Here is a 45992-nt window from a genome sequence, read left to right on the forward strand (position 1 = left end):
GCCGCGTTCATCGGCGGTCCGCGGGAGCCGACCGGCGGCGTCGCGGCCGGCGCGGCGCGCCCGGCCCCAGCGGCGTCGGCTTCACACCATGCCGCCGTTGATGCCGATCACCTGGCCGTTGATGTAGCCGGCCTCGTCCGAGCACAGGAAACCGACCAGCGCGGCGACCTCGCCGGTGCGCCCGGCGCGGCCGGCCGGCACCATCTGCTTGATCGCCTCCTGCGGAAACGCCTCGTCGGCCATGCGCCCTTCGATCACGCCCGGCGCGACCACGTTGACGGTGATGCCGCGGCTGGCCATCTCGCGCGCCAGCGACTTGGACGCGCCGTGCAGCGCGGCCTTGGCCGCGGCGTAATTGCTCTGGCCGCGGTTGCCGAGCACCGCCGCCACCGAGGACACGCTGACGATGCGGCCGAAGCGGGTGCGCGCCATCGGCAGCAGCAGCGGCTGGGTGACGTGGAAGAAACCGTGCAGCGTCACGTCGATCACCCGCCGCCACTGCGCATCGCTCATGCCGGCCATCGGCGCGTCGTCGTGGATGCCGGCGTTGTTGACCACGCACTGGATCGGCCCGGCTTCGACCAGACGCGCCAACGCCGCGCGCACGGCCTCGCCGTCGGCGACATCGAAGGCCACCGCCTCGGCCGCGCCGCCGGCGTCGCGGATCTGCGCGACCACCGCTTCGGCGCGCTCGATGCCGCTGTTGGCGTGCACGATCGTGCGCCAGCCCTGCGCGGCCAGGCGCAGGCAGATCGCGCTGCCCAGGTCGCCGCTGCCGCCGGTCACCAAGGCGCGCCGCGCCGGTTTGTCGGTTCCGCTCATCGCTGTTCTCCTGTGTGCGAACGAAGGCGCCGCATCCGGCTCATGCCCCGCTCCGGGCTGTGTCTTCGCCGCGCGCCATGACCGCCGCGCGCCCGCTGGCGAGCAGTTCGCCGGCGTGGAAAATTTCGAATTCGTACTGCCAGCTCCCCGCGCTCGCGGCCAACTGCCGCGCGCGGCCTTCCAGCGCGCCGGGCAGTTCGTCGATGCGCGCCGCGCGCAGCTCGACCCCGCGCAGCGCGACCAGCACGCCGGGCCGGGCGCGGCCGCCGCGCGCTTGCGCCAGCAGGCCGCCGTGCACGGCCATGAGCTGGGCGCCGTATTCGCACAGATGCACCGCATCCAGCCGCGCGCCCTCGCGCAGCGGATGGGCCGGATCGCGGTGGCCGTCGCTGCGCGCAAGGATGCGCGCCTCGTCCCACTCGGCCACCGATTCCCACAGGCACATCAGGCCCTGATGCGGAATCAGCGCGGCGATCTCGTCACGGCTGCGCATCGGCGGCCTCGTCCAGTTCCATCGCCGCCGGCTCGCGCACGATCAGCAGCGCGAGCGCGAAATTGAACACCACGCCCAGCGCCACGGTCGCGCCGATCGCGCGCAGCACCGGGATCGAGGACAGCGCCAGCAGCGCGAACACCATGAACGTGGTCAGGCTGCAGACGATCACCGCGTGCAAGGTGCGCAGCTGTTCGCCGCGGTCGTCGCCGGCGTGGTCGAAGAACAGCGCGTAGTCCAGGCCCAGGCCGGCGGCAAGGATCAGCGAGACCAGGTGGAACAGGTTGAGCTCGACCCCGAACGCGCGCAACGCGGCCAGGATCAGCAGCGTGCTCAGCGCCATCGGCGCCAGCACCCGCAGCACCCGCCGCGGCGAGCGCAGCGCCACCCACACCGCCGCGGCCAGCAGCACGCCGGCCAGGGCCAGCGCCATCAGCACGCGGCCGCGGTATTCGGCGACCAGGGATTCCGAGGCCTGCTTCAGATCGAGCAGGCGCCCGCCGTGGCGGCGCACCGCCGCTTCCACCGCGTCGGGATCGTGCAGCCCCGACAACGCCACCAGCGCGGTGGCGCGGCCCGGGCGTTCGCGCAGCAGGCCTTCGATGCTGCTGGCCAGTCCGGTGCCGGCGAGGTCGCGCGGGCGCAGCGGCGGCGCGTGGCGCGCGGCTTCGACATCGCGCAGGAAATCGGCGAACGCGTCCTCGCGCAACGGCGTCGCCGCGACCGCCTCGGCCATCGCCGCGCGCAGCGCGTCGGGCTCCGGCAGGCGGCGCTGGCGTTCGCGCTGGGTGCGCGCGCTGGGCAGGTAGCGCGCGGCCAGGTCGTAGCCGGCGATGGCGCCGCGCTGGCGCAGCTGCGGCAATTCCTTGAGCAGGCCTTCGGAGGCCTGCAGCGCGGCCTCGGCGTCGCGCGCCTCGATCGCGGCGACGAAGCGCACGTCCGGCGCGCCGAGCTCCTCGCGCAATCGCGTATCGCGCGCCAACGCGTCTTCCGGCACCGGGGTGAGCTTGGCCAGGTCGTTTTGCCAGAACGGCCCAGGCACGAACAGCACCACCGCCAGCGCCAGCGCGGCCAGCAGCGACACGCTGGCCACGCCCAGCCGCGGCCAGCGCGCCAGCGCGGTCCACACCCGCGCCAGCCGCGGCGACTGGGCGACATCGCGCGGCGCCGGATCGATCAGCGCCGGCAATACGAAGCGCGTGGTCAGCGCGGCGGTGGCCAGACCGACGATGGTGAACACCGCCAGCTGCTGCAGCCCGTCCACGCCGGAGACGAAGAAGGTCAGGTAGGCGATGCAGGTCGAGGCCACGCCGGTGCCCAGCGTCGGCCACAGGCTGCGCGCGCTGGCCCACGGCGACAGGCCCGGGCGCTGGTGGCTGTAGAGATGGATCGGATAGTCCTGGACCACGCCGATCAGGGTGAAGCCGAACGCCACGGTGATGCCGTGCACGCCCTCGAAGCAGATCGCCACCGCGCCGAGGCCGGCCAGGCCGGCGGTCGCCAGCGGCAGGCCGCCGATCAGCGGCGCCTTCCAGCTGCGATACGCCAGCCACAGCAGGGCGACGAACAACAGGCTGTCGATCGTGCCGATCAGGCTGGCCTCGCGCTGGGTGCGCCCGCCGATCTCCAGCGAGAACGCGCCCGGCCCGCTGACGGTGAGTTTGGCCGGGCTGGCGCCGCGCGCATGCTCGAACGCGGCGCGGATCGCGGCGATGGCGCGCTCCTGCCCGCTCGGGTCGAAACCGGCGGCGCGGGTTTCCACCGCCAGCAGCGCCTGCCGGCCGGCGCGGTCGAACCACACGCCGTCGAGCGTCTGCGGCGCCAGCGCCGGCTGCCAGGCTTCGGCCAGGCGCAGCATTTCCATGGTCGGGTCGCTCGGCAGCAGCGGCTCGATCAGCTCGCCGGCGGGCGAGCCCAGGTCCTGCACCCGGCTTTGCAGCTGGTCGCGCAAGTAAGCGGTGTCCAGGCGCTGTTCGTCGAGCGTCGGCGACAGCAGATAGCGGTACGGGCGCAGGCGCTCGGGCACCGACTCCAGGCCCAGGCCGGCGCCGTTGGCGACCAGCTTGAACGCCGGTTGCGCCGCCAGCGCCTCGCGCATCGCCTGCGATTGCGCGGCCAGCGTCGCCGGCGTGTCGCCCTCCAGCGCCAGCAGCAGCAGGCGCGAACCGGGGCCTTCGCCGAGTTCGTCGATCAGCAGCTTCTGCGCCGGGGTACGCGCGGCGGGCATGAAGCTGCGCAGATCGCCGCTCAGTTGCAGGTTCGCGCCGATCGCCCAACCGGCGACGGCGAGCGCGCCCAGCCACAGCAGGGCGAACAGCACGCGACGGGCGGGCGTCATCAGCGGGTCGGGCCGTGGCTGCGGCACAGCGCGGCCAGTTGGCTGGCGTCGCTCACCGCGGCGGCGGCGCGCGCGGCGGCGCCGAGCAGGGTGCGCTGCTGTTCGCTGCCGCGCGCCGGCTGGGTTTCGATGCAGCGCAGTTCGTCGTCGCGGCCGAGCAGCACGATCGCGCGCACGCGCGCGGCGACCTGGGCGTCCTTCGGCGTCAGCGTCACGCTCCACTGCCGGCGCGTGCCTTGCGCGGCCAGCGCGTAATGGCGTTCGAGTTCGGCGCGATCGCCGCCGAGCAAGGCGCCGAAGCTGGCCTGCAGCGCCACCAGTTCCGGCGCGCGCGACAGCGAGAAGCGCCGCGGCGGCTTGCCGGCGCGGGCGATGCTGACCTCGCCCTGGCCGGGCTTGGCGCCGGTGCGGATGCTGGTGGTTTCCGCGTACGGCTCGCGCACCTCGCGCACCAGGGTGTCGGCGTCGGGACGGCGGTATTCGCCGGAAACGCGCAGCGGCGCCTTGAGCAGGGCCGAGCCGCGCACTTCGACGAAGTCGGTGCGAGCCGGCACCGGCTGGGCCAGGCGCGGCAGGATCCAGGCCGGATCGGCCGGCTGCGCGCCCTCGTCGGCGACGCGCGCGGGCGCGGCGGCCTGCTCAGCCGGCGCGGCGAGCGGCCACGTCGCCGCCAGCAGCAGCGCCAGGATCGCGCCGAGCGGCGCCGCGGGAAAGGTAGGAAGCTTCATCGGCCTGCCAGAAATCGTAGAAGTTGAACCAGTTGTACGGCGCGCGGCGCGCGTGGTGTTGCAGACGCTCGGCATAGCGCTGGACCAGCGCGGCCAGCCGCGCCGGGCGCTCGCGCCGCTCGATGTTCAGGGCCTCGCAGAACGGCTCGAACACCAGCTCGTAGCGCGCGCCGCCGCGGTACAGGCCGAACGCCAGCGCGACGGGCAGCTTGAGCGCGGCGGCGATCAGCCACGGCGAGGTCGGGAACGGCGCGCCGGCGCCGAGGAACTGCGCCGTCGTCGCCGGTTCGCCGGGCCCGGCGCGGTCGGCGAGCATCGCCACCACCGCGCCTTCGTCGGTGGCGTGCTTGATCTGCAAGGCGATGCTCGGCCCGTCCTGGCCGGCGTCGATGACATTGGCGGCCATCTGCGGGTCGAGTGCGTCGAGCATGCGCATCAGCACCGCATTGTGGCCGCGGTCGAGCACGACCTTGACCCGCAGCTGCGGCCGCCGCCGCGCCAGCACCCGCAGCGCCTCGAAGCTGCCCAGGTGCGAGCCGAGCAGCAGCACGCCCTGGCCGCGGTCGAGCAGCGTCTCCAGCGATTCCAGGCCGCGCAGCTCGACCTCGAAGCGGTCCATGCCCTGGCTGAGCATGAACACCCGGTCGAGGATGGTGGCGGCGAAGGTGTGGATGTGGCGGGCGACATCGATCAGTCCGGCCGGGCGGCCGAGCGCGCGCGCCAGGTAAGCACGCGAGGCGCGCCGCTCCGGGCCGCGCACCAGCAGGTAGAACGCGACGATGGGATACAGCGCCAGCCGCGCCACCGCGCGGCCGCCGCGCTCGGCGATGAAGAAGATCGCGCGGTAGGCCAGCGGCCCGGCGCCTTCCGGACGGCTCTTCCAGTCGCCGGCGCTCATGCCGGCGCCTGCCCGCCGCGCGCGGCGATCTCGGCGGCCAGTTCGCCGCTGGCCAGCAGTTCCTCGCCGCGGTGCACGCGGAAGCGCCAGCGCGCGGCGGCGGCCGGCCTCGATGCGGCTTGCTCCGGTTCGATCGATTCCAGTTCGATCCGCGCGGTCTCGCCCGGCAGCAGCGGCTGCAGGAACTTGACCTGCGGCAGGCGCAGCCCGACCGGTTCGCCGTACTGCGCGCGCAGCGCCTGCAGCACCCGCTCCAGCACCACCACGCCGGGCACCAGCGGCCGGCCGGGGAAATGGCCCGGCAGGCAGGGATGATCGGCGGGGACGACGAAATTCATGGGCGGTGCGGCGGCTGCGCAATGGACGGACACCGAAGCATAGAGCACGCCCAGGCCAACGCGGCGCGACGATCGCGCTGCAAGCGTTTTCAAGCACATCGGGCGCCGCGCGCGGATGCGGCGCTGAACCCGGGCCGACGCGCCGCGCGCGTCGCACGCACCAGGTTCAGGAAGAAAACAGTTCCTTCCAGAACCGCGGCCCGAGCTTGGCCATGCGCCGCAGGAAATCGAAGAAGCCGGTTTCCGGACGGTCGTGGAAGCGGCGCCGGCGCACCAGATACTCGCCGGCGAACATCGCGCCGATCACGCCGTAGTTGAGGATGTTGGCGAACCACGACCACTGTTCCTGGGTGATCGACGGCGAAGGCGCGTAGCCCAGCCGCGCCAGCAGCCCGTCGGGCACGGCGATCAGCGCCAATGCGGCGTTGACTACGGTCAGCAGCGCCAGCACCGCCGCCCACAGCGCGGTCAGGCTGCGGGTGTAGCGATACAGCGGCGGCGCCAGCTCGCCCGGCGCGCAACCGTACAAGGCGGCGACGATGCGGGTGATCAGGCCTTCGCGCGGCGCGCGCAGGCTGCGCGCGAACCACCACGCCAGCCAGCCGTTGAACAGCATCGGCGGGGTCAGCAGCAGCATCTGCGCATACGGCGTGCGCGCCAGCGCGGCGAGCGCGGCCAGCAGCGCGGCGAAGATCGCCCACGGCGCCGGCCGCAGCGCCAGCAAGCCGTCGACGACGATGAAGGCGATCAGGTCGGCCAGCGCCAGCGCCGCCGGCACGCCGCCGCCGTCGTGGCTGGCCCAGTGTGCGAGCAGCGGGAAGGCGATGGCGAGCAGCACGCGCGCCGGACCGCTGGCGCTGGACGCGGATTCGTTCACGGCAGGTCGGGCCCGGCAAGGGTCGCGGCGCGCGCCGCCGCGGCGGCGCGCGCGCGCGGATCACGCCGCGCGGTGCTGTTCGATATGGTTCGACAGCGCACGCAGCGAAGCGAAGATGCGGCGGTTCTCGTCGTTGTCCGAACGCAGCTGGAAGCCGTAGCGCTGGGTGATCGCCAGCGCCAGCTCGAGCGCGTCGATCGAATCCAGGCCCAGGCCTTCGTTGAACAAGGCCGCTTCCGGGTCGATCTGTTCCGGCGCCACGTCCTCCAGGTTCAGGCTCTCGACCAGCAGCTGCGCCAGCTCGCGTTCGGCGGGGCTTTGTTCAGACATCGTGCGTTCCGTGACAACCATTGCAAGGGGCGCCACGATCCTTCATCGCGCCGCACGGCGCAACCGCCGGCGCCGGGTGCGCCCGCGAGCGCCCGCCGGCGGCCGCCCGCAACTGGCGAAAAATCAACCACTTGCGCCGCAGCGATGCCGCTTTGCCGGGCCCGGCCTGCGACCGTACGGCCGTGCGATGCGCGCCTGCCGCGAGCTATCATTTGCGCATGAAGCCTTCCGTTTCCGTGTCCGCGACGGCCGTTCCGGCCCTCGCCGCGGCCGGCTCCGACCAGCCGCCCGCCCCCGCAACGCCCCCGCTGTCCCCGCTTGCCAGGCGCCGCGCGCGAGGCCGGCGATGAGCGTCGCGCCCGCGATGGTCGGCGGCCCGCGCCTGCAGGTCGATTACCTCGACGCCGACCCGGCCCGGCTGCTGGCCGAAGACGACACCCTGGCGCTGTTCGGCTTCGGCCAGGACGCGCCGCACCACGACGACCCGCGTTACCTGCGCGTGCCGCTGGAACCGTTCGGCGAGCGCCGCCTGGAGCGCTGGCGCGGGCTCGGCCCGGTCGTCAGCGGCCGCGACGGCGACCTGGCCTGGTCGCAGGACGGCAGCCTGCAGTTCGGCGTGATCGAAGTCGACGAACCCGAGCCGCTGCCCGGCGAGCCCGCCAACGGCGAGATCGGCCGCGCCGCCGAATACCTCTACCGCAAGCTGCTGGCCTTCACCGCGCAGCGCGGCTACCCGCATCTGCTGCGGATCTGGAACTACCTCGACGGCATCACCCTCGGCCACGGCGACGAAGAGCGCTACCGCGTGTTCTGCGTCGGCCGCGCCGCCGGCCTGGGCGAGTTCCCGATCGCGCGGCTGCCGGCGGCGACCGCGATCGGCCGCGTCGACGGCGCGCGCCGCCTGCAGGTGTACTGGCTGGCCGCGCGCGCGCCCGGCACGCCGCTGGAGAATCCGCGCCAGGTCAGCGCCTATCGCTATCCGCGCCGCTACGGCCCGCAGTCGCCGAGCTTCGCCCGCGCAATGCTGCCGCCGCAGCCGGCGCAGATGCCGTTGCTGCTGTCGGGCACCGCGGCGGTGGTCGGCCACGAATCGCGCCACGCCGATTCGGTGCTGGCCCAGCTCGAGGAAACCCTGGCCAACTTCGACAGCCTGATCGGCGCCGCGCGCCAGCAGCGTCCCGGCCTGCCGGCCGCGTTCGGCCCCGGCTCGCGGCTGAAGGTGTACGTGCGCGACCTGCCCGACCTGCCGCTGATCCAGGCCGAACTCGACCGCCGCTACGGCGACCGCGTGCCGCGCGTGCTGCTGCATGCGGCGGTGTGCCGGCATGAGCTGCTGGTGGAGATCGATGGGGTGCACGGCTGAGTCCGCCGGACGGGCCGCGCGAACGCCGACCCGCGACGCGCCTTCGCAGCAAGAGAAAGGCCCGCCGAAGCGGGCCTTTCTGTATTTCGCCGGTCGCGATCGGCAACCGCGGATCCGCGTTTACAGATCCACGCCGAACCCGACGCCGCCCGAGCTCTCCGAACCCGAGAACGCCGCGCCGATGCTGACCGACACGTTGTCGTTGATGCGCCGGCCGTAGCCGATCGCCAGGCCGCTTTCGCCGTCCTGGAAGCCCGCGCCGACCGCGAGGCGGCCGCGGCCGGGCTTGGCGTAGGCGCTGTTGGCCGACATCTGCGACATCGCCGCCGACATCGCGCCGTTGCGGCGGATGCGCCGGTCGAGGTCTTCGAAACGATCGTTGACCTCGGCGCGGAAGTTGCCGAAGTCCAGGTTGAGGCCGTTGATGCGCTGGTCGGTGTAGGCGTTGGCCTGCTGCACCGAGGCCGCGTCGCCGGCCTGCATCTGGCGCAGGTTGACCGCATCGGTCGCGGCGGTGGCGTTGGCGACGTTGGCCACGCGGGTGCCGTTGGCGCCTTCCAGGGTCATCGTGCTCTTGGAGGCGTCGTCGTAGTTGGCCGACAGCGCCGAACCGCCGCCACCGCCGGCCGGACCTTGCGGGCCCTGCGGGCCTTGCGGGCCCTGCGGGCCTTGCGGACCCTGCGGACCTTGCGGGCCCTGGGGACCGGCCGGAATCGCCGAGATGCGCCCGTACAGATCGGTCAGGCGGCCGTCGACGGCGCCGAACGCCGCGCCCACGTCGGTGAAGGTATTGCCCTGGATCGTGTAGGTCGGCGGGGTGAACACGCCGCCGGCGAAGCTGGCGCCGCCGCCGAACACGCCGACGGCGCGATTGAGCTGGGCCAGGTTGGCCGCGTCGGTGTCCTGGGTCGCGGCGGCGACGTTGACGATCTGGCGCTCGGCGCCGGCGGCGCCGACCGAGATCGTGTTGGCGCGATCGGCGAGCGAGTTGTTGCCCAGCGCGACCGCGTCGTCGGCGGTGGCCTGGCTGTTGAAGCCGGCCACCAGGCTGCGCGCGCCGCTGGCGCGGTTGCCGTTGCCGATCGCGGTGGCGTCGTCGCCGTCGACTTCGTTGTCGCCGCCGATGCCGTTGCCGCGCGCGCCCTGCACCCGGTTGCTGCGGCCCAGCGCGTTCGCGCCGACGCCGTCGGTGGAGTTGAAGTTGCCCAGCGCGCTGCTGTCCTGGCCGTTGGCGCGGTTGGAGAAACCCACCGCGCTGGTGCCGTTGCCCAGCGCCTGGTTGCCGGAACCGACCGCGGTGCCGTCGTCGCCGAGCGCGAGGTTGAGGTTGCCGCTCGCGGTGGAACGCGCGCCGGTGGCGAAGTTGCTGCTGCCCACCGCGGTGCTGTCGTCGCCGGCCGCGGCGTTGTTGCTGCCCACCGCCACCGCCTGCGCGCCGTCGGCGCTGTTGGCGATGCCGCAGGCGACCGCGTCGAAGCCGTTCGCGGTGCTGCCGCCGTCGTTTTCGTTGCCGGCGATGCCGTCGGTGAGGTCGCAGGCGCTGCCCGCGTGCGCCTGTCCCGACGCGACCACGTTCATACCGATGACGCTGGCGATGGCCAGCGCCAATAGAGTGCTGTGTTTCATTCCTTTATTCCCCTAAGGCTGACAAGAACCGATACGGAACCGTCAAGGCATGCGTTCTGAGCGATGCGGTAGACCGCGCCCTCCCCGGCACCGGCCCACTAACCATAAAGCGATTTGCTGCACTTTTATACAGCCAAGCACGTACGAATTATTTCACCGAAGCGGACCGTTACGGCACGCTTTTGGTCATGCTGCTGCAATGCAGCAGACGCAGGATGAACGGTTGAATCGGCGCCGCCCGCGTTCAGTGTCGGGCGCGCCTGCGGCGCTGGCGGCGGCACCGCAGCGGCGTGGGAATCCGTCCCGCATTGCGTATCCAAGCGCCGCCGCAACGCGTGATTTTGGCCAACCGCAAAGCGGCGGCGCCGGCGCCGCTGTTTGAACGGCAGGCCCGCTACCGCGACCAACGGCACTTGAATGCGCGCATGGCGCCACTCATTTTGCGATAGGGCCGATCCGGCCCGCTTGTGGAGCGCAACGACGATGGGAGTGATCAGCCTGATCTGGGGCGTGCTGGCGCTGCTGTGGATGATCCTGGCGCTGATTCCGCTGTTGGGATGGGGCAACTGGTTCCTGATCCCGTTCGCCGCGGTCGGCGCGATCATCGGCGCGATCGGCGTGCTGTTCAGCGGCGCCGGCAACAACGGCCGGGCCAAGGCCGGCCTGATCCTCAACGCCATCGTCATCGTCGTCGGCGTCGCCCGCCTGAGCCTCGGCGGCGGCCTGATCTGACGAGCGCGCCGCGAACCCCGCCGCTCCTCATGTAGGAGCGGCGCAAGCCGCGACCGCGACACCACGACTACCGCGTCTGCCCCGCACGCCATCGGCGCAACGCAGCGCTGCGGCGCCGCAGATCTACAACGCCGCCCGCGCCGCCAGCAACGCACGCGTATGCGCATGCGCCGGCGCGCCGAGCACCTGCTCCGTCGTCCCGCCTTCGACGATGCGCCCAGCCTCGAGCACCGCGATGCGCTCGGCCACCGCCGCGGCCGCGGACAGATCGTGGGTCACGAACAACAACGCCAGCCCGTGCTCGCGCTTGAGCCGCGCCAACAATTGCAGCACCGCGGCGCGGTGATGCGCGTCCAGCGCGGACACCGCTTCGTCGCACACCAGCAACTGCGGCCGCGTCGCCAGCGCGCGGGCGATGGCGATGCGCTGGCGCTGGCCGCCGGAGAACTGGTGCGGATAACGCTCCAGCATCGCCTCGTCCAGCCCGACCGCGAGCAGCAGCTCGGCGGCGCGCGCGCGGCGCTCGGCCGTATCGCCCTGGCCGTGGATGCGCAAGGGTTCGGCGACGATGTCGGCCACGCGCATGCGCGGATCGAGCGAGGCATACGGATCCTGGAACACCACGCCGGTGCGCGCGCGCAGCCGGCGCAGCGCGGCCGCATCCAGCGCGGCCAAATCGACGCCGTCGAACATCACCCGCCCCTGCGCGCCGCGCAACAGGCGCAGCAACGCGCGGCCCAGCGTGCTCTTGCCGCTGCCGCTTTCGCCGACCAGGGCCAGGCCTTCGCCGCGGCGCAGTTCGATATCGACACCGTCCAGCGCCGCGCGCGGCGCGCGCGGATAGCGCATGCGCAGGCCTTCGCCGCGCAGCAGCACCGGCGCGTCGGTGACGGCCGGCACCGGCAGCGGCGCGATCCGGTCGGCGGCGATCAGCTCGCGCGTGTACGCCTGCGCCGGCGCGGCGAACACCTGCGCGGCGCTGCCGCGTTCGACCGCGGCGCCGCGCTGCAGCACCAGCAGTTGCTGGGCGTAGGCGCCGACCAACGGCAGGTCGTGGCTGATCAGCAGCAACGCCAGTCCGTCCTCGCGGCGCAGGCGGTCGAGCAGATCGAGAATGTCGCGGGCGATGCGCGCGTCCAGCGCCGAGGTCGGCTCGTCGGCGATCAGCGCGCGCGGCTGGGTCGCCAGCGCCAGCGCGATGGCGATGCGCTGGCGCTGGCCGCCGGAGAACTGATGCGGATAGCGCGCCAGCGCCGCGGCGGGTTCGGGCAGTTGCACGCGTTCGAACAGCGACTGCGCCTGCCGCCGCGCGTCGTCGCCGCTCAAGCCGCGCACTGCGCGCAAGGTTTCGATCAGCTGCGTGCCGACCCGGCGCAGCGGGTGCAGCGAGGCCAGCGGATCCTGCGGCACCCAGGCCAGAGTGCGGCCGCGCAGGCGCGCGTGCGCAGCCGAGTCCAGCGCGATCCCGGCGCCGTCCACGCGCAGGCGGCCGCGCGCGCGCAGCGGCTGCGGCAGCAAGCCGAGCAGCGACAGCGCGGTCAGGCTCTTGCCGCTGCCGCTTTCGCCGACCACACCCAGGCACTGGCCCGCCTGCAGTTGCAGATCGAGCGGGCCGAGCAAGGCGCGCGGCGCGCGGCCGGGTTCGGCGGCTTCCACTTGCAGGCCGTGCAGTTCCAGCAGCGCGCTCATGCCGACGCGGCCTCGCCCGCGCGCGCGGGCTCGGCGCCGCGCGCCTGGGCCTGGCCGCGGACGTCGAGCCAATCGCGCAGGCCGTCGCCGAGGAACTGGAACGCGGCCAGGGTCGCGACCAGGAAGCCGGCCGGGAACAGCAAGGTCCACGGCGCGCTGTCGAGTTCCTGCACGCCTTCGGCGAGCAGGCCGCCCCAGCTCGAAGACGGCTCGTCGATCGACAGGCCGAGGAAGCCCAGAAAACTCTCCACCAGGATCGCCTGCGGCAGGATCAGGCCCAGATACACCAGCGCCAGCGGCAACAGGTTCGGCAGCACATGCCAGCGCAGGCGCTGGCCAAAACTCGCGCCGGCGGCCTGCGCGGCCAGCACGAACGGCGCCTCGCGCAGGCGCGCGGCCTCCGCGCGCATGACCCGGGCCAGGTCGATCCAGACATAGCCGCCGATCGCCGCCAGCAGCAGCCACAGCGAGCGTTCGAACAAGGTCAGCAGCAGGATCACCACCAACAGGAACGGCAGCGCCGAGAACACGTCGAGCACGCGCAGCATCCAGCGCTCGACCCAGCCGCCGGCGAGCCCGGCGACCGCGCCGTAGCCCAGGCCGATGACCAGCGCGACCACGCTGGCGAGCAGGCCGATGCCCAGCGACAGCCGCCCGCCGGCCAGGGTGCGGGCGAACACGTCGCGGCCGATGGCGTCGGTGCCGAACCAGTGCCCGGCCGTGCCCGGCGCGGCCGACAGCGCTTCCCAGTCGGGCAGCACCGGGCCGAACCGGCTCAGCAGCGGCGCCAGCCAGCACACGAAGGCGAGGACGCCCAGCACGGCCAGGCAGGTGCGCGCCAGCGGCGGCAAGGAAGTGGACAGTCGCATCGGCCCATCCTACCGGCTCACCCCCTCCTGCGACGCGCCCGGCGCCCCAACCCCGCCCCACATTCCCCACCGTCATACCCAGATAAGCCAACGCTCCTTCCCCTGCGCCGCCGGCCGCGCCACATTTCCTACATGGTGAATGGGAAATGCTGACGATGAAGGCCAAGTACGCCCTGCGCGCGATGTGCGCGCTGGCGCGCGCCGAGGGCGGGCGGACCGCGCCGGCGCCGCGCCACGGCCGCCTGCAGGCGCGGGCGATCGCCGAGCACAGCGGCGCGCCGAGCAAGTTCCTCGAATCGATCCTGGTCGACCTGCGCGAGGCCGGCTTCATCAACAGCCGGCGCGGGCAGAAGGGCGGCCACACCCTGGCGCGCCCGTCCGACCAGATCATGGTCGGCGACGTGATCCGCGCCATCGACGGCCCGCTGGCACCGGTGCGCTGCGCCAGCGTCAGCGCCTACCAGCCCTGCGCCGACTGCGCCGATCCCGATGCCTGCAGCCTGCGCGCGCTGATGCGCGAGGCGCGCGACGCGCTGTCCAACGTGCTCGACCGGCGCAGCCTGCGCGAACTGGCGCTGACGCCGGATTTCGGCGCGGCGGTGATCGACCCGGCCTTGCTGGACGCGACCTTCCTGTCGGCCGAATTGGGAGAGCGGCGGTGAGCCGCGCGCGCAAGTCGGCGTCCGGCGCCGCGCGCAAACCCGCGCCGGCCCAGGTGTCGACCGTGCGCTACCCGGCGCAGCGCGCGCCGGAGCCGGAAATCAACATCGTCAACCTCAGCGACAGCGAGTTCGCACTGCTGCGCGCGCTGCGCGGGCTCGGCGCGGGAAGGATCGAGGTGATCGTGCAGGCCTCGCACATCGTCGAGATCACCCGCAGCGAGCGGGTCGAGGTGACGGTGCCTGCGGAGTCGTGGGGATGAAGGGTCGCGAAAACGGTCGCGTGCGGCGCGGGGGCGCCGGGGATTCGCGGTCGCGCTGTCGTCGCGGCGTTTGCGGCGGGTGAGAGGTTCGGTGTCCGGGCTGGATCGACTCGGGGAGTAACGCGGACGCTGAGGATTTCGCTGCCTGGACGCTGACGGCGGCGGCGGCGGCTGAGGGGTTCGTTGGATCGGGTCGATGCTTCGCGGGTGCGCGAAGGGTTTCGTTATCGGGGAAGTCGTCGGGGCGCCTGGGGCGGCTGCGATTTCTACCGGATTCGTCTTTGTTGGTTTTTCCGCCAGTTCCGTGGTCCGCGCCACCCGGGCCCCTGCCACCGTCTTTCGATGAAAGGAGCAGCACCATGCCAAACCGGGTCCGCCGGCCGCTCGTCCGCCTCACCACCGCGCCGCTGTGGGCGGCGCTCGCCTGCGCCGCCGGTTTGCCGGCGCATGCGGCCGAACTCACGATCGAGCAGCTCGCGCAGCGGCTCAAGGCGATCGAACAACGCCTGGGCACCGCCGCGCCGGCCGCCGCCGGCGCCGAGGGCGAAGGCCTCGCCGATCTCGACCAGCGCCTGCGCATCATCGAGCGCAAGCTGGAGCTGCAGGCCGAGGAAAGCGCGGCCAAGGCCGCCAGCACGCCGGTGGTGGCGCTGAGCGCGAGCAAGGGGCTGTCGATCAAGTCGCCGCCGCCGGGCGATGTCGAAGTCAAATTCAAGGCGCTGGTGCAGGCCGACGGCCGCTTCTTCATCGGCGATTCGCAGGTGCCGCAGAACGACACTTTCCTGTGGCGGCGGATCCAGCCGAGCATCGAAGGCAGCTGGGGCTCGCTGGTAGGCTTCCGCATCATGCCGGAGTTCGCCGGCGACAGCGCCACCATCAACGACGCTTATCTCGACCTCAAGTTCGATCCGCGCGCGACCTTGCGCATCGGCAAGTTCAAGAGCCCGGTCGGGCTGGAACGGTTGCAGTCCAGCGGTTCCACCGGCTTGATCGAACTGGGGCTGGCCTCCGAACTCACGCCCAACCGCGATCTGGGCCTGCAGTTGCAGGGCGAATTCGCCGGCTCCACCGTGTCGTATGCGGTCGGCGTGTTCAACGGCGCGGTCGATGGCCGCGACAGCCCCACCGCCAATCCCGACAACGAATTCGAATACGCCGGCCGCATCTTCCTGGAGCCGTGGAAGAACGCCGGCGGCGCGCTGCAAGGGTTGGGCTTCGGCCTCGGTGCCAGCGCCGGCGACCGCGCCGGCAGCGGCAACAACTTCCTGCCGCGCTACCGCACGCCGGGGCAGTCGCAGTTCTTCAACTACCGCAGCACCGTGCTCGCCGACGGCGCGACCAGGCGCTGGTCGCCGCAGTTGTACTTCTACCGCAACGCGTTCGGCCTGCTCGGCGAATACGTCAGTTCCAGCCAGGAAGTGCGGGTCGGCGCGGTGCGCGAGGAGCTTGACCACCGCGCCTGGCAAGTCACCGCCGGCCTGGTGCTGACCGGGGAAGACGCCGGCTACCGCGGCGTGGCCCGGCCTAACCATCCTTTTACCGTGGATGGTGCAGGCTGGGGCGCGTTCGAACTGGTCGCGCGCTACGGCCGCCTGGAGATCGACGACGCCGCGTTCCCGCGCTTCGCCGACCCCAACGCCGTCGCCGCCGCCGCGCGCTCGTGGGGGCTGGGCTTGAACTGGTACCTCACCTCCAACCTGAAACTGGTCGCCAACTACACTCAGACCCAATTCGACGGCGGCGCCGCCGCCGGCCGCGACCGCGAGGACGAAAAGGCGTTCTTCACCCGCGCCCAGCTCGCGTTCTGATCAGGCCTCTTCCATTCGACACGTTCCGGACTTACCCCATCCCGCAGAGGATCGACCGATGAAAACCGCATTCCGATGGGTACTGCTCAGCGTCGCGCTCGCCGCCGGCACCGCCGCGGCCAAGGACGCCGAGCTGCTCAACGTTTCCTACGACCCCACCCGCGAGTTCTACGCCGAGGTCAACCAGGTCTTCGCCGCGCAGTGGAAGCAGCAGACCGGCGAGACCCTCAACATCCGCACTTCGCACGGCGGCTCGGGCAAGCAGGCGCGCGCCGTGGTCGACGGACTGGAGGCCGACGTGGTGACGCTGGCGCTGGCCGGCGACATCGACACCGTCGCCAACGCCAAGCAATTGCCGGCCGATTGGCAGAAGCGTCTGCCGCACCAGAGCTCGCCCTACACCTCGACCATCGTGTTCCTGGTGCGCAAGGGCAACCCGAAGGGCATCAAGGACTGGGACGATCTGATCAAGCCCGGCGTCGGCGTGATCACCCCCAATCCCAAGACCTCCGGCGGCGCGCGCTGGAACTATCTGGCGGCCTGGGCCTGGGCGTCGACCAAGTTCCGCGACGGCGACAAGGTCACCGAGTACCTGACCCAGCTGTTCAAGAACGTGCCCGTGCTCGACACCGGCGCGCGCGGCTCCACCACCACCTTCGTCGACCGCAAGATCGGCGATGTGCTGATCGCATGGGAGAACGAGGCGCTGCTGACGCTCGAGCAGTCCAACAGCCGCGGCCAGTTCGAGATCGTGGTGCCGAGCCTGAGCATCAAGGCCGAGCCGCCGGTGGCCTGGGTCGACAAGAACGTCGACAAGCACGGCACGCGCAAGCAGGCCGAGGCCTATCTGCGCTTCCTCTACACCCCCGAAGGCCAGCGCCTGGCGGCCAAGCACGGCTATCGCCCGGCCGAGCCGGACAAGGTGCCGGCGGCCGAGCTGGCCAAGTTCCCGGCGATCAAGCAGGTGACCATCGACGGCGCGTTCGGCGGCTGGAAGAAGGCGCAGGCCGCGCATTTCTCCGACGGCGGGTTCTTCGACAAGATCTACCAGCCCAAGTAATCCGAACCGATCCGACCGTAGTCGCGCCGGCGTGCGAGAGCCGGCGCGGCTGTGGGAGGGCCTTCAGGCCCGATGCTCTTGGCTCAGGTCGCCGATGGCCTGAAACAAGAGCATCGGGCCTGAAGGCCCTCCCACAGCTTCATAGCTGAAGGCGCTGCCACAACGGTCCGGCGGTTCCGGCCGCCTTCGTCCATTCACCGTACGGAACTTCCCCACCATCGCCGACTCAGACTTCATATCGCCATCGCGCACCTCGATACAACCAACGCGCATTTCCACCGGATCGAGCCAACGCGATAGCGTCGCACTCCTGCGTCCCTCAAAACTTCTGCCGCCCACCGCCACATGAGCGAGCAAGCCCTCCCATTGCCGGCCTCCGGTCGCTGGCGCCGTCCCCTGCCCGGTTTCGGGCTGGGCCTCGGCATCGGCCTGACCTGGCTCGGCCTCATCGTGCTGCTGCCGCTGGCGGCGTTGATCCTGCGTTCCGGCGGATTGGGCTGGGCCGGCTGGGCGCGCGCGATTTCCGATTCGCGCGTGATCGCCTCGCTCAAGGTCAGCTTCGGCGCGTCCCTGGTCGCGGCGATCGTCGCGCTGTTGTTCGGCGCGCTGATCGGCTGGGTGCTGGTGCGCTACCGCTTCCCCGGCCGGCGCCTGATGGACGCGCTGGTCGACCTGCCGTTCGCCCTGCCCACCGCGGTGGCCGGCATCACCCTGGCGGCGATCTACGACGAGAACGGCTGGGTCGGACAACTGGTCAAGCCGTTCGGCATCCAGCTGGTCAACAACTTCACCGGCATCGTCATCGCCCTGATCTTCGTCGGCCTGCCGTTCGCGGTGCGCACGGTGCAACCGGTGCTCGAAGCGCTCGGGCGCGAACAGGAAGAGGCCGCGATCTCGCTCGGCGCCTCGCGCCTGACGACGCTGCGCCGGGTGATCCTGCCGGAACTGCTGCCGGCGCTGCTGACCGGCTTCTCGCTGGCGTTCGCGCGCGCGCTCGGCGAGTTCGGCTCGGTGATCTTCATCTCCGGCAACCTGCCGTGGAAGACCGAGATCGCGCCGATGCTGATCACCATCCGCCTGGAAGAGGACGGCGGCGTGCCGGCCGCGATCGTGCTGGCGACCTTGCTGCTGCTGATGTCGTTCGCCTGCCTGCTGGCGATCAATGCCGCCTCGACCCTGTTCGCCCACGGGAACCGCCGCGATGGCTGAGCGCGACCCCCTGCAGGAACCGGCCTGGGTGCGCTGGACGCTGATCGGCCTGGCCGCGGCGGCGATGCTGCTGATCGTGGTGCTGCCGCTGTTCGCCCTGCTCGGCGCCGCGTTCGGCAGCGGCCTTGCGGTGTGGTGGAACGCGGTCGCCGAAGAGCACACCGTCGACGCGCTCAAGCTGACCTTGCTGACCGCGGCGATCGTGGTGCCGGTCAACGCCGTGTGCGGCGTGTTCGCGGCCTGGGCGCTGACCCGCTTCGAGTTCCGCGGCAAGCGCACGCTGCTGTCGCTGATCGACCTGCCGTTCGCGGTCTCGCCGGTGGTCGCCGGCCTGTGCCTGGTGCTGTTGTTCAGCCCGACCCACGGCTTCTTCAAGGATTTCCTCAACGCCCACGACCTCAAGATCCTGTTCGCCACGCCCGGCATCGTGCTGGCGACCTTGTTCGTGACCTTCCCGTTCGTGGTGCGCGAGCTGATCCCGCTGATGGAGCAGCAAGGCAGCGACGAAGAGCTGGCCGCGCGCTCGCTCGGCGCCAACGCCTGGACCATGTTCTTCAAGGTGACCCTGCCCAACATCAAATGGGGCCTGCTGTACGGCGTGCTGCTGTGCAGCGCGCGGGCGATGGGCGAGTTCGGCGCGGTGACCGTGGTGTCGGGCAACGTGATGGGCGCCACCAACACCCTGTCGCTGCACGTGGAGGTGCTCTACAAGCAGCTCGGCGGCGAAGCGGCGGCGGCATTCGCGGCGGCCTCGCTGCTCGCGGGGCTGGCGCTGGTGACCTTGGCGGTGAAACTGTGGCTGGAAACGCGGCACGGCGATGCGCTGGCGCAATCGCACCGGCGGCATTGATCGAACGGATACCCAATGGACCTGCATCTCAAAGCCATCGCCAAGCGTTACGCGAACGTGGCCGCGCTCGACGCGGTCGACCTGGACGTCGCCTCCGGCGAACTGGTCGCGCTGCTGGGCCCGTCGGGCTCGGGCAAGACCACCTTGCTGCGGGTCATCGCCGGCCTGCTGCAACCCGATTCGGGCCAGCTGCTGTTCGGCCACAACGACGCCACCGCGCTGAGCCTGCGCGAACGCAACGTCGGCTTCGTGTTCCAGCACTACGCGCTGTTCAAGCACATGACCGTGGCCGAGAACATCGCCTTCGGCCTGCGCAGCCGGCCGCGCGCGCGGCGGCCGGACAAGGCGGCGATCGCCCGCCGCGTGCAGGAACTGCTCGGCCTGATCCAGTTGCCCGAGCTGGGCGCGCGCTATCCCGAGCAGTTGTCCGGCGGGCAGAAGCAGCGCGTGGCCCTGGCGCGCGCGCTGGCGATCGACCCGACCGTGCTGCTGCTCGACGAACCCTTCGGCGCGCTCGACGCCAAGGTCCGCGTCGAACTGCGCCGCTGGCTGCGCCGCCTGCACGACCAGACCGGGCAGACCACCTTGTTCGTCACCCACGACCAGGAAGAAGCGCTGGAGCTGGCCGACCGCGTGGTCGTGCTCAAGGACGGCCGGATCGAGCAGATCGGCACGCCCGACGAAATCTACAGCGCGCCGGCCTCGGCCTATGTGTTCGACTTCATCGGCCGCGCCAACGTCATCGACGGCCAGACCGAGGGCGGCGAGCTGTCCATCGACGGCCACGGCCTGCGCCTGCCGGTGGACGTGCACAGCCGCAGCCGGGCGCGGCTGTACGTGCGGCCGCACGACATCGGGCTCGTCGGCGCGGGCGAAGGCCTGGCCGCGCGGGTGCTCTCCTCGCACCGGCTGGCCGAGCGCATCACCCTGGAATTGAACGTGGAAGGCCAGGCCCGGCCGCTGGAACTGGACCTGGTGGCGACCCCGGACGCGGTGACGCCGGCGCCCGGCAGCCTCGTCCACGTGCGGCCGCTGCGCTATCGGGTCTATTCGGACTAGCCGTAGCCCCTGTAGGAGCGGCGCGAGCCGCGACCGCGAAAATCGGCTTGCGGCGCGAGTTTGAAGCCCTGCGGTCGCGGCTCGCGCCGCTCCTACAGAGGCTCAGTGCCGAATACATGGCGGCCCGTTGCCGCAACCCACCGTCCCGCCCGCTGCGACCCGCGGCCGCAGGCCCCCGCCGCGCGCGGGAGTAGACTATGCCGCCATGAGCTACCCCTACACCCGCCCGCGGCGGATGCGCCGCGACGACTTCTCGCGCAGGTTGATGCGCGAGACCGTTCTTACCGCCAACGACCTGATCTACCCGGTCTTCGTCCACGAACTCGACGGCCGCGCGCCGGTCGGCTCGATGCCCGGCATCGAACGCCTGTCCATCGACGAGCTGCTGCGCGTGGCCGAGCGCGCCAGCGAACTGCGCGTGCCGGCGCTGGCGCTGTTCCCGGTCACCGCGCCGGACGCCAAGTCGCTCACCGCCGAAGCCGCGTGGCAGGACGACGGTCTGTGCCAGCGCGCGGTGCGCGCGCTCAAGCAGCGCTTCCCCGAACTGGGCGTGATCACCGACGTCGCGCTCGACCCGTACACCACCCACGGCCAGGACGGTTTGATCGACGACAGCGGCTACGTCATGAACGACGAGACCGTCGAAGCGCTGGTCAAGCAGGCGCTGTCGCACGCCGCCGCCGGCGCCGACGTCGTCGCGCCCAGCGACATGATGGACGGCCGCATCGGCCGCATCCGCGCCGAGCTCGAAGCGCAAGGCCGCATCCACACCCGCATCCTCGCCTACAGCGCCAAGTACGCCTCCAGCTTCTACGGCCCGTTCCGCGACGCGGTCGGCTCGGCCGGCGCGCTCGGCAAGGGCAACAAGTACACCTACCAGATGGACCCGGCCAACAGCGACGAAGCGATGCGCGAGATCGCGCTCGACCTCGACGAGGGCGCCGACATGATCATGGTCAAGCCGGGCCTGCCGTACCTGGACATCGTGCGCCGGGCCAAGGACGAGTTCGGCGCGCCGACCTTCGTTTACCAGGTCAGCGGCGAGTACGCGATGCTGCGCGCCGCGATCCAGAACGGCTGGCTCGACGAACGCGGCTGCGTGCTGGAGTCGCTGACCTCGATCAAGCGCGCCGGCGCCGACGGGGTGCTGACCTACTTCGCATTGGATGCGGCGCAATGGATGCGCGAGGCGAACTGAAGCCCGTCGTTTAAGTGTGGGAGGGCCTTGAGGCCCGACGCTCTTGTTCCAGATCACCGCGATCCGAACGAAGAGCGTCGGGCCTGAAGGCCCTCGCACGCTTAGAAGTGCAACAGACACACCGGTGCGGACGAAACCGGGCGCAGTCGCGACATCAACGCCAACGCGTCCTCGTTCCCGCCCTGCGCATGCCAACTCGCAAGAATCGAGTACGGACCCTCACAACCATCGCGCAGCGCCAGCAGCACGCAGGCATCGAGGAAGCGATCGTGGAGCGCGGACGAATGGCAGCCGACGAACGCGACATAATCCACGCCGTCGCCGATCCACTGCTCAACGCATGTCATGAGTTGGGGATGATCGTCGAGATCGGTCACGACCATCAGTCTTCGCTCGTAATTCATGATCGCCGCGATCCGAACGAAGAGCATCGGGCCTGAAGGCCCTCCCACATCATTTCGCCGCGCCGCCCACGCACCCATCCTTCCCCGTCGCCGCCGGCGCCGCCATCCGATAGATATCCTGCCGCCCCGCCTTCGGCGCCTTGGCGGTGCCGTTGAGCAGCAATTCGGTCGGCTTGCTCCAATCCAGCGACGGACCGAAGGTGAAATTCTCTTCGGTGTTGAACGACAGTTTCAGCGGAGCGGCATCGCCATAGCGCTGCCCGTCGCATTGCGCGACGAACAAGCGGAACGGTTTGTCGCCGTCCACGCTCTGCGAGCGGGTGAACACGATCGCGCGGCCGTCGCCGAGCCAGGCGGCGTCGAATTCGTCGGCGGCGGTGTTTACGCCCGGCACCGGGCGCGGGTCGACGAAGGCCTTGCCGTCCCAGCGCGCGATCCATAGGTCCTGGCCGCCGGCGCCGCCGCGGCCGTCGCTGGCGAACATCAGGTAGCGGCCGTCGCGGCTCAGCGTCGGCGCCCATTCGCGGCCGGCGGTGTTGACGCCGGGGCCGAGGTTTTCGGCCGGGCCGAAGCGGCCGTCGGGACGCACCGCGGCGCGGTACAGATCGTCCTTGCCGTGGCCGCCGGGGCGGTCGGAGAAGAACAGCAGCCAGCGGCCGTCGGCGCTGAAGTGCGGATCGAAGTCGGTGGCGGCGGTGTTCAGCGCCAGCGGCTCGGGGTTCTGCCAGCGGCCGTCGACCAGCGTGGCCTGCCACAGGTCGCGCCCGCCGGCGCCGCCGGGGCGGTCGCTGCCCCAGACGATGCGCCGTCCGTCGGGACTCACGCTCGCGCGCACTTCGCTGTGCGCGGTCGAGACCACGCCCATGCCTTCTATGCCGTATTCGTTCAGGGCCGCAGCGGGCGGGCTGGCTACGGCGCAGACGAGGAGTACACTCGGAATCCACCAGACCCTGGCGTGGCGCATGCGCGTCTTGCTCCCATCGGAAGGGTCACCAGTCTAACGAGGCGCGCCCATGTCGATCGATTCCAGTTCGTCCAGCCCGGTCCTGCGCTATGCGGTGTTCGGCCATCCGGTCGCGCATTCGCTGTCGCCGCGCATCCATGCGGCCTTCGCGCGCCAGTTCGGGATCGCGCTGGAGTACGTGGCGATCGACGCCGCGCCCGAGCGCTTCGACGTGGCCCTGGCCGAGTTCGCCGCCGAGGGCGGCCTCGGCGCCAACATCACCCTGCCGCTGAAGACCCGCGCGGCGGGCATCTGCACCCACCTGAGCGAGCGCGCCCGCCGCGCCGGCGCGGTCAACACCCTGATCCGCAGCGCGACCGGCTGGGAAGGCGACAACACCGACGGCGTCGGCCTGATCCGCGACCTCACCGAGCGCCACGGCCTGGACCTGCGCGAACGCCGCACCCTGCTGATCGGCGCCGGCGGCGCCGCGCGCGGCGTGGCGCCGGCGCTGCTCGACGCCGGCATCGGCGACCTGTACATCGTCAACCGCACCGGCGAGCGCGCCGACGCGCTGGCCGACACGCTCGGCCAGCCGGGCCGCGTGCATCCGCGTTACCTGGCCGATGTCGGCAACCTCGGCAACTTCGACCTGATCGTCAACGCCACCTCGGCCGCGCGCGAGCACGAATTCCCGAGCCTGCCGATGAGCCTGGCCACGCCGCGCACCGCGGCGGTGGATTTGAGCTACGGCGAAGCGGCGATCCCGTTCCTGGCCTGGGCCAAGGTCGCCGGCGCGCACGACCGCCACGACGGCCTGGGCATGCTGGTCGAACAGGCCGCGGAAAGTTTCGAGCGCTGGCACCGCCGCCGCGCCGACACCGATCCGGTCTACGACCTGCTGCGCCAGGGCGCGGGCACCCTGGTCACCGCGGACTGAACCCGCCCGCATCCGACGATGTTCCCGCGCGCGGCGACGCGCGCGCACCGGCAAGGAGCCGCGCATGACGTTCGAAGACTGGCTGCCCGCATTGGGCGCGCAAGCGGCGATGATGACGCCGAACCTGATCGCCTGCGCCGTCGGCGTGGTGCTGTGCCTGTCGTGGAAGCGCCGCATCGGCGTCGGCGCGGTCTATGCGGTGGCCGCGTTCTCGCTGCAGATCGCCGGCATGTTGCTGGGCCTGGCGGGGCAGGCCTGGATGTACAAGAGCATGGCCTCCGGCATGCCGGCCAGTTCGGCCGGGCTGTTCCAGTCGGTGATCGGCGGCGTGCACGTGCTGCTGTCGCTGACCGCCACCGGCCTGCTGATCGCCGCCGTGCTGGCCAGGCGGCCGGCGCCGCCGCAGAGCTGAGCGCGCGGCGATGCGCTGCCGCGACCGCTGCGGCGCCTGCTGCATCGCTCCTTCGATCGCCTCGCCGATTCCCGGCATGCCGCACGGCAAGCCGGCCGGCATCCCCTGCGTGCAACTCGACGACCAACTGCGCTGCCGCCTGTTCGGAAAACCCGAGCGGCCGCGCTTTTGCGCGTCGTTGCAGCCGCAGGCCGAGATGTGCGGCGACTCGCGCGAGGACGCGCTGGCGACGCTGATGGCGCTGGAGCGCGCCACCGCGCCGTAGCCGCGCACTTGCGCAGTTATCCGGCGTAGGTCGGATACGTTGTGTAGCCGCGCTCGTCGCCGCCGAACAAGGTCGCCGGGTCGAACGCCGCCAGCGGCCAACCGTGGGCATAACGCTGCGGCAGGTCGGGATTGGCGATGAACGGCCGTCCGAACGCGACCAGATCGGCCAAACCTTGGCCCAGGATGCGATCGGCGCGCTCGCGGTCGTAGCGGCCGGCGACGATCAGCGCGCCGGAATAGATCGAGCGCAGCTCGTGCCGGAACGAATCCGGCACGTGCGGCGCATCGTCCCAGTCGGCTTCCGACAGATGCAGATAGGCCACGCCGATGGCCTGCAGCCGCCGCGCCGCTTCCAGGATCGCCGGAATGATCTGCGGGCAGTTCATGTTGCGCGCGGTGATGTACGGCGCCAGCCGGATGCCGGTGCGCTGCGCGCCGACCTCGGCGGCGACCGCGCGCGTCACCTCGTCGAGGAAACGCACCCGGTTGGCGATGGAGCCGCCGTACTCGTCCTCGCGCACGTTCGAGGTGGTGCGCAGGAACTGATCGATCAGATAGCCGTTGGCGCCGTGGATCTCCACGCCGTCGAACCCGGCGGCGACGGCGTTGGCGGCGCCGCGGCGGAACTGCTCGACGACGCCGGCGATCTCATCGTGCCGCAGCGCGCGCGGCGTCGGGCAATCGACCATCGCGCCGACGCCGTCGCGCACGATCCACACCTGCGCATCCGGCGACAGCGCCGACGGCGCCACCGGCGGTTCGCCGTCGTGGAAGCTCGCGTGCGACATCCGGCCCACGTGCCACAGTTGCATAAAGATGCAGCCGCCTTCGGCGTGCACCGCATCGGTGACTTGCCGCCAGCCTTCGATCTGGGCCTCGCTATGGATGCCGGGCGTGAAGCTGTAACCCTGCCCTTGCGGCGACACCTGGGTGGCCTCGCTGACGATCAGGCCGGCGCCGGCGCGCTGGGCGTAGTAACGCGCCATCGCCGCGGTCGGCACATTGCCGGGCTGGGCGCTGCGCGCGCGGGTCATCGGCGACATCACGATGCGGTTGGGCAGCCGCAGCGGGCCCAGAGTCATGGGTTCGAACAAGGCGTGGCTCATGGCGTTCCTCGAGCGGTAGATCGAATACGGGAGCGGGGCGAAGTGGATGGCGATCCGTGCGCTCAGCGCGCACGGAAGCGATAGAGGTAGTACGGCGGCTTGCCGCCATCGGCGCCGCCGGTAAACGCCGGAGTGCGGTCGAGCTGGTTGACCGACATGTAGACCCAACCGTCGCCGCCGAGCGCGAGGTTGTCCGGCCATTGCAGGCGCGGATCGCGCAGCGCGTCGCGCAGCTTGCCGTCGCGGCCCAGGCGTACGATGGCGTGGCGTTGCAGGTCGGTGAACCAGTGCGTGCCGTCGGCGCCGGTGGCGACGCCGTCGCTGATCGGCTTCGGCCCGGCCGGCGCGATCGCCGCGGCGATGGCCGCATCGTCGGCGCCTTCGCGCAGCAGCCGCGCCGGCAAGCGATACCAGGTGGTGCCGTTCATCGCGCCGAAGTACAGCGTCTCGCGGTCGGCCGACAAGGTGATCGGGTTGATGCCCACCCGCGCGGGCTTGCCGCCGAAGTTCACCACCCGGCCGTCGATCGTCATGTCCACGTCTTCAGCCTGCAGCGCGGCGTGGCCGCCGAACCGGCGCGCGGCGCCGCTGTCGAGGTTCAGCGCGATGATGCCGGGGTTGGCGATGTCGGCCAGATACGCCCAGCCGCGCGCCTCGTCGATGGCGAAGTCCTGGACGAAGCTGCCCTTGGGCGCGATCTCGGCCGGCAGTTCGTACTTGCGCGCGAGCTTGCCGGTCTTGAGATCGAACGACCACAGCCGGGTCTTGCCGAGCTTGAGGCCCATGTCGATCACCCACAGCCGGCCCTTGCGGTCGACGCTGATGCCCAGCGGCGTGTCGAGCGTTGCGTCGGTCGCCGCGGCGCCGCCGTTCTGCACGCTCATGTCCGGATACGGCCGCAGTTGGCCGTCCACCGCTTCGGCCAGTTGCAACCTCGCATCGCCGAGCGGGTGGAAGGTGGCGAACACGCGGCCGTCGGGCGCGACGGCGACGTTGCCGGGGCGCACGTCGGAGACGGCGACCACTTGCAGGCGTTTGTCTTGCTTCAAGGCCTCGGCGGCGTGCGCGGCGGTGGCGGCGACGGACAACGACACCGCCGCGGCCAGCAGAGCGCGGGACAGGAATTTCATTTGGACAGTCCTTTTTCGAAATAGGCGCCGCGGTGGCGGCGCGTGTGGAAATGGAGGGCGCGGAAGTTGATGGAACGAAAGCAGATCAGGAGCCGCCGCGAGCCAGGCGGCTGCGATAAACGCCGTCGCCGGCATAGGCCGGATCCGCCGGCGCATCGAGCTCGATCACCAGCCCGCCCGGCAACGGCACGAACACCTGCACCTCGCCCTGCTCCGGCACCACCGCGATCTCGTGGGCGAGGCCGGCGGCACGCACGCGCTCGATCAGCGCCGCGGCGGGCTGGTCGGTGCGGAAGGCGATATGGCCCAGGCGCGGCTGCGGGTCTTGCGTGGGCGACGGCTGCACCAGATGCAGCCAGGCCTCATCGCCGCGGTACAGCCATTGCCCGGGAAACGGAAACGGCGGCCGATACCCCGGGCGCAGCCCCATCACGCCGCCGAACAGGCGCGCCAGCGCGGCATCGTCGGCGCGGCCGCGCAGATTGAGGTGATCGAAGCGCCAATGCGGCGAAGCGGTAAGGTCGGTGGCGCTCATGGCCGGTTCCGGAGGGCGACGGCATCAGGCTGACGCCTTGCCGGCGCGGCGGAAACCGGGCATAAGCCGGTTCTGTTTCAATCGACCTTTGAAAATAACCCTACGAACCTGGGGCGCCGCACATGAAGGCCTTCGCCGATCTCGTCCTGTTCGTGCGCGCCGCCGACGCCGGCAGCCTGTCGGCCGCGGCGCGCGCGCTCGACATCAGCCCGGCCGCGGCCAGCGCCACGCTCAAGCGGCTGGAAGCGGAACTGCACGCGCAGCTGTTCGTGCGTTCGACCCGCAGTCTGCGGCTGACGTCCGAGGGCGAGCGTTTCCTCCAGCACGCGCGCGAAGCGCTGCGCGCCATCGACGAGGGCGAGCAGGCGCTGCGCGGCGATCAGGCGACGCTGCGCGGCAGCCTGCAGCTGTCGATGCCGTCCGACCTCGGCCGCAGCCTGGTGCTGCCGTGGCTGGACGACTTACTCGCCGCGCACCCGCAGGTGCAACTGCGCGCCAACCTGTCCGACCACTTCGCCGACGTCTACCGCCAGCCGGTGGACGTGGCGCTGCGCTACGGGCCGCCGCCGGATTCGAGCCTGATCGCGCTGCCGCTGCGCGCCGACAACCGCCGCGTGCTGTGCGCATCGCCCGACTACCTGCGCCGCCACGGCGAACCGGCCGATCCGCAGGAACTGGCCGAACGCAATTGCCTGCGCATGCTGATCCGCGGCGAGACCCAGGACCGCTGGCGGCTGACCCGCGGCGACGAGGTGCGCGATGTGCGCGTGCGTGGCGACCGGGTCAGCGACGACGGCCACGCGGTCAAGCGCTGGGCGATCGCCGGGCACGGCATCGCCTTCAAGTCGTGGCTGGACGTGTCGCAGGACGTGCTGGCCGGGCACTTGCGCGTGCTGTGCCGCGACTGGCGCGGCGAGCCGGCGCCGCTGAATCTGGTCTGCCCCGACCGGCGTCTGCTGAGCCCGTTGGTGCAACGGCTGCGCGAATTCCTGCGCGAGCGTTTCGATGCGATCGCGCCGCCGCCCGAGTGAGCCGGCGAACCGACAGGCGAAAAAAAGCCCTCTCCTTTGCCGGAGTCCGGGAGAGGGCAACTGAAGCGACGGGGAAGGGAAAGCGGTGCGCTAGGCGGGCGCCGCGCGCTGGCGCAAGGCGCGGTGCAAGCCGAACGCGCTGAGCAGCCCGATCGCGCAGAACACAGCCCACGGCAACCACGGCCGCGCGCCGGACGCGGCCGCATCCATCAGCCAGCCGCCGGCGATGTTGCCCAGGCCGCCGCCGACGGCGAGGCTCAGCGAGCTCACGCCGAGGAACGTGCCGAGTGCGCGCGCATCGGCCAGCCCGGCGATCAGGGTTTGCTGGGTCGGCCGGGTCAGCACCGCGCCGACCGCGTAGCCGGCGACACAGGCGAGCAATTGCGGATAGGTCGCGGCCCAGGCGATGGCGCCGGTCGACAGCGCCATCAGCGCGATCCCGAGCACCAGCAACTGCGCCGCGCTCAACCAGCGTTCGAGCCAGCGCACAAGCCCGTATTGCAAGGCCACGGTGATGCCGGCGCTGAGCGCGAACATCGCGCCGACGCCGTCGACGCTGCCGGCCAGCGCCTGCGCCAGCAGCGGGAAGCTGATGTTGATCTGCACCGCCAGGAACCAATACAGCATCAGCCAGCCGACCAGGGCGACGAACGCGCGGTTGCGCCGCACCAGCCCCAGGCCGTGGCGCAGCGGCGGCGGTTGCGGCGGCATTTCGAACTTCGGCAGCAGCTTCAGCGCGATGACGAAGTTCAGCGCGAAGCACGCCGCCGCGGCCAGGCACACCACGCGGAAATCGAAGCGCAGCAGCGCCACGCCGAGCAGCGGCCCGAGCGTGGTCGCCACGCCGCTGATCCAGTTGCTGATCGCGTAATAGCGCGGCCGGGTCTGCGCATCGGTCAGCGCGGCGATGCTGGCCTGGTACGGCGCTTCGAACATCGCCCCGCCCAGCGCCGACAGCGCCATCGCCGCGAGCAGCAACGGCAGATCGGCGGCGAAGGCGAGGCTGGCGAAGCCGGCCGCGCGCAGCAGCACGCCCAGGCAGATCATGCGCCGCGCGCCGAAGCGGTCGGACAGCATGCCGCCGAGCAGCGCCAAGCCTTGCTGCAACAATTGCCGCACCGCCAGCGCCAGGCCGACCGCGGCGGCGGCCATGCCCAGGCTGTCGACGTAATGCACCGCCACCAGCGGCATCAGCATGGCGAAGCCGGCGACCATGAAGAAGGTGTAGACCAGCAGCCCGGCGAGCGCGCGCTTGCGCGCGGCGTCGTCGAGGCCGGGCAAGCCGGCGGCGGGCGCGGCGGAGGCGTTCATGCGCGGGCTCAGGCGGCTTCGCGCGCGCCGAGGCGTTCGGCCCGGTACAGATGGATCGGCGTCGGATCGGCGCTGAATTGCGAGAACGGGAACGGCTCGGCCGACACCGCGGCGACGCCGTGGCCGAGGAAGCGCGGCGCGATCGCGCTGCCGGTCTGCGCGTACACCACCAGGCCGATGCCGCGCTCGCGCGCGACTTCGACGATGCGGTCGAACGAACCGTTGCTCAAGGTCATGCCGGTGGCGATGACCAAGTCGGCCTGCGCCAGCACCACGTCCATATCGGCGATCACCTCGGTGCCATCGGCGGTGCGGCGCAGGTTGAAGTCGCATGGCAGGCAGGTGCCGCCGCGCGCCTGGATCGCTTCGACCAGCGGATTGACCACACCGATCAGGCCCACGCGCATGCCCGGCGCGATCTCGAGCAGGCCGGCGATCGCGGCGTCGCGCGCCTTGGCCCGCTCCAGCGGCGTGCCGTGCGGCAGCAGCAGGGTCTGCGCCTGCGCCTGTTCGCGGTGCGGATAGGCCAGGGCCAGATAGGCGTCGAGCGCGGCCACGCGCACCGCGGTGCGTTCGTCGCGCAACAGCTCGGCCAGGCTGCGGCCGGACAAGTCCTCGGCGATCGCCGATTCGAGCTGGTCGCGCTCCAGGCAGCAGCCGCCGAACGCGGACTGCGCGCGCAGCACCAGATAGTAGTTGCGGTACTTGGTGTCGGTGCCCGGGAACTGGGTGCTCTGGCGGACCCAGAACGCGCCGACCGCGTGCAGTTGCGCGGGGTCGGGGCCGTGGGCGCCGCGCAGGACGGCTTCGGTGAGGTCGGCGACGGTGCGGGGAACGGGCGGATTCATGCGCGGCTCGTGCAGTGTGCGAAAAGGGACGCCGCGATCAGGCGGCAGGGGCGATGGTTTCGTCGGCGTAGCGCAAGCGCAGCCCGGCCACGGCGCGCTCGGCATGTGCGCGCGCGTCCAGGCCGTGCGCGTCGGTGGCGATCACGTGGCCGAGATAACAGGCGTTGTCGATCGGCGCCGACACCTCGGTGCCGGCCACCGCGGCCAGGCTCCAGCGCGCGACGTTCGGATCGGCATCGAGCGCATCGGCGCCGTCGAGCGCGAGCGCGCGCCCGGCGCGCGGCGGCACCACGAACTTGATCGCCGCGCTGGCCACGCCGGTGTCGCGGCGCTGCAGGTCCGGTTCGCGGCCGAGCGCCAGTTCGATCTGCGCATCGAGCAGGTCGATGCCGGTGGCGCGCTGGATCAGCTCGGCGATGTAGTTGCCGCCGGGCCGCGGATTGATCTCGACGATGCGCGGGCCCTTCGAAGTCAGCTTGACCTCGGTATGGCTGAGCCCGTGATCGTGGCCGACCGCGGCCAGCGCGCCGCGCACCAGCGCTTCGACCTGCTGCGCCAGCTGCGGGTCCAGCCGCGCCGGGAACATGTGGCCGTCCTCGATGAAATAGGGAAAGCCGGTGAGGCTCTTGTCGGTGATGCCGATCACCGTGGTGCGGCCGCGATAAGTGCAAGCCTCGACGCTGATCTCCTCGCCGTCCATGAACTCTTCCAGCAACAGCAGCGGCACCCGCGCCTGCTCGCGGAAGTTGCGCGGGAACGCGGCCAGCGCGTCGAAGGATTCGCGCAGCTGCGCCTCGTCGCGCACCAGCTTGACGAAGGCGCTGGACGCCAGGTCGGTGGGCTTGACCACCAGCGGATAGCCGATGCGCGCCGCCTCGGTGCGCACCTGCTCCCATTCGCCGGCCACGGCGAACTTAGGGTTGGGCAGGAACGCGCGTTCGATCGCCTCGCGCACCAGGTCCTTGCGCCGCTCCATCACCACGTTGTCGGAGAACGCCTGCGGCAGGTTCAGCGCCTGCGCCACCTCGGCGACGGTGCCGATGTAGTAATCGCAGATCGTCACCACGCCGTCGAACTTCAGCACCTCGTGCTGGGCGCGCAGGAATTCGACCAGCGCCGTCGTGTCGTTGGTATCGAAGCTCAGCACGTTCTCGGCGTGCTCGATCACCGGATGGATCTCGCGCGACCGCGGATCCTGGTAGTGGCCGCGGTTGCGGGTGACGAAGGTGTAGCGGTGGCCGAGCCGGGCGATCGCCGGCGGGAAGATCCGGCCGGTGCCGCCGACCCAGCTTTCGATCATCAACAGATGCGCCATGGGGCGAAGCTCCGTGAAAAGGGATTCAGTGCGCGGCCGCGGGCTGCGCCGCGCTCGCGGAAACGGGAGAAAGCGCCGGCTCGAACGCGGCGCGGTTCCAGCGCATCGCCGACCACGGCAGGCGCAGCTGGTCCAGCCGTTCGACCGGCGCCGGCTGCAGGCCGTCCAGCGCCAGCGCCTCGTCGTAGCGCGCGAACACGCCGTCGACGTAGCGATGGCCGGTGTCGGCGGCGAGGAACACCACGTTGCGCCCGGGATGCAGCCGCGCCTCGCGCTGCGCGACCAGATAGCAGCAGCCGCTGGACAGGCCGGCGAACAGCGCGTGCTCGCGCAGCAGCGCCACCGCGCCCGACAGCCCATAGTCGAACGAGACCCAATGCACCTGGTCGTACAGCGCATGGCGCACATTGCGGAACGGGATCGAGCTGCCGATGCCGGCGATGATGATGCCGGGGTCTTCGATGTGCTCGCAGCCGAAGGTCATGCTGCCGAACGGCTGCACGCCGATCAGCTCGACCTCGCCGGCGCGCTCGCGCAGCGCGCAGGCCAGCCCGCCGGTGGAGCAGCCCGAACCGACGCCGCCGATCAGGCTCAGCGGCGCGCCGCGCACGCCCTCGGCGATCAGTTCGGCGACCGGCTCATAACCGCAGTAATGGATTTCGTCGTGGTACTGCTGCATCCAGTGCAGTTCGGGGTCGGCCGCCATCAGCTCGCGGATGCGCGCCACCCGCAGGCTCTGGTCGAGCTTGAGCGTGGCCTGCGGTTCGACCTGCTCGACCGTGGCGCCGAGGATGCGCAACTGCACCATCAAGGTCTTGTCCACGGTCTTGGAACCGACGATGCGGCACTTGAGCCCGTACTTGTGGCAGGCCAGCGCCAGCGCGTAGGCGTAGATGCCGCTGGAGCTGTCCATCAGCGTCGCGCCGGGGCGGATGCGGCCGCTGGCGAGCAGGCGCTCCACCGCGACCAGGGTCGAATAGACCTTCATCGTCTCGAACCGCGCCACATACAGGTTCGGCCCCAGCCGGACCAGGTCGGGCGCCTTGATCGCATCGGCGATGTGGGCATGCACGGCCGCGCTCATGGCCCGGCCTCGATCATCCGGCATTGCCGGCCGAGCCCGGCGAAGAACGCCGACAGTTCGCCCAGCCGCGCCGGATCGGGCCGTTGCGCGAACAGATAGCCGATCAGGCTGCCGGTGTGCGCGACCACGACGCCGTCGGCACGCAGTTCGCGGCGATGGCGCAGCAGCATGTCCAGGTGCGGCTTCGGCGTCACCCACTGCGCCAGCTGCGCGCTGCGCGTGGCGACTTCGCAGATCGCCGCGGCGTCGTCGCGCTCGAACGCCTCCAGCGCCAGTTGCAGATGCACGCGGTAGGAGGACTCGTGGCGGCGGTAGTGCCGCAGCAACGGCTCGGCCAGCTTCTCGGTCTCCACCGTGCCGCCCTCGTCGATATAGCAGGCGTGCAGGCGCGGCGCCGCCGCGAATTCGCGCAGCACGCGCTGGCGCCCGCTGAGATACAGCGCGTAGCGGTCGAGGAACACGCTGTCGGAGCGTTCGATGCCGCGCAGCAGCTCGGTCAGCGCGTCCAGCGGCGTGTGCAGCGCGAACACCCGATCCAGGCAGCGCACGGTCGCGACCACGTCGGCGGTGGAGCTGGCCATGCCCTTGCCGACCGGCAATTCGCTGTCGTGGCTGAAGCGCCCCGGCGGCAGGGTCTTGCCGTGCAGGCGCAGGTACGCCTCGATCGCGCGACGGCACTTGTCCTTGCCGTCCAGATCGCGTTCGAGCTCGCCGTCGTCGCCCGGCAGGAAATGCATCCAGCTGTAGCGCCGCACCGGCAGCGAGATCAGGCCGATGTGCAGTTCGCCGTCGTGTTCGCACGGCCCCTGCCACAACTCGCCCAAGGTGCCGTGGCATACGCCGCTGTAAGCCGCGCGCAACGCGGTTTGCGGCGCCAACGCGGCCGCGTCCGCGGGCTCGCGGCGCGCAACCTCCTTCGATTCGTACCGTTGCAGCATGCGCATCTCCCCGAGCGCGACGATCAACCGTCGAAATCCACCGTCAGCTGCGCCACGTAGCGGCGCCCGTCGATGAGGCCGAAACTGTTGTTGCCGTAGATGTTCCAGGTGAAGGTGTCGCCGACGTTCGCCACCAGCAGGCGCAGGCTCGCCGGGGCTTCGCCGAGGCGGAAGCGATAGCGCGCGCCGACATCGACCAGCGCGTAGGCCGGCACCACGTTGCGTCCGTCGCGCGAGGCCACGCGCTCGCCGTAGCGGCTCATCGAGGCGTCGAACGACCAGCCCGGCAGCGCGGGCGGGCGGTATTCGAGATCGGCGCGCAGCAACTGCTCGGTCTGGCCGATCGGCCGGTCGCCGACCCGGCCCAGCCGCACCGCTTCGCCGCTGACCCGCGGCCGCATCAGCACCGCGCCGGCCACCAGCGTCCAGTGGTCGGCGGGCTTGCCGCTCAGGCTCAGCTCGATGCCGCGATGGCGCACCTCGGCCAGCGGCCCGAACACGTTGTTCTCGTCGGTGGCGAAGTACGGCTTGCGCACGTCGAACGCGCCGGCCACCAGTTTCAGATCGTCGCCGAGCTTCCAGCGCAATCCCGCATCGGTCTGGCGGGTGCGGATCGCCGGCAGCGCCTGATTGCGGTTGGCCGCGTCGTCCGGGGCGATGCCGCTTTCTTCGAGTCCGCGCGTGTGGCCGGCGTACAGCGCCAGGCGCGGGCTCAGCTGCAGCGACACGCTGGCGCTGGGCAGCCACGGGTCGTCGCGGCTCAGCGCCGGCGCCGCGCCGGGCTGCACGATGCGCTTGCGGTATTGGCTGCGCTGGATGCCGAGGTTCCACTCGCCGACCTCGCGCCAGCGCCCTTCGTAAGCCAGCCCCGCGGTCCATTGTTCGACCCGGTCGTGGGTGCGCTCGCCGAATGCGAATGCCTCGGGCCGCGGCTGCGGCCGCGGTTCGCCGAGCGGCCGCCAGCCGTAATCGATCGCCGGCGCCGAGCCGCCGTATTCGCTGTCCACGCCGCGCCCGCGCACCGCCGCGTGCAGCACGTGCAGGCGCGGGCCTTCGCGGAAGCTGCGGCTGAGCCGCAGTTCGCCGCTGGTGGAGGCGTAGCGCTGGCGCGGATCGGCGACCACGCGCTCGCGGGTCAGCCCGTCGCGGGTGGTGTCGGAGAACAGCTCGGCGAAGCCCTGCGGCTGGTTGTTGATCGAACGCACCACGCCGCCGGCGAAGGCCCAGTCCGCGCCGATGCGCGCCTTCGCCAGCACGCCGAAATTGCGGCTGTCGTATTCGTTGTCGCTCCAGCTCTGGCCGAAGTGGCGGCGGCGCTCGATCTTCGGCGGCCGGTACGGGCCGGCGGTGAGGATGGTCGGCGCCACTTCCTCGTCGCGGCCGCGCGAGATGCTCCAGAACGGCAGGATCTCGACGTTCTCGCTCGGCCGCCAGCGCGGCACGAAGCCGGCGCGCACATAGCGCGCGTCGGCGCCGTCGTAATACTCCTCGCGCGCCAGCGCCAGGCTGGCGGCGATGCCCAGGCGGCCTTCGATCAGCGGCAGGCGCGCGTCGAACTCCAGCGCCGGCGCGCCGTAGGCGTTGAGCGCGGCGAGCACGCTGAGCACGCGCTCGTCGCCGGCCTTCTTCAGCCGGTAATCGACGATGCCGGTCGGCGCCGGGAACGGATAGTTCAGCGCCGACGGGCCGACCCGGATCGTCGAGCCTTCCACCAGCGCCGGCGGCACCGTGCCCTGGCGGTCGAAGTAGATGCCGTCCATGCGCACGTTGCCGGCGTCGACCGGCGAGAAGCCGCGCACTTGCCTGGCGCTGTACAGGCCGATGGTCTCATTGCCGAGCGTGGCGCCGAACGCGTCCTCGGCCGCGGTCACCGCGTTGTCGCCGACGCGCTGCGCCGGCGCCGCCGCCGCGTACAGCAACAACGCCGCGCCCAGGCGGTATGCGGATGCGTGCGCGCGCATGCTCACAGTTCCGCCGGCCATTGCCGCAGGCGCCGCAGCGCCCACCCGCCCAAGGCTGTCGCCAGCACCATCAGCCACAGCGCCGTCGGCAGCGCGCCGGCCACCCGCGACCACGCCGGCGCTTCGTTCCAGGCATAGGCCGGAATCGCGTCGAACTCGAGGAAGTTCATGCGCCCGTAGCTGTCGGCGCGCGGGCGCGGCGTCGGCGCGGCGATCTGGCGCTGGATGCGCGGATAGAACCAATCGCGCAATTGCCGCTGATACGCCGCGGTCTGGCGTTCGAAGCGGCGATGGCGCTCGGCGTCGGTGCCGGCCAAGCGCGCCAGCGCCTGCTCCATGCCCAGCGGCGGCGCGACGAAACCGGCCCACTGCGACCAACGCTCGCGCAGGCTGCGCGCCGATTCCTGGCGGTCGCGCAGCGGTTGCAGGCGGCGTTCCAGTTCCGGCGCGAGGAAGCTCAGGCGGGTGGCGTAGTCGAGGCCGCCGATCTTGTCGAGCGCAGCCGACAGATCGGCGCGGGCGCGGAAATCGCGCGCCAGCAATGCATCGCGCTCGCCGGCGATGGCGTCGTTGGCGCGGCGTTGCGCATCGACATAGGCGATCGGCGTGGGCGCATCGCCCAGCCGCGCGGCGACGCCGCTGCCGAGCAGCGGCAGGCCGATCGCCAACACCGCCCACACCGCGCTCATCAGGCTGATCGCGCCGGCGGCGCCGGGCCACGCGGACACCACGACGAATCCCAGCGCGGCCCAGAACGCCAGGTAGGCCACCACCAGGGCCGCCGACGCGATCAACTCGGGAACGGCCGCGCCCAGGTCGGCGCCGGCCGAGAACAACGAGATCGCCAGGCCCAGCAGCGCCGCCGGCGCCAGCCAGGCGACGATCGCGGCGATGCGCGCGCCCAGCCACGCGCGCGGGCCGACCCGTTGCGCGGCGATCAGCCGCAACATGCCGTGGTCGCGTTCGAACGTGGCGAGCAGGCCGATCAGCACGACGACCGCGACCGGCAGCAGATACACCAGCACGAACCCCAGGTCGAAACGGCCCAGGCCGAGCGCGCGCGGGTTTTCGAAGTCGTAGGCCGGCTCCACCCCGAACGGCGTTTCCAGCTTCACCGGCAGGCGCGTCGGCGTCAGGTCGCTGCCGCCGACCGCCAGCGCCGACAACGGCAGGTTCGGCTTGTAGCTGTGGGCGCGCAGGAAATAGCGGCTGAAGCCGGCGACGTCGGTCGGGTCCTGCCAATAAGGCACCGGCTCGGCCGCGGGCTCGGCGTAGCGGCGGGCGCGTTCGAGGATTTGCCGGGTCCAGGCCAGGTCGCTGGCGCGGCTGCGCTCGATCGCGCGGTCCTGGCCGCGATGCAGCGCCGCGCCGCTGTGCGCGCCCCACAGCATCGCCGCGAACAGCAGGCCCAGCACCGTCCACAGCAGGCGGCTGCGGCCGATATGCCGAAGCTCCCAGCGCAACAGCTCGGCGAAGCCGGCGCTGCGCGCGTCCGGCAGCGCGAGCGCGCCGGCGTAGTCTGCGGGTGCGCTCATGGCCGCAGCCTGCGCGCCGCCAGCGCCAACAGGCCGGCGGCCAGGGCGACCCAGCCGAGCAGGCCGAACAGCGCCGGCGCGGCGTTGCGCCAGTTCGCGGCCAAGGCCGGGGCCGGCGCTTCGAACTGCGGAATCTGCGCCCACAGCGATTCGTTGTTGGTATGGCGCGGTTGCGCGCCGTTGAGCGGATGCGCCATCACGTCCTCGTTCATGCGATTGACCAACGCGCGCCGATAGCGCTCGGCGGCGTCGATGAAGCGGCGGTGGTGGCCGAAGTCGCTGCCGGCCAGCATCGGCGACAGGCTCTGCATCGCCGCCGCCGGGCTCAGCCAGCCCCACGCGGCGAACGCGCGGTCCTGCGCGGCGACGCGGTCGTAGAAGCCGCCGAGCACGCGGTCGAAGACTGCGTGCGAGTGGCGCTCGCTCAGATCGAGCTCGGCGCCGCGCGCGTCCACGCGCAGCTCGCTCGCGTCCTTGGCGCCGTAGCGCGCGAGCAAGGTTTCGCGATGTTTCCTGGCTTCCTCGGCGGTCCAGAACGAGGGCGCCTCGTCTTGCAGTTGCTGCTTGACCTGTTGGCTCGACGGCAACGGCAGCGCCGCATCGACCGCGCTGCTGGCCCAGCGCGGCACCGCCAGCGCCAGCACGATCCACAGGCCGAACAGCGCCGCCAGCGCGCCGCGCACGCTGCGCGTGAGCAGCGACACCGCCACGCCCAAGGCGCTCAGCACGCCCAGGTAGGCCGCCATCGCCGCCGCCCACAGCGCCAGCCGCAGCGCCACGTCCGCGCTCAAGCCGCCCAGCGCCGCGCTGGCGACGGCCGCGGCGACGCTCACCGGCGCCAGCAGCGCCAACAGCAGCGCCGACCAGATCGCCAAGGTCTTGGCCGCGACGATCGCGCGCGGCCGCAGCGCCGCGCCCAGCGCCAGGCGCAAGGTGCCGCGCTCGCGATCCATCGCCACCGCGGTGAACGCCAGCAGGAACGCCACCAACGGCGCGAACGCGATCAACAGGCTGGCCGGGCTGGCCAGGCCCGCACGCTGCAGCGCCGACGCCTCGCCTTGCGGCCGGTACAGCATGTCGTTCTGCACGTGCGCTTCCAGCCACACGGTCTGGCCGACGAAGGGCTGCGCGCCCGGGTCCAGCGCCGCCAGCGGCGGCGCCGGCTTGAACGCGAAGATGCTGTAGTGCGCGGCCGAATGCGGATCCTTCTCGCCCTGCCCGAGCCAGCGCGCGCGTTCGGCGCGCGCGGCCTCGGCCTTGGCGGCGTTGCCCGCGGCCACCGTCGCCAGATCGAAGGAAAACGCCAGCAGCACCAGCGCGGCCAGCGCCAGCAGCGCCCACCACGCGCGCCGGTCGCGGCGCAGCAGGGTCCATTCGTAGGCGGTCAGCGAAGCGCTCATGCGGCGGCCGCTCCCGCCGCGTCCAGCTCTTGCAGGTACAGGGCCTCGATCTGCGACGCCGACAGCTCGGCGGTGCGCCGCTCGGTCAACAACCGGCCCGCGCTGAGGATGCCGAGGCGATGCGCCACATCTTTGACCCGGTACAGATCGTGCGTCGCCATCAACACCGCCACGCCGCGCCGCGACGCCGCGCGCACGCCGTGCGAGAGATCGTTGGCAGCGCTGGCGTCGAGCCCCGAGGTCGGCTCGTCCAGCAACAACAACTGCGCGTCCTTGGCCAACGCGATGGCGAGGCCGACCTTCTGCCGCATGCCCTTGGAGAAACCGCCGGCGCGGCGGGTATGCGCTTCGGCCTGCAGGCCGGCCTGCGCCAGCAGATCGCGCGCTTGCCTGCCATCGATGCGGCGGCCGCCGAGCAGGGCGAAATAGCTGAGGTTCTCGATCGCGTCGAGCTGCGGGTGCAGCATCACCGTTTCCGGCAGATAGGCGATCCGTGCGCGCGCGCCGAGCCTGTCGCGCGCCACATCGATGCCGGCGACTTCGATGCGGCCGCCGTCGGCGTCCAGGAAGCCCAGGATCAGGTTCAAGGTGGTGGTCTTGCCGGCGCCGTTGGGGCCGAGCAGCGCGTACACCTCGCCCGGCGCGATCCCCAGCGACAGCGATCGCAGCGCGTGGCGGTCGCCGAAGTCCTTGCGCACGCCGTCCAGGCGCAGCGCGTCGGTCGCAGCTTGCAGCAGGCTCATAGATTCACCCTCATGGTCAGTTCGACGCTGCGCGGCGCGCCGAGCACGAACTGATCGGCGGCGCCGCCGGTCCAGTCGGCGTAGAGCGCATCGCCGAGGTTGCGGCCGTACAGCGCGATCTCGCCGAACGGCAAGCGGTAAGCGACGCTGGCGTCCCACACCGTGCGGCCGGCGACGCGCAGGCGGTTGGCGTTGTCGGCGTACCACGGACCGACGTAGCGCGCGCCGGCGCCGACGGTCAGCGGCAGCGCGTCGAAGCGGTAGCTGGCGCGCAGTTGCGCCAGCCGTTCGGGCACGTTCGGCGGCACGTTGCCGGCGCGGTCGATGCCGCCGGCTTCGCGCAGCTTGTCGAAGCGCGCATCCAGCGCGGCCAGGCTCGCCTCGACCCGCAGCGCGCGGGTCAACGCAGCGGCGGCGGTAAGCTCTACGCCGCGCGAGGATTGAGTACCGCCCTGCACCGACAGATTGGCGTTGCGCGGATCGCGGGTGACGATGTCGTCCTGCTCGATCCAGTACGCGCTCGCGCCGAGGTCGACGCGGCCGTTCCATACGCTGCTCTTGATCCCGGCCTCGGCCGAGCGGCCGTGGGTCAGCTCGAAGCGCGAGTTCGCCAACGACAGCAGCGGCAAGCTGCCGACCGGCGCCACCGCGGTGCTGTACTGCGCGTACAGCTGAGTCGCCGGCGCCAGGTCGTAGACCGTGCCCAGGCGCCACGACAGCGGCTCGTAGCTGCGCTCGAAACGCGTGATCGCGCCGGTGTTGCGGTCCTCGATGCGCCGCTGCAGCTCGATCCGGTCGTAGCGCACGCCGGCCAGCAGCAGCCAGCGCTCGCTGAGGTTGAATGCGTCTTCGGCGAACAGCGAATACACCCGGGTGCGCGAATCGAAGTCGACGCGGTTGCCGGCGCCCGGGAAGTTGGCCGCGGTGTCGGCGAACCCGCCCAGGCCGCGCTGCGGCGCGAACGGATCGACCGGCGCGGTCGTGCCGAAGCGGCGCATCACCGCGAAGTCGCCGTTGCTGATCTCCACCCCGACCGCGGCGCGGTTGCGGCGCCCGCCCCAGTCGCTGTCGGCCGACAACGTCGCGCGTTCGACCCAGAAGCGCTGTTCGTGCTCGATCCGGGTGCTGCCGCGGTCGAGCAGGCCGCTGCGCGCGTTGAAGGCGTAGGTTTCCGAATTCCACCAGCGCCGCTTGGCGTCGTAGTAGCTGAATTCGTTGGAGAACCGCAGCCCGTCACCGATCTGCCAGCCGACCCGGCTGCGCAGCCAGTCGCCGCGCGAATCCTGCAGGCCGTTGTCGACGTTGTAGTTGCGCCGGCGCAGCGAACGGTCGAGCACGCGGCCGTCCGCGCTGCGCACCAGCGGACTTGGATCGCGCGCGAGCGCGGCCGGGATCAGCGGCGTGCCCCAATAAGCGGTGTCGTAGTCGTCCTCGAAGTGATCCAGCGCGATATCGACCTCGACCGCATCGCTCGGCCGCCAGCGCAGCGCCACGGTCGCCGAGGTCGCCGCGCTGGCGGTGTCGTCCACGTAGCCGTCGCTGCGGCGCTGGCTGGCGATCGCGCGCAGCGCCAGGCGTTCGCCGAGGGGCTCGTTGAAATCGACCGCGTAGCGCCGGCTGCCGAAGCTGCCGATGCCGACCAGGGCGGCGAACGCGCGGCCGTCGAAGTCCGGGCGCTTGGGCACCAGGTTGATCGCGCCGGCCAGCGCGCCTTCGCCGTACAGCACCGAGGCCGGGCCCTTGAGCACTTCGATGCGCTCGAAGCTCCAGCTGTCGAAATCGCGGGTGACCAGCGGCGCGGCGCTCTGGCGCACGCCGTCGTACAGCAGCGCGATCGCGCCGCCGCTGAAGCCGCGCATCGAGGCCATGCCGGGCGAAGATGGCAACTGCCCGGCGAGCACGCCCGGCGCCGCGTTGAGCGCCTCGATGCTGCCGCGCAGGCCGCGCGCCTGGATCTGTTCCTGGGTCACGGTCTCCAGCGTCGCCGGCGTCTCGCGCGCGCTCAGGCCCAGGCGCGAGGCGGTCGGCGCGGGCCGGTCGAGCGATGCGGCGGGCGCGCCTTCCACGGTGACCTTGTCGAGCAGCTTGGGCGCGGCGCCGCCGGCGCTCTCGGCCGGGGCGGCCGGGCCGTTCTGGGCGAACGCGCTCGGGACGAAGCCGGACGGCAGCGCCAACGCGGCCAGCACCGCGCCGGCGAGCCAGCGCGGCCCGGCCTCAGGCGCGGCCGCGCCGCACCGTTGTGCTCGATTTCCAGCCGCCGCTGCCGCGCGGCCTCCCCGCCTGCCTGTGTCCACCGCATCCCCGCTTGCTCAAAAGTGTGAAATGAAACGATATATCATTTCATTATCGGCACAAGGTAAGCGGGCAGGCGCAGGCCGTCAATACGGCCCGACGGAGAATCGTCCGGAAGATTTGCGGGCGCGCCGCCGGCGGGCCCGCGTGGCGAGTGCGATGGGGTGATTCACTCCAGGCGGGCTCGCCCCGACTGGCCAGAGGCAGGCGACTCAGCCCAGGCGAATGAAGTCGCAGGCCGCGGTCTTGCGCGCGCGCTGCGCCACCTCGAAGCCGTTGGCCGAGCCCTTGTGGTCGGTATTGCCCTCGATGCTGAGAAAGCTGTCGGCATTGCCGTCGAAGGCGAAACCGGTGTGGACCCAGTCGCTGGCGGTCTTGCGCACCAGGAACACGCCGCAGGCGCCGAGCGCGGCGAAGCCCGGCGCTGCGCCGGCGACCGCGCGGCCGCCGAGGAAGCGTCCGCCGGCCTTGGCCTGCGCGGCCAGTTCGTCGCAACCGAAGCTGCCGGCGACCGGCATCGCGCGCCCGGCGTGCTCGGTCGCCTGGCGCAGCACCGTGCTGACGAAGCCGGCGCACCACAGCATGCTCTCGCCCTCGCTGCCCTTCATGTAGAAGCGCACCCACGGCCCGCGGTTGGCGCCGCCCAGTTCGATCGGATGGGCGAGCAGATGCTGCTCGGCGAACCAGCGCACCAGTTGCGGATACGGCTTGCCCGCCGGCGCGTTGGCGCCGGCGCCGAGCACGCGCGCCAGCGGTTCGGTCAGCGCCGCCCACTGCGCGGGGCCGACTTCGCCGCCGTAGGCGATGCGCTTGCGCGCGGCGAATCCCTGCAGCGCGCGGTCGGTGCCTGGCCCGAACTTGCCGTCGATCGGCGTGCCGTTGCCGTGGTAGCCCAGCCACTCCTGCACGCGTTTCACCGCCGCGCCGCTGGCGCCTTGGCGCAAGGCGCCGGGGAAGTCGAGTTCGCGGCGCACGAACGATTGGTCTGACAGCGGCATGGCGGGCTCCTTGTGATCGATGCGTCCTTGCGGCGGCGCCGCGATGCGGCGCGCCGGTCGCGGATCGGCGACTTAGGAGCCAACGCCGGCGCCGCGGCGATGCGGTCAGCGCCGCGCGATGCGCGGATGCAACAGCGCCGTGGCCGCAGCCGGGCCGCTGCCGCGTTGTGCCGCGGCCTTCGCCGCGTCACTGCGCGTCGTGGAAGATCACGCCCAAGGTATGCCGCCGTCCCGCGCGCAACGCGCTCACGCCGTGGCGCAGGTTGACCCGATAGAACCCGCGCGCGCCGCGCTGCGGCCGGTGGCGCACGGCGAACAGCACCGCATCGCCCTGCCGCAGCGGCACCACCTGCGCACGCGACTGCATGCGCGGGCGCTGCTCGGTCAGCACGAACTCGCCGCCTTCGAAGTCGCCGCCTTCCTCCGCGCGGCCCGGCTGCGACAGCAGGATCGCCGCCTGCAACGGAAACACGTGTTCGCCGTAAACGTCCTGGTGCAGGCAGTTGTAGTCGCCTTCGACGTAGCGCAGCAGCAGCGGCGTCGGCCGCGTCTGGCCGGCCGCGCGGCAACGCGCCAGGAACGCATCGAGCGTGTCGGGATACTCGCCGGCCTGCGCCAGCGCGGCGCTCCAGCGCGCCGCCACCGGCGCCAGGTGCGGATACAGGCCTTCGCGCAGGGTCTGCACCATCGCCGGCAACGGATAGCCGAAATAACGGTACTCGCCGCGGCCGAAACCGTGGCGCTGCATCACCACGCGACTGCGATAGCGCTCGTCCTCGTCGTAGCCGTCGGCCAGCGCCGCGCATTGGCGCGCGCTGAGCAAGGCCGGCAGATTCGCCCAGCCTTGCGCATCGAGCGCGGCGCCGACCGCGTTCCAGTCGTAGCCGTCGATGCGCCGGCGCAGGCGTTCGCGCGCATCGGCCGCATCGGGCGCGGCGTTTTCGGATCGATCGATCGCATCGGTGGTCATGGGGTAGGCGCCGTGCAGCGCAAGCGGATGACGAACGTCATGCTGACGATGCGCGTCGGCTCGCGCCATCCGTTTCTTGCGCCGCGACGGTTTGCCGATCGTGCGCGGCGATGTTCAGCCGCGAGCAAGACTGGATCGCGCGCAACGCCGAAAACCCCTTGAAAACCATGACTTCAGGCCTATGCGCAGGTCCAAGTACCGTAAACAGAACGTTTAGTTCCTATAAAAAACTTAGAAAAATTCAGGCGCGATTGAAGCGCGATGACGATACTGCGCACACCGGATCCACACGGTCGCCTTACCCCGAGGCGGGTGGAAACGGAATAAGACCAATAAGAGGCTGAGACCTTTATGAAGCGTGCATTGCTTGCCCTGACCCTCGCCGCCGCGCTGCCGTTCGCCGCTTCGGCCGCCGAAGGCATTTCCTACAACTACGTCGAAGCCGGCTACGCCAAGATCGACGCCAAGAACAAGTTCGCCGACTCCGATGGCTGGACCATCGCCGGCTCGTACGCGTTCCACCCGAATTTCCACGTCTTCGGCAGCTACAGCAAGCAGGAGACCGATTCGCGCAACTACGTGTTCGGCGGCAACACCTTCCGTACCCCGAGCGCGGACGTCGACCGCTGGAACGTCGGCGTGGGCTACAACCACGAGCTGAGCCAGCGCGTCGACCTGGTCACCCGCATCGCCTACGAGCAGAACAAGTACGACCTGGGCAACGGCTTCGGTTCGGACAAGTTCAAGGGCGGCCTGGTCGAAGTCGGCGTGCGCGGTTCGCTGGCGCCGAACTGGGAAGGCTATGCCTTCGGCGGTTACCAGGACTTCGACAACACCCGCAACTACGGCAACCTCGCCGACAAGTACGACAGCAAGTTCTACGCCCGTCTGGGCACCCAGGTGAAGTTCAACCAGAACTGGGGCATCACCGCCGACGCCAAGTTCATCGACGGCGGCGAGAAGGAATTCTTCATCGGTCCGCGTTTCAGCTTCTAAGAAGAACGCGGCCGGAAAGATTCCGGCGACAATCGCGAATTCTCTCTCTCCCCCGAAAAGTCGCGATGGAGCCCGGCCGCAAGGTCGGGCTCTTTTTTGCCCGCGGTTTGCGCGCCGGCCGGCGCGGCCCGTTTGCCAGGCCCGTTTGCGCGAGCCGAATGCGGAAACGAAAAGCCCGGCCTGGCGCCGGGCTTTTCGTTGCGCGCGTCGCCGCGGGCAATACGTCTGGTACGGGCCTAGGCTCTGGAAAACGACGGCTGCGAGGTTTGCTGCTGTTGTTCCTGCGCGACCGCCTGCTGCGGCGCCTGCGCCTTGCCGTGCGCGACGGCCAGTTGCGCGTCGACGTCGGCCACCGCCGGAATCGGCTGCTTCAAATCCACCGCGGCGACGTGCCCGGGCGTCTGCCCGGCGACGAACAGCTTGTCGTCGCGCACCGCGACCATCGCGACCTCGCCGGGCTGGGTGATCTTCGCGTCCTGGTTGGCCTTGAGCACCGCATAGGCCACCGCCGCGTCGGGCACCTCGGCCGGCGCCTTGTCGCGGATCGCCTGGTACACCGCGTTGTCCTGCGCGTTCTTCAGCGGCCCGGCCGGCTCGGCGGCGGACAGCGAACTGGAGCCGTGCTCGCCCGGCTTGAGCGGCGGCGCGCCCTTGTCCGGCGCGGTCGGCTGCTTCTTCTCCAGCTCGTTGATGCTCTCGTACAACTGCCGCGGGGTGCCGGTGGCGCCGAGCAGTTCGCTGGCGCTGATGCGCTGGCCGGTGACTTTCTCGGTGACGTCGCTGGCCCAGGACGCACAGGTGTTGGTGTAGCCCCAGGTGACTTTTTCCTTCAGCGCCGCGTCGAGTTTCTTCTCCTGCTCGGGGCTGAGCTCGATGTAGCGGCTCGCGGTCGGCTCGAAGCCGCGGCCGACTTCGATGCCCTTGCGGATGTTGCTTTCCGGATGCGGGTTTTCGTTGGCGAAGCGCGGGTGGCCGTTGGGCCACAGGCCATAGACTTCGGTTTTGCCGTCGCGGGTCACCGAGATCCAGGCATGGCCGTCGGTCAGGCCGGCCGGTTCGCCGTTCGGCCCGGGGCCGGCGTTGGTGTGTATTCCCAGTACGGTCTTAGCGGGGTCGCCCATTGCTCGTTCGCTCCATCGATCGCGCCGGCGCGGCTAGCGTGGCCAGCGCGCTGCTCAAGGGTAGATTTGCTCTTCCTGGTCGGCATGGACCAGCACGACCTTCTCGCCGTGATAGGGCAGCCGCACTTCGGCCTGCCACTTGTCGTCCAGCGGGATCACGGTCTTGGCCATCGGCGCGCACTTGTCGCTGATGCCGCAGCGGTCGATCACGATCTTCAGCGTATCGCCGGCCTTTTCGTAGTTGACGCCGCCGGAGTAGTACGAGCTCTCCGGAAACACGCTGTAGCGCAGGCTCAACTCATCGTCCTGCAGTTTCTGCACGACGACCGGCTCGACCGCCGATTTGGCGTAACTTGGCTTCATGTTCACTCCTGTGCATGCGGCGACGAAAGGAAACAACGCGAGCAGGGCCGTCGATCTCTTCCACATAGGACGCTCCATCGGTCCGGCGACACGGCCGCGCGGCGGCGCCGCGCCGGCGGGCGCCCGCGGCCCGGGCCGGC

Annotated in this window: 46 protein-coding genes and 1 pseudogene; 17 read left to right on the plus strand and 30 right to left on the minus strand. The window is 71.2% G+C overall.

The window, feature by feature from the left end; all coding sequences use genetic code 11:
- Positions 1 to 81: 81 nt before the first annotated feature.
- The 8 genes from fabG to A7A76_RS23700 form a co-directional block, all read right to left on the minus strand.
- Complete coding sequence (fabG, locus tag A7A76_RS23665) at positions 82 to 822, minus strand: 3-oxoacyl-ACP reductase FabG (protein ID WP_206413613.1); 741 nt, start codon at positions 820 to 822, stop codon at positions 82 to 84.
- A gap of 40 nt (positions 823 to 862) precedes the next feature.
- The gene (locus A7A76_RS23670) at positions 863 to 1315 is read right to left on the minus strand and encodes a phosphotransferase (RefSeq protein WP_206413614.1); all 453 of its coding nucleotides are present in this window, start codon (positions 1313 to 1315) and stop codon (positions 863 to 865) included.
- On the minus strand, positions 1302 to 3653 hold the full coding sequence (locus A7A76_RS23675; RefSeq protein WP_206413615.1) for an MMPL family transporter: 2352 nt from the start codon (positions 3651 to 3653) through the stop codon (positions 1302 to 1304). Before A7A76_RS23675 ends, A7A76_RS23670 begins: the two co-directional genes overlap by 14 nt.
- On the minus strand, positions 3653 to 4381 hold the full coding sequence (locus A7A76_RS23680; RefSeq protein WP_343225402.1) for a LolA-related protein: 729 nt from the start codon (positions 4379 to 4381) through the stop codon (positions 3653 to 3655). The genes A7A76_RS23675 and A7A76_RS23680 overlap by 1 nt, the downstream gene beginning before the upstream one ends.
- Positions 4293 to 5279, minus strand: a complete 987-nt coding sequence (locus A7A76_RS23685) for an acyltransferase (RefSeq protein ID WP_206413616.1) — start codon at positions 5277 to 5279, stop codon at positions 4293 to 4295. The genes A7A76_RS23680 and A7A76_RS23685 overlap by 89 nt, the downstream gene beginning before the upstream one ends.
- Positions 5276 to 5617, minus strand: coding sequence for a hypothetical protein (locus A7A76_RS23690; RefSeq protein WP_206413617.1), 342 nt, complete (start codon positions 5615 to 5617; stop codon positions 5276 to 5278). Before A7A76_RS23690 ends, A7A76_RS23685 begins: the two co-directional genes overlap by 4 nt.
- A 166-nt stretch (positions 5618 to 5783) precedes the next feature.
- Positions 5784 to 6494, minus strand: a complete 711-nt coding sequence (locus A7A76_RS23695) for a ketosynthase (RefSeq protein WP_206413618.1) — start codon at positions 6492 to 6494, stop codon at positions 5784 to 5786.
- A 60-nt stretch (positions 6495 to 6554) separates the two neighbouring features.
- The gene (locus A7A76_RS23700) at positions 6555 to 6824 is read right to left on the minus strand and encodes a phosphopantetheine-binding protein (RefSeq protein WP_074871519.1); all 270 of its coding nucleotides are present in this window, start codon (positions 6822 to 6824) and stop codon (positions 6555 to 6557) included.
- Between the two features lie 346 nt (positions 6825 to 7170).
- Here A7A76_RS23700 and A7A76_RS23705 point away from each other — a divergent pair, with 346 nt between their 5' ends.
- On the plus strand, positions 7171 to 8187 hold the full coding sequence (locus A7A76_RS23705) for a pteridine-dependent deoxygenase (RefSeq protein WP_206413619.1): 1017 nt from the start codon (positions 7171 to 7173) through the stop codon (positions 8185 to 8187).
- 120 nt (positions 8188 to 8307) lie between these two features.
- Here A7A76_RS23705 and A7A76_RS23710 read toward each other — a convergent pair whose 3' ends face one another.
- Positions 8308 to 9813, minus strand: coding sequence for a YadA-like family protein (locus tag A7A76_RS23710; RefSeq protein WP_206413620.1), 1506 nt, complete (start codon positions 9811 to 9813; stop codon positions 8308 to 8310).
- Between the two features lie 483 nt (positions 9814 to 10296).
- On the opposite strand from A7A76_RS23710, the gene A7A76_RS23715 reads away from it, so the two are divergent.
- Complete coding sequence (locus A7A76_RS23715) at positions 10297 to 10545, plus strand: hypothetical protein (RefSeq protein ID WP_206413621.1); 249 nt, start codon at positions 10297 to 10299, stop codon at positions 10543 to 10545.
- Between the two features lie 123 nt (positions 10546 to 10668).
- On the opposite strand, the gene A7A76_RS23720 is transcribed toward A7A76_RS23715, so the two are convergent.
- Complete coding sequence (locus A7A76_RS23720; protein ID WP_206413622.1) at positions 10669 to 12234, minus strand: dipeptide ABC transporter ATP-binding protein; 1566 nt, start codon at positions 12232 to 12234, stop codon at positions 10669 to 10671.
- Positions 12231 to 13103, minus strand: coding sequence for an ABC transporter permease (locus A7A76_RS23725; protein WP_206413623.1), 873 nt, complete (start codon positions 13101 to 13103; stop codon positions 12231 to 12233). Before A7A76_RS23725 ends, A7A76_RS23720 begins: the two co-directional genes overlap by 4 nt.
- Before the next feature lie 146 nt (positions 13104 to 13249).
- Here A7A76_RS23725 and A7A76_RS23730 point away from each other — a divergent pair, with 146 nt between their 5' ends.
- From A7A76_RS23730 to hemB, 9 genes are all read left to right on the plus strand, one after another.
- Positions 13250 to 13765, plus strand: a complete 516-nt coding sequence (locus A7A76_RS23730) for an RrF2 family transcriptional regulator (protein ID WP_206413624.1) — start codon at positions 13250 to 13252, stop codon at positions 13763 to 13765.
- Complete coding sequence (locus A7A76_RS23735; protein ID WP_206413625.1) at positions 13762 to 14025, plus strand: hypothetical protein; 264 nt, start codon at positions 13762 to 13764, stop codon at positions 14023 to 14025. The genes A7A76_RS23730 and A7A76_RS23735 overlap by 4 nt, the downstream gene beginning before the upstream one ends.
- A 359-nt stretch (positions 14026 to 14384) precedes the next feature.
- Positions 14385 to 15833 (plus strand): OprO/OprP family phosphate-selective porin, encoded by a 1449-nt coding sequence (locus tag A7A76_RS23740; RefSeq protein ID WP_206413626.1) that lies wholly within the window; start codon positions 14385 to 14387, stop codon positions 15831 to 15833.
- Between the two features lie 58 nt (positions 15834 to 15891).
- A complete protein-coding gene (locus A7A76_RS23745; RefSeq protein WP_206413627.1) occupies positions 15892 to 16893 on the plus strand; it encodes a sulfate ABC transporter substrate-binding protein in 1002 nt (333 codons plus the stop codon).
- Between the two features lie 51 nt (positions 16894 to 16944).
- Positions 16945 to 17016 (plus strand): DUF6053 domain-containing protein, encoded by a 72-nt coding sequence (locus tag A7A76_RS27090; RefSeq protein ID WP_428995230.1) that lies wholly within the window; start codon positions 16945 to 16947, stop codon positions 17014 to 17016.
- Between the two features lie 222 nt (positions 17017 to 17238).
- Positions 17239 to 18102, plus strand: coding sequence for a sulfate ABC transporter permease subunit CysT (gene cysT, locus A7A76_RS23750; protein ID WP_206413628.1), 864 nt, complete (start codon positions 17239 to 17241; stop codon positions 18100 to 18102).
- Between the two features lie 64 nt (positions 18103 to 18166).
- Complete coding sequence (cysW, locus tag A7A76_RS23755) at positions 18167 to 18952, plus strand: sulfate ABC transporter permease subunit CysW (RefSeq protein WP_428995231.1); 786 nt, start codon at positions 18167 to 18169, stop codon at positions 18950 to 18952.
- A gap of 15 nt (positions 18953 to 18967) precedes the next feature.
- The gene (locus A7A76_RS23760; protein WP_206413630.1) at positions 18968 to 20011 is read left to right on the plus strand and encodes a sulfate/molybdate ABC transporter ATP-binding protein; all 1044 of its coding nucleotides are present in this window, start codon (positions 18968 to 18970) and stop codon (positions 20009 to 20011) included.
- A gap of 205 nt (positions 20012 to 20216) precedes the next feature.
- On the plus strand, positions 20217 to 21209 hold the full coding sequence (gene hemB / locus A7A76_RS23765) for a porphobilinogen synthase (RefSeq protein ID WP_206413631.1): 993 nt from the start codon (positions 20217 to 20219) through the stop codon (positions 21207 to 21209).
- Between the two features lie 24 nt (positions 21210 to 21233).
- Here hemB and A7A76_RS27095 read toward each other — a convergent pair.
- Together A7A76_RS27095 and A7A76_RS23770 are read right to left on the minus strand one after the other, a co-directional pair.
- A pseudogene (locus A7A76_RS27095) lies at positions 21234 to 21329 on the minus strand (DUF6053 domain-containing protein); the annotation flags it as partial.
- Positions 21311 to 21691, minus strand: coding sequence for a DUF6053 domain-containing protein (locus A7A76_RS23770; RefSeq protein ID WP_277425881.1), 381 nt, complete (start codon positions 21689 to 21691; stop codon positions 21311 to 21313). The gene A7A76_RS23770 and the pseudogene A7A76_RS27095, both read right to left, overlap by 19 nt.
- Here A7A76_RS23770 and A7A76_RS27100 point away from each other — a divergent pair.
- The 4 genes from A7A76_RS27100 (at position 21612) to A7A76_RS23790 (ending at position 24173) form a co-directional block, all read left to right on the plus strand.
- A complete protein-coding gene (locus tag A7A76_RS27100; RefSeq protein WP_428995232.1) occupies positions 21612 to 22055 on the plus strand; it encodes a DUF6053 domain-containing protein in 444 nt (147 codons plus the stop codon). The two genes, A7A76_RS23770 and A7A76_RS27100, sit on opposite strands and share 80 nt — an antisense overlap.
- Positions 22056 to 22626: 571 nt before the next feature.
- Positions 22627 to 23496, plus strand: coding sequence for a shikimate dehydrogenase (gene aroE, locus A7A76_RS23780; RefSeq protein WP_206413634.1), 870 nt, complete (start codon positions 22627 to 22629; stop codon positions 23494 to 23496).
- 64 nt (positions 23497 to 23560) lie between these two features.
- The gene (locus A7A76_RS23785; RefSeq protein ID WP_206413635.1) at positions 23561 to 23908 is read left to right on the plus strand and encodes a hypothetical protein; all 348 of its coding nucleotides are present in this window, start codon (positions 23561 to 23563) and stop codon (positions 23906 to 23908) included.
- Positions 23909 to 23918: 10 nt separating this feature from the next.
- The gene (locus A7A76_RS23790; protein ID WP_206413636.1) at positions 23919 to 24173 is read left to right on the plus strand and encodes a YkgJ family cysteine cluster protein; all 255 of its coding nucleotides are present in this window, start codon (positions 23919 to 23921) and stop codon (positions 24171 to 24173) included.
- Positions 24174 to 24189: 16 nt separating this feature from the next.
- Here A7A76_RS23790 and A7A76_RS23795 read toward each other — a convergent pair whose 3' ends face one another.
- From A7A76_RS23795 to A7A76_RS23805, 3 genes are all read right to left on the minus strand, one after another.
- Entirely contained in the window at positions 24190 to 25281 is a 1092-nt protein-coding gene (locus A7A76_RS23795; protein WP_206413637.1) for an alkene reductase, read from the minus strand.
- A gap of 62 nt (positions 25282 to 25343) precedes the next feature.
- On the minus strand, positions 25344 to 26411 hold the full coding sequence (locus A7A76_RS23800; protein ID WP_206413638.1) for an L-dopachrome tautomerase-related protein: 1068 nt from the start codon (positions 26409 to 26411) through the stop codon (positions 25344 to 25346).
- An 85-nt stretch (positions 26412 to 26496) separates the two neighbouring features.
- The gene (locus A7A76_RS23805; RefSeq protein WP_206413639.1) at positions 26497 to 26946 is read right to left on the minus strand and encodes a hypothetical protein; all 450 of its coding nucleotides are present in this window, start codon (positions 26944 to 26946) and stop codon (positions 26497 to 26499) included.
- 122 nt (positions 26947 to 27068) lie between these two features.
- Here A7A76_RS23805 and A7A76_RS23810 point away from each other — a divergent pair, with 122 nt between their 5' ends.
- Positions 27069 to 27977, plus strand: coding sequence for a LysR family transcriptional regulator (locus tag A7A76_RS23810; protein ID WP_206413640.1), 909 nt, complete (start codon positions 27069 to 27071; stop codon positions 27975 to 27977).
- Positions 27978 to 28067: 90 nt separating this feature from the next.
- Here A7A76_RS23810 and A7A76_RS23815 read toward each other — a convergent pair whose 3' ends face one another.
- The 12 genes from A7A76_RS23815 to A7A76_RS23870 all read right to left on the minus strand — a co-directional run bounded on the left by A7A76_RS23815 (position 28068) and on the right by A7A76_RS23870 (position 43372).
- Positions 28068 to 29288 carry an MFS transporter gene (locus tag A7A76_RS23815; protein WP_206413641.1) on the minus strand — a complete coding sequence of 407 codons (1221 nt, stop codon included), beginning with the start codon at positions 29286 to 29288 and terminating at the stop codon, positions 28068 to 28070.
- An 8-nt stretch (positions 29289 to 29296) separates the two neighbouring features.
- Complete coding sequence (locus tag A7A76_RS23820) at positions 29297 to 30136, minus strand: Rossmann-like domain-containing protein (RefSeq protein WP_206413642.1); 840 nt, start codon at positions 30134 to 30136, stop codon at positions 29297 to 29299.
- Positions 30137 to 30173: 37 nt separating this feature from the next.
- A complete protein-coding gene (locus A7A76_RS23825) occupies positions 30174 to 31451 on the minus strand; it encodes an ATP-grasp domain-containing protein (protein ID WP_206413643.1) in 1278 nt (425 codons plus the stop codon).
- Between the two features lie 25 nt (positions 31452 to 31476).
- Complete coding sequence (locus A7A76_RS23830) at positions 31477 to 32535, minus strand: pyridoxal-phosphate dependent enzyme (RefSeq protein ID WP_206413644.1); 1059 nt, start codon at positions 32533 to 32535, stop codon at positions 31477 to 31479.
- Positions 32532 to 33473: a hypothetical protein gene (locus A7A76_RS23835; protein ID WP_206413645.1), complete on the minus strand. Its 942-nt coding sequence runs from the start codon at positions 33471 to 33473 to the stop codon at positions 32532 to 32534. The genes A7A76_RS23830 and A7A76_RS23835 overlap by 4 nt, the downstream gene beginning before the upstream one ends.
- A 23-nt stretch (positions 33474 to 33496) precedes the next feature.
- Positions 33497 to 35434: a TonB-dependent receptor domain-containing protein gene (locus A7A76_RS23840; protein WP_206413646.1), complete on the minus strand. Its 1938-nt coding sequence runs from the start codon at positions 35432 to 35434 to the stop codon at positions 33497 to 33499.
- A gap of 2 nt (positions 35435 to 35436) precedes the next feature.
- Positions 35437 to 36969, minus strand: a complete 1533-nt coding sequence (locus tag A7A76_RS23845) for a DUF3526 domain-containing protein (protein WP_206413647.1) — start codon at positions 36967 to 36969, stop codon at positions 35437 to 35439.
- Positions 36966 to 38369, minus strand: coding sequence for an ABC transporter permease subunit (locus tag A7A76_RS23850; protein ID WP_206413648.1), 1404 nt, complete (start codon positions 38367 to 38369; stop codon positions 36966 to 36968). The genes A7A76_RS23845 and A7A76_RS23850 overlap by 4 nt, the downstream gene beginning before the upstream one ends.
- Positions 38366 to 39112, minus strand: coding sequence for an ABC transporter ATP-binding protein (locus tag A7A76_RS23855; protein WP_206413649.1), 747 nt, complete (start codon positions 39110 to 39112; stop codon positions 38366 to 38368). The genes A7A76_RS23850 and A7A76_RS23855 overlap by 4 nt, the downstream gene beginning before the upstream one ends.
- Entirely contained in the window at positions 39109 to 41298 is a 2190-nt protein-coding gene (locus tag A7A76_RS23860) for a TonB-dependent siderophore receptor (RefSeq protein ID WP_206413650.1), read from the minus strand. The genes A7A76_RS23855 and A7A76_RS23860 overlap by 4 nt, the downstream gene beginning before the upstream one ends.
- A 318-nt stretch (positions 41299 to 41616) precedes the next feature.
- On the minus strand, positions 41617 to 42402 hold the full coding sequence (locus A7A76_RS23865; RefSeq protein WP_206413651.1) for a peptidoglycan-binding domain-containing protein: 786 nt from the start codon (positions 42400 to 42402) through the stop codon (positions 41617 to 41619).
- Between the two features lie 187 nt (positions 42403 to 42589).
- A complete protein-coding gene (locus tag A7A76_RS23870) occupies positions 42590 to 43372 on the minus strand; it encodes a 2OG-Fe(II) oxygenase (protein WP_206413652.1) in 783 nt (260 codons plus the stop codon).
- A gap of 351 nt (positions 43373 to 43723) precedes the next feature.
- On the opposite strand from A7A76_RS23870, the gene A7A76_RS23875 reads away from it, so the two are divergent.
- On the plus strand, positions 43724 to 44368 hold the full coding sequence (locus A7A76_RS23875; protein ID WP_206413653.1) for a diffusible signal factor-reguated Ax21 faimly protein: 645 nt from the start codon (positions 43724 to 43726) through the stop codon (positions 44366 to 44368).
- 236 nt (positions 44369 to 44604) lie between these two features.
- On the opposite strand, the gene A7A76_RS23880 is transcribed toward A7A76_RS23875, so the two are convergent.
- Positions 44605 to 45489 carry a hypothetical protein gene (locus tag A7A76_RS23880; protein ID WP_206413654.1) on the minus strand — a complete coding sequence of 295 codons (885 nt, stop codon included), beginning with the start codon at positions 45487 to 45489 and terminating at the stop codon, positions 44605 to 44607.
- A gap of 54 nt (positions 45490 to 45543) precedes the next feature.
- Entirely contained in the window at positions 45544 to 45852 is a 309-nt protein-coding gene (locus A7A76_RS23885; protein ID WP_206413655.1) for a hypothetical protein, read from the minus strand.
- Positions 45853 to 45992 lie beyond the last annotated feature (140 nt).

This window comes from Lysobacter enzymogenes, from assembly GCF_017168095.1.
GTDB lineage: Bacteria > Pseudomonadota > Gammaproteobacteria > Xanthomonadales > Xanthomonadaceae > Lysobacter > Lysobacter enzymogenes_D.

Coding starts and splice junctions, on each gene's coding strand:
- A7A76_RS23720 (WP_206413622.1), bottom strand. CDS start 12,234: ATGAGCGCGCTGCTGGAACTGCACGGCCTGCAAGTGGAAGCCGCCGAA.
- A7A76_RS23685 (WP_206413616.1), bottom strand. CDS start 5,279: ATGAGCGCCGGCGACTGGAAGAGCCGTCCGGAAGGCGCCGGGCCGCTG.
- A7A76_RS23815 (WP_206413641.1), bottom strand. CDS start 29,288: ATGAACGCCTCCGCCGCGCCCGCCGCCGGCTTGCCCGGCCTCGACGAC.
- A7A76_RS23825 (WP_206413643.1), bottom strand. CDS start 31,451: ATGGCGCATCTGTTGATGATCGAAAGCTGGGTCGGCGGCACCGGCCGG.
- A7A76_RS23880 (WP_206413654.1), bottom strand. CDS start 45,489: ATGGGCGACCCCGCTAAGACCGTACTGGGAATACACACCAACGCCGGC.
- A7A76_RS23820 (WP_206413642.1), bottom strand. CDS start 30,136: ATGAATCCGCCCGTTCCCCGCACCGTCGCCGACCTCACCGAAGCCGTC.
- A7A76_RS23785 (WP_206413635.1), top strand. CDS start 23,561: ATGACGTTCGAAGACTGGCTGCCCGCATTGGGCGCGCAAGCGGCGATG.
- A7A76_RS27100 (WP_428995232.1), top strand. CDS start 21,612: ATGATCGCCGCGATCCGAACGAAGAGCATCGGGCCTGAAGGCCCTCCC.
- A7A76_RS23805 (WP_206413639.1), bottom strand. CDS start 26,946: ATGAGCGCCACCGACCTTACCGCTTCGCCGCATTGGCGCTTCGATCAC.
- A7A76_RS23710 (WP_206413620.1), bottom strand. CDS start 9,813: ATGAAACACAGCACTCTATTGGCGCTGGCCATCGCCAGCGTCATCGGT.
- A7A76_RS23770 (WP_277425881.1), bottom strand. CDS start 21,691: ATGGGTGCGTGGGCGGCGCGGCGAAATGATGTGGGAGGGCCTTCAGGC.
- fabG (WP_206413613.1), bottom strand. CDS start 822: ATGAGCGGAACCGACAAACCGGCGCGGCGCGCCTTGGTGACCGGCGGC.
- A7A76_RS23740 (WP_206413626.1), top strand. CDS start 14,385: ATGCCAAACCGGGTCCGCCGGCCGCTCGTCCGCCTCACCACCGCGCCG.
- hemB (WP_206413631.1), top strand. CDS start 20,217: ATGAGCTACCCCTACACCCGCCCGCGGCGGATGCGCCGCGACGACTTC.
- A7A76_RS23875 (WP_206413653.1), top strand. CDS start 43,724: ATGAAGCGTGCATTGCTTGCCCTGACCCTCGCCGCCGCGCTGCCGTTC.
- A7A76_RS23760 (WP_206413630.1), top strand. CDS start 18,968: ATGGACCTGCATCTCAAAGCCATCGCCAAGCGTTACGCGAACGTGGCC.
- A7A76_RS23870 (WP_206413652.1), bottom strand. CDS start 43,372: ATGACCACCGATGCGATCGATCGATCCGAAAACGCCGCGCCCGATGCG.
- A7A76_RS23715 (WP_206413621.1), top strand. CDS start 10,297: ATGGGAGTGATCAGCCTGATCTGGGGCGTGCTGGCGCTGCTGTGGATG.
- A7A76_RS23745 (WP_206413627.1), top strand. CDS start 15,892: ATGAAAACCGCATTCCGATGGGTACTGCTCAGCGTCGCGCTCGCCGCC.
- A7A76_RS23885 (WP_206413655.1), bottom strand. CDS start 45,852: ATGAAGCCAAGTTACGCCAAATCGGCGGTCGAGCCGGTCGTCGTGCAG.
- A7A76_RS23795 (WP_206413637.1), bottom strand. CDS start 25,281: ATGAGCCACGCCTTGTTCGAACCCATGACTCTGGGCCCGCTGCGGCTG.
- A7A76_RS23675 (WP_206413615.1), bottom strand. CDS start 3,653: ATGACGCCCGCCCGTCGCGTGCTGTTCGCCCTGCTGTGGCTGGGCGCG.
- A7A76_RS23680 (WP_343225402.1), bottom strand. CDS start 4,381: ATGAAGCTTCCTACCTTTCCCGCGGCGCCGCTCGGCGCGATCCTGGCG.
- A7A76_RS23730 (WP_206413624.1), top strand. CDS start 13,250: ATGCTGACGATGAAGGCCAAGTACGCCCTGCGCGCGATGTGCGCGCTG.
- A7A76_RS23840 (WP_206413646.1), bottom strand. CDS start 35,434: ATGCGCGCGCACGCATCCGCATACCGCCTGGGCGCGGCGTTGTTGCTG.
- A7A76_RS23790 (WP_206413636.1), top strand. CDS start 23,919: ATGCGCTGCCGCGACCGCTGCGGCGCCTGCTGCATCGCTCCTTCGATC.
- A7A76_RS23700 (WP_074871519.1), bottom strand. CDS start 6,824: ATGTCTGAACAAAGCCCCGCCGAACGCGAGCTGGCGCAGCTGCTGGTC.
- A7A76_RS23690 (WP_206413617.1), bottom strand. CDS start 5,617: ATGAATTTCGTCGTCCCCGCCGATCATCCCTGCCTGCCGGGCCATTTC.
- A7A76_RS23865 (WP_206413651.1), bottom strand. CDS start 42,402: ATGCCGCTGTCAGACCAATCGTTCGTGCGCCGCGAACTCGACTTCCCC.
- cysT (WP_206413628.1), top strand. CDS start 17,239: ATGAGCGAGCAAGCCCTCCCATTGCCGGCCTCCGGTCGCTGGCGCCGT.
- A7A76_RS23835 (WP_206413645.1), bottom strand. CDS start 33,473: ATGCTGCAACGGTACGAATCGAAGGAGGTTGCGCGCCGCGAGCCCGCG.
- A7A76_RS23800 (WP_206413638.1), bottom strand. CDS start 26,411: ATGAAATTCCTGTCCCGCGCTCTGCTGGCCGCGGCGGTGTCGTTGTCC.
- A7A76_RS23670 (WP_206413614.1), bottom strand. CDS start 1,315: ATGCGCAGCCGTGACGAGATCGCCGCGCTGATTCCGCATCAGGGCCTG.
- aroE (WP_206413634.1), top strand. CDS start 22,627: ATGTCGATCGATTCCAGTTCGTCCAGCCCGGTCCTGCGCTATGCGGTG.
- A7A76_RS23855 (WP_206413649.1), bottom strand. CDS start 39,112: ATGAGCCTGCTGCAAGCTGCGACCGACGCGCTGCGCCTGGACGGCGTG.
- A7A76_RS23845 (WP_206413647.1), bottom strand. CDS start 36,969: ATGAGCGCACCCGCAGACTACGCCGGCGCGCTCGCGCTGCCGGACGCG.
- A7A76_RS23705 (WP_206413619.1), top strand. CDS start 7,171: ATGAGCGTCGCGCCCGCGATGGTCGGCGGCCCGCGCCTGCAGGTCGAT.
- A7A76_RS23810 (WP_206413640.1), top strand. CDS start 27,069: ATGAAGGCCTTCGCCGATCTCGTCCTGTTCGTGCGCGCCGCCGACGCC.
- A7A76_RS23830 (WP_206413644.1), bottom strand. CDS start 32,535: ATGAGCGCGGCCGTGCATGCCCACATCGCCGATGCGATCAAGGCGCCC.
- A7A76_RS23850 (WP_206413648.1), bottom strand. CDS start 38,369: ATGAGCGCTTCGCTGACCGCCTACGAATGGACCCTGCTGCGCCGCGAC.
- cysW (WP_428995231.1), top strand. CDS start 18,167: ATGCTGCTGATCGTGGTGCTGCCGCTGTTCGCCCTGCTCGGCGCCGCG.
- A7A76_RS23725 (WP_206413623.1), bottom strand. CDS start 13,103: ATGCGACTGTCCACTTCCTTGCCGCCGCTGGCGCGCACCTGCCTGGCC.